At 70.3% G+C, this 49414-nt stretch carries 47 protein-coding genes, 1 other RNA gene, 2 pseudogenes and 1 riboswitch (1 of these 51 running past the window's edge); of the genes and pseudogenes, 25 read left to right on the forward strand and 25 right to left on the reverse strand.

The window, feature by feature from the left end; all coding sequences use genetic code 11:
- The 7 genes in view from B042_RS22955 to B042_RS0111790 are tightly spaced (at most 50 nt apart) and all read right to left on the reverse strand, a layout consistent with a single transcriptional unit that may run on beyond the window.
- Positions 1-689 carry the beginning of an FAD-dependent monooxygenase gene (locus tag B042_RS22955; protein WP_051415645.1) on the reverse strand. The gene continues 901 nt to the left of window position 1, outside the view, so the window shows 689 of its 1590 coding nt (coding positions 1-689); it begins with the start codon at positions 687-689; its stop codon lies beyond the left edge, outside the window.
- 10 nt (positions 690-699) lie between these two features.
- Positions 700-993 carry a putative quinol monooxygenase gene (locus B042_RS22960; RefSeq protein WP_051415646.1) on the reverse strand — a complete coding sequence of 98 codons (294 nt, stop codon included), beginning with the start codon at positions 991-993 and terminating at the stop codon, positions 700-702.
- Positions 990-1664, reverse strand: a complete 675-nt coding sequence (locus B042_RS22965; RefSeq protein ID WP_051415647.1) for a histidine phosphatase family protein — start codon at positions 1662-1664, stop codon at positions 990-992. The genes B042_RS22960 and B042_RS22965 overlap by 4 nt, the downstream gene beginning before the upstream one ends.
- A 4-nt stretch (positions 1665-1668) precedes the next feature.
- Positions 1669-1905, reverse strand: a complete 237-nt coding sequence (locus tag B042_RS0111775; protein WP_028648458.1) for an acyl carrier protein — start codon at positions 1903-1905, stop codon at positions 1669-1671.
- A gap of 50 nt (positions 1906-1955) precedes the next feature.
- Complete coding sequence (locus B042_RS0111780; RefSeq protein WP_028648459.1) at positions 1956-2957, reverse strand: beta-ketoacyl-ACP synthase III; 1002 nt, start codon at positions 2955-2957, stop codon at positions 1956-1958.
- Between the two features lie 16 nt (positions 2958-2973).
- On the reverse strand, positions 2974-3984 hold the full coding sequence (locus B042_RS0111785; RefSeq protein WP_036554762.1) for an AvrD family protein: 1011 nt from the start codon (positions 3982-3984) through the stop codon (positions 2974-2976).
- Positions 3981-4448, reverse strand: a complete 468-nt coding sequence (locus B042_RS0111790) for a hotdog fold thioesterase (RefSeq protein WP_028648461.1) — start codon at positions 4446-4448, stop codon at positions 3981-3983. The genes B042_RS0111785 and B042_RS0111790 overlap by 4 nt, the downstream gene beginning before the upstream one ends.
- Before the next feature lie 425 nt (positions 4449-4873).
- Between B042_RS0111790 and B042_RS0111795 the strand changes: the two genes are divergently transcribed.
- A complete protein-coding gene (locus tag B042_RS0111795) occupies positions 4874-5137 on the forward strand; it encodes a LuxR C-terminal-related transcriptional regulator (RefSeq protein ID WP_028648462.1) in 264 nt (87 codons plus the stop codon).
- A 288-nt stretch (positions 5138-5425) separates the two neighbouring features.
- On the opposite strand, the gene B042_RS0111800 is transcribed toward B042_RS0111795, so the two are convergent.
- Positions 5426-5773: a helix-turn-helix transcriptional regulator gene (locus tag B042_RS0111800; RefSeq protein WP_028648463.1), complete on the reverse strand. Its 348-nt coding sequence runs from the start codon at positions 5771-5773 to the stop codon at positions 5426-5428.
- A 53-nt stretch (positions 5774-5826) separates the two neighbouring features.
- Between B042_RS0111800 and B042_RS0111805 the strand changes: the two genes are divergently transcribed.
- The gene (locus B042_RS0111805) at positions 5827-6600 is read left to right on the forward strand and encodes an SDR family NAD(P)-dependent oxidoreductase (protein WP_028648464.1); all 774 of its coding nucleotides are present in this window, start codon (positions 5827-5829) and stop codon (positions 6598-6600) included.
- Between the two features lie 349 nt (positions 6601-6949).
- On the opposite strand, the gene B042_RS0111810 is transcribed toward B042_RS0111805, so the two are convergent.
- Both B042_RS0111810 and B042_RS0111815 read right to left on the reverse strand, forming a co-directional pair.
- A complete protein-coding gene (locus B042_RS0111810; RefSeq protein ID WP_028648465.1) occupies positions 6950-7471 on the reverse strand; it encodes a GNAT family N-acetyltransferase in 522 nt (173 codons plus the stop codon).
- Position 7472: 1 nt separating this feature from the next.
- Positions 7473-8264, reverse strand: coding sequence for a GntR family transcriptional regulator (locus tag B042_RS0111815; protein ID WP_028648466.1), 792 nt, complete (start codon positions 8262-8264; stop codon positions 7473-7475).
- Between the two features lie 268 nt (positions 8265-8532).
- Here B042_RS0111815 and B042_RS0111820 point away from each other — a divergent pair, with 268 nt between their 5' ends.
- From B042_RS0111820 to B042_RS26525, 11 genes and pseudogenes are all read left to right on the forward strand, one after another.
- Positions 8533-9633: a methyltransferase domain-containing protein gene (locus tag B042_RS0111820; protein ID WP_028648467.1), complete on the forward strand. Its 1101-nt coding sequence runs from the start codon at positions 8533-8535 to the stop codon at positions 9631-9633.
- 182 nt (positions 9634-9815) lie between these two features.
- Positions 9816-10053 (forward strand): annotated as a pseudogene (locus B042_RS22970) (DUF397 domain-containing protein).
- Between the two features lie 135 nt (positions 10054-10188).
- On the forward strand, positions 10189-10896 hold the full coding sequence (locus B042_RS0111830; protein WP_197024276.1) for an HAD family hydrolase: 708 nt from the start codon (positions 10189-10191) through the stop codon (positions 10894-10896).
- 341 nt (positions 10897-11237) lie between these two features.
- On the forward strand, positions 11238-16103 hold the full coding sequence (locus tag B042_RS0111835) for an NAD-glutamate dehydrogenase (protein ID WP_028648469.1): 4866 nt from the start codon (positions 11238-11240) through the stop codon (positions 16101-16103).
- 112 nt (positions 16104-16215) lie between these two features.
- Complete coding sequence (gene prfB, locus B042_RS0111840; RefSeq protein WP_369797698.1) at positions 16216-17325, forward strand: peptide chain release factor 2; 1110 nt, start codon at positions 16216-16218, stop codon at positions 17323-17325.
- Positions 17326-17633: 308 nt separating this feature from the next.
- Positions 17634-18323: a cell division ATP-binding protein FtsE gene (ftsE, locus tag B042_RS0111845; protein ID WP_028648471.1), complete on the forward strand. Its 690-nt coding sequence runs from the start codon at positions 17634-17636 to the stop codon at positions 18321-18323.
- Between the two features lie 84 nt (positions 18324-18407).
- Positions 18408-19319 (forward strand): permease-like cell division protein FtsX, encoded by a 912-nt coding sequence (gene ftsX, locus B042_RS0111850; RefSeq protein WP_028648472.1) that lies wholly within the window; start codon positions 18408-18410, stop codon positions 19317-19319.
- Between the two features lie 76 nt (positions 19320-19395).
- Positions 19396-19860: an SsrA-binding protein SmpB gene (gene smpB, locus B042_RS0111855; RefSeq protein ID WP_028648473.1), complete on the forward strand. Its 465-nt coding sequence runs from the start codon at positions 19396-19398 to the stop codon at positions 19858-19860.
- A gap of 23 nt (positions 19861-19883) precedes the next feature.
- On the forward strand, positions 19884-21941 hold the full coding sequence (locus B042_RS22975) for a penicillin-binding transpeptidase domain-containing protein (RefSeq protein ID WP_051415648.1): 2058 nt from the start codon (positions 19884-19886) through the stop codon (positions 21939-21941).
- A gap of 336 nt (positions 21942-22277) precedes the next feature.
- Positions 22278-22648: a transfer-messenger RNA gene (gene ssrA, locus B042_RS24975) on the forward strand.
- A 443-nt stretch (positions 22649-23091) separates the two neighbouring features.
- Positions 23092-23409 (forward strand): annotated as a pseudogene (locus B042_RS26525) (hypothetical protein); the annotation flags it as partial.
- A 90-nt stretch (positions 23410-23499) separates the two neighbouring features.
- On the opposite strand, the gene B042_RS26530 reads toward B042_RS26525, so the two are convergent.
- From B042_RS26530 to nagA, 4 genes are all read right to left on the reverse strand, one after another.
- On the reverse strand, positions 23500-23619 hold the full coding sequence (locus B042_RS26530) for an alpha/beta hydrolase domain-containing protein (RefSeq protein WP_231493946.1): 120 nt from the start codon (positions 23617-23619) through the stop codon (positions 23500-23502).
- Positions 23601-24494, reverse strand: a complete 894-nt coding sequence (locus B042_RS26535; RefSeq protein ID WP_231493947.1) for an alpha/beta hydrolase domain-containing protein — start codon at positions 24492-24494, stop codon at positions 23601-23603. The genes B042_RS26530 and B042_RS26535 overlap by 19 nt, the downstream gene beginning before the upstream one ends.
- The gene (locus tag B042_RS0111885; RefSeq protein ID WP_028648475.1) at positions 24491-24799 is read right to left on the reverse strand and encodes a hypothetical protein; all 309 of its coding nucleotides are present in this window, start codon (positions 24797-24799) and stop codon (positions 24491-24493) included. The genes B042_RS26535 and B042_RS0111885 overlap by 4 nt, the downstream gene beginning before the upstream one ends.
- A gap of 87 nt (positions 24800-24886) precedes the next feature.
- A complete protein-coding gene (gene nagA / locus B042_RS0111890) occupies positions 24887-26032 on the reverse strand; it encodes an N-acetylglucosamine-6-phosphate deacetylase (RefSeq protein WP_028648476.1) in 1146 nt (381 codons plus the stop codon).
- A gap of 531 nt (positions 26033-26563) precedes the next feature.
- On the opposite strand from nagA, the gene B042_RS0111895 reads away from it, so the two are divergent.
- The 5 genes from B042_RS0111895 to thiC all read left to right on the forward strand — a co-directional run bounded on the left by B042_RS0111895 (position 26564) and on the right by thiC (position 32637).
- Complete coding sequence (locus B042_RS0111895; RefSeq protein ID WP_028648477.1) at positions 26564-27079, forward strand: NADPH-dependent FMN reductase; 516 nt, start codon at positions 26564-26566, stop codon at positions 27077-27079.
- Positions 27080-27271: 192 nt separating this feature from the next.
- Positions 27272-29134: a GDSL-type esterase/lipase family protein gene (locus B042_RS0111900; protein ID WP_231493948.1), complete on the forward strand. Its 1863-nt coding sequence runs from the start codon at positions 27272-27274 to the stop codon at positions 29132-29134.
- 126 nt (positions 29135-29260) lie between these two features.
- On the forward strand, positions 29261-30103 hold the full coding sequence (locus B042_RS0111905; protein WP_028648479.1) for an SOS response-associated peptidase: 843 nt from the start codon (positions 29261-29263) through the stop codon (positions 30101-30103).
- A gap of 494 nt (positions 30104-30597) precedes the next feature.
- Positions 30598-30768: a hypothetical protein gene (locus B042_RS25705; RefSeq protein ID WP_155989041.1), complete on the forward strand. Its 171-nt coding sequence runs from the start codon at positions 30598-30600 to the stop codon at positions 30766-30768.
- 87 nt (positions 30769-30855) lie between these two features.
- Positions 30856-30967, forward strand: a riboswitch (TPP riboswitch).
- The gene (gene thiC / locus B042_RS0111915; RefSeq protein ID WP_028648480.1) at positions 30961-32637 is read left to right on the forward strand and encodes a phosphomethylpyrimidine synthase ThiC; all 1677 of its coding nucleotides are present in this window, start codon (positions 30961-30963) and stop codon (positions 32635-32637) included. It overlaps the preceding riboswitch by 7 nt.
- 41 nt (positions 32638-32678) lie before the next feature.
- Here the strand turns inward: thiC and B042_RS0111920 are convergent, their stop codons facing one another.
- The gene (locus B042_RS0111920) at positions 32679-33500 is read right to left on the reverse strand and encodes a class I SAM-dependent methyltransferase (RefSeq protein ID WP_028648481.1); all 822 of its coding nucleotides are present in this window, start codon (positions 33498-33500) and stop codon (positions 32679-32681) included.
- Positions 33501-33805: 305 nt separating this feature from the next.
- On the opposite strand from B042_RS0111920, the gene B042_RS0111925 reads away from it, so the two are divergent.
- The 4 genes from B042_RS0111925 (at position 33806) to B042_RS0111940 (ending at position 38303) form a co-directional block, all read left to right on the forward strand.
- Positions 33806-34525, forward strand: coding sequence for a sigma-70 family RNA polymerase sigma factor (locus B042_RS0111925; protein ID WP_051415649.1), 720 nt, complete (start codon positions 33806-33808; stop codon positions 34523-34525).
- Positions 34522-34830, forward strand: a complete 309-nt coding sequence (rsrA, locus tag B042_RS0111930; protein WP_028648483.1) for a mycothiol system anti-sigma-R factor — start codon at positions 34522-34524, stop codon at positions 34828-34830. Before B042_RS0111925 ends, rsrA begins: the two co-directional genes overlap by 4 nt.
- Before the next feature lie 831 nt (positions 34831-35661).
- On the forward strand, positions 35662-36969 hold the full coding sequence (locus B042_RS0111935) for an HD-GYP domain-containing protein (protein WP_028648484.1): 1308 nt from the start codon (positions 35662-35664) through the stop codon (positions 36967-36969).
- Positions 36969-38303 (forward strand): HD-GYP domain-containing protein, encoded by a 1335-nt coding sequence (locus B042_RS0111940; RefSeq protein ID WP_028648485.1) that lies wholly within the window; start codon positions 36969-36971, stop codon positions 38301-38303. The genes B042_RS0111935 and B042_RS0111940 overlap by 1 nt, the downstream gene beginning before the upstream one ends.
- Before the next feature lie 10 nt (positions 38304-38313).
- On the opposite strand, the gene B042_RS0111945 is transcribed toward B042_RS0111940, so the two are convergent.
- Complete coding sequence (locus B042_RS0111945; protein ID WP_028648486.1) at positions 38314-39054, reverse strand: GntR family transcriptional regulator; 741 nt, start codon at positions 39052-39054, stop codon at positions 38314-38316.
- A gap of 142 nt (positions 39055-39196) precedes the next feature.
- Here B042_RS0111945 and B042_RS0111950 point away from each other — a divergent pair, with 142 nt between their 5' ends.
- A complete protein-coding gene (locus B042_RS0111950) occupies positions 39197-40744 on the forward strand; it encodes a sensor histidine kinase (RefSeq protein WP_028648487.1) in 1548 nt (515 codons plus the stop codon).
- Positions 40745-40759: 15 nt separating this feature from the next.
- Here the strand turns inward: B042_RS0111950 and B042_RS0111955 are convergent, their stop codons facing one another.
- Together B042_RS0111955 and B042_RS0111960 are read right to left on the reverse strand one after the other, a co-directional pair.
- On the reverse strand, positions 40760-41014 hold the full coding sequence (locus B042_RS0111955) for a WhiB family transcriptional regulator (RefSeq protein ID WP_028648488.1): 255 nt from the start codon (positions 41012-41014) through the stop codon (positions 40760-40762).
- 284 nt (positions 41015-41298) lie between these two features.
- Positions 41299-42231: a diacylglycerol kinase family protein gene (locus tag B042_RS0111960; RefSeq protein WP_028648489.1), complete on the reverse strand. Its 933-nt coding sequence runs from the start codon at positions 42229-42231 to the stop codon at positions 41299-41301.
- A gap of 123 nt (positions 42232-42354) precedes the next feature.
- Here B042_RS0111960 and B042_RS0111965 point away from each other — a divergent pair, with 123 nt between their 5' ends.
- Positions 42355-42744, forward strand: a complete 390-nt coding sequence (locus B042_RS0111965; protein WP_028648490.1) for a hypothetical protein — start codon at positions 42355-42357, stop codon at positions 42742-42744.
- 41 nt (positions 42745-42785) lie between these two features.
- On the opposite strand, the gene B042_RS0111970 is transcribed toward B042_RS0111965, so the two are convergent.
- From B042_RS0111970 to B042_RS0111980, 3 genes are all read right to left on the reverse strand, one after another.
- Positions 42786-43517, reverse strand: coding sequence for an RNA polymerase sigma factor SigF (locus tag B042_RS0111970; protein ID WP_028648491.1), 732 nt, complete (start codon positions 43515-43517; stop codon positions 42786-42788).
- Between the two features lie 68 nt (positions 43518-43585).
- The gene (locus B042_RS0111975) at positions 43586-44011 is read right to left on the reverse strand and encodes an anti-sigma factor (protein WP_028648492.1); all 426 of its coding nucleotides are present in this window, start codon (positions 44009-44011) and stop codon (positions 43586-43588) included.
- Between the two features lie 175 nt (positions 44012-44186).
- The gene (locus B042_RS0111980; protein WP_028648493.1) at positions 44187-44771 is read right to left on the reverse strand and encodes a class I SAM-dependent methyltransferase; all 585 of its coding nucleotides are present in this window, start codon (positions 44769-44771) and stop codon (positions 44187-44189) included.
- Between the two features lie 620 nt (positions 44772-45391).
- On the opposite strand from B042_RS0111980, the gene B042_RS0111985 reads away from it, so the two are divergent.
- Positions 45392-46519, forward strand: a complete 1128-nt coding sequence (locus B042_RS0111985; protein WP_231493964.1) for an NADP-dependent malic enzyme — start codon at positions 45392-45394, stop codon at positions 46517-46519.
- 79 nt (positions 46520-46598) lie between these two features.
- On the opposite strand, the gene B042_RS0111990 is transcribed toward B042_RS0111985, so the two are convergent.
- The 4 genes from B042_RS0111990 to B042_RS0112005 form a co-directional block, all read right to left on the reverse strand.
- The gene (locus B042_RS0111990; RefSeq protein ID WP_028648495.1) at positions 46599-47585 is read right to left on the reverse strand and encodes a helix-turn-helix transcriptional regulator; all 987 of its coding nucleotides are present in this window, start codon (positions 47583-47585) and stop codon (positions 46599-46601) included.
- On the reverse strand, positions 47586-48437 hold the full coding sequence (locus B042_RS0111995; RefSeq protein WP_028648496.1) for a DUF4097 family beta strand repeat-containing protein: 852 nt from the start codon (positions 48435-48437) through the stop codon (positions 47586-47588).
- 381 nt (positions 48438-48818) lie between these two features.
- Positions 48819-48995 (reverse strand): hypothetical protein, encoded by a 177-nt coding sequence (locus tag B042_RS25710; protein ID WP_155989044.1) that lies wholly within the window; start codon positions 48993-48995, stop codon positions 48819-48821.
- A gap of 136 nt (positions 48996-49131) precedes the next feature.
- Positions 49132-49314: a DUF6104 family protein gene (locus B042_RS0112005; protein WP_028648497.1), complete on the reverse strand. Its 183-nt coding sequence runs from the start codon at positions 49312-49314 to the stop codon at positions 49132-49134.
- Positions 49315-49414: the final 100 nt, after the last annotated feature.

The raw sequence follows: 49414 nt of genomic DNA on the forward strand, positions 1-49414 counted from the left end.
ACACTGGCTCCCACCCGGAACACGCCGTCGCCCAGCGGGGCGAGCACCATGTTCCCCGAACGGGTCAGGTAGTAGGCGGCCTCGCTGCTGGTGCTCTCGCCGATGATCTCGGCGTCGGTGATGGCGAGCCGGGTGCGCATGGAACGTCCGGCGAACCCGAACCCGAAGGCATCACGCACCGTGCTGCCGTAGCCGTCGGCACCGACCACCCAGGAGTAGGCGCAGCTCCTGGTCCGACCGTCCGGACCGGTGATGCGGCAGGTCACGCTGTCGGATGACTGCTCGCCTCCGACGAAGGTGCGGTCGTAGCCCACCGAGCCGCCCAGGGAGGCGAGGTGCTCCTCCAGGATCGCCTCGGTACGCCACTGAGGGATCGTGATGGCGAACGGGTATCCGGCCCCCCGCAGACGGTCGAACCGGACCAGGCCGATCATGCGCTTCTCGGAGTAGTAGTTCATCTGGTCGAAGTAGTGGCCGCCCTCCACGAGCCGGCCGGCCACCCCCACGCGGTCGAGCAGTTCCAGGACGCGCGGCCACAGGATCGTGGCACGCGAGTGCGGGCTCTCCCTCTTGGTCTTGGAGATGATCTCCACGTCCACACCGGCGTGCAGGAGTTCGCACGCCAGCACGAGTCCGACCGGCCCTGCCCCCACGACGAGGACGCGGGGGCGGTGCGCGCCCTCCTCCATCGGTCCCCCCTCAAGCGCCGACCGCTTCGAGCCGGTGGACGGTGGCCTCGCTCCGGAAGCAGCCCTCCACCCGGTCCAGGAACTCACGGACGCAGTCCTCCTTCATGTGCTGGTCGATGGCGTCCTGGTCGGCCCACTCCTCGACCAGGACGACGGTGTTGTCGCGGCCCTGGGAGAGGAAGGCGTCGAAGCGCAGCGCGCCCTCCTCCTCGATGGTCCGCGCGGCCAGGTCGCGGAAGGCGGCGACCGCGGTGTCGAAGCGCTCGGGGCGCACGTCGAAGACCACGACGATCTGGATGCTCATAGGAGTGCGTTTCCCTTCGGTGCGAGAGTGACGGCGGGTGGAGCGGGCAGGTCGGCTGAGGCGTCCTCGCAGGAACGGGGGTCGACGTCCCATTGGAGGAGGGAGACGGTCGGCGGGCCGTACCCGCCGGTTCCGATGTCGACGCAGGCGGCACGGCAGGTACCGACCATCCCGGAGTGCCGCGCCCCCTGGAGCGCTCGGGCCAGGAGGTCGAGGACACCGCCGTGGGTCACCACCAGGACGGGCCCGCCCCCGTGTTCCGACGCCGCCACACGGCCGAGGCCGCGGGAGAAGCGGGCGAGGGCGGCGCGGCCGCTCTCGCCGCCCGGGGGCGCGAACCCCGGGTCGGACCGCAGCCGGTGCAGGACGTCCGGGTGTCGGCGGGAGAACTCGCCGCGTTCCAGGCCGTCCACCGTCCCGAGGTCGCGCTCCCGCAGTTCGGTGAACACGGTGTGCGTCAGGTCCAGACGGCGGGCCGCGGCCCGTGCGGTCTGCACCGCTCTGAGCATCGGCGACGAGTAGACGGCGGTCCACCGTCCCGGGGTCAGTGACCGCGCGACCCGCTTCGCTTGGATCCTGCCCTCCTCGTCGAGGGGGGCGTCGCTTTGGCCCTGGAAGCGGTTCTGCGCGTTGAGCGGGGTCCGGCCGTGGCGGACCAGTGCGGCGCGCACGCGCTCAGCTCCCGGCCCGCAGCGAGAGCAGGGCGGAGGCGGTCTCTCCGATGCTCAGCTCAGGGGTGATGACGCCCTCGGCGATGCTGACCCCCAACTGCTTCTCCAGCAGGAGGGCGACCTCCATGAGGGCCAGGGAGTCCAGGTAGAGCTCTTCGAACCTGGCCTCCGGGGAGATCTCCTCGGGCGGGACCTGGTACTTCGTCGTCAGGATCTCGGAGATGAGCTCTGTGATGGGCATGGGTGTCGCTCCTTCGCGGCGCGTGGCCGGGGCCGGTGGTGGGGAAGGTCTCAGAGAGAGGGCAGTTCGGGCCAGGTGAGGGTGGCGGCTCCCCAGGTGGCGCCGCCTCCGAACGCGGCCAGCAGGACGCGGTCGCCGCGTCCCAGCCGCCCTTCGGCGGCACTGTCGGCGAGGGCGAGCGGGATGGAGGCCGCGGCGGTGTTGCCGACGCGTTCGATGTTGGATACGGCCCGGTCGGAGTCGATGCCGAGCCGTCCGGCCACCGCCCGGAGGATGCGCATGTTGGCCTGGTGGCCGACGAACCAGTCGACCTCTTCGATCGTCCATCCGCTGGTGCCGAGGACCTTGAGAGAGGTCTCGCTCATCTGCTGGACCGCGTGCTTGAACACCGGCTGGCCCTCCATGCGGAAGTAGGTGTCCCCGAGGGCGGGGGGCCGGCCGGAGGCGCGCTGCTCGGCGCCGCCGCCCGGGACCGTGATCAGGTCGCGCAGGCTTCCGTCGCTGCCGGTGTCGAAGTCCAGGACCGCGCCGTCCTCGGACCGGTCTCCGGCGCGCAGGGCGAGCGCTCCCGCGCCGTCACCGAAGATGGCGACCGTCGAGCGGTCCTCGGGGTCGAGCAGGGTACTGAAGGACTCCGCGCCGATCACGACGGCGCTCCCGGCCGTGCCGGCGGTGATGGCGGCCGTCGCGGTCTGGAGCGCGTAGACGAACCCGGAGCAGACCGCGGAGACATCGAAGGCGGAGGCGCCGACCAGCCCCATGCGGCTGGCCACGGTCGGCGCGGTGGCGGGACAGAGCCGGTCGGGTGTGGTGGTCGCGACCACGACCAGGTCGACCGAGTCCAGGCCGGCCTGCTTCATGGCCCGGGACCCGGCTTCGGTGGCCAGGTCCCCCGTGGAGGTTCCGGCCTCCACGACATGGCGCTGGCGGATACCGGTGCGGGTACGGATCCATTCGTCGGAGGTGTCGAGGCGTTGTGCCAGTTCATGGTTGGTGACGACTCGGGGCGGCAGGGCGCCGCCCACGCCGGTGACGACCGCTGTGGGTCCCATGGCTCTCCCTACGTTGTCAGGCGGTGCGCAGCCGGTGTGCGACGGCGCAGTCCACGTGCACTCCGCCGAGGTCGCCGACGATGTCCGCCGTGCGCCAAACGGCGTCATCCGTCTCCAGGAGCAGGGGGTGTTCGATGGCGGTGTCCACACGGACCCCGTGTCCGGTGGGGCGGTCTGGGCGCGCGGCCGACATGGCGGTCCGGCGCATCCACAGGGTGTCGCTGTCCGAGCGCCGTATCCCGTCCAGGTCGTAGAGCATCACCTGCGCCAGTTGGAGCGCGGTGACGAAGGCGTCGACCATGGTCACCGACGGCTGGTGCGCCGCTTCGAGACCGCTGGTCGGCCAGGGGTGCGGGCCGTCGCCCGTGAGGGCGAGGTCGGCCTCGGCGCGCAGCCCGCCGGGGTCGATGGACACATTGCGGATCTCCTGGCGCCGGGACCGGAACCCCTGACCGAAGTACCGCCGTTCGGCGGGGCCGAGGAGGGCGTCGGGGGAGGCGTGGATGTGTTCGCCCGGTACGGGGGCGGTCTCCGGGTGCACCACTTCGCACCTGGTCCGCATCGTTCCGACGGTGCAGTCCACGAGGGAGACCCACAGGGAGGGGTCGTCCCGCGAGGGCTCGCGGCTGCGCCGTACGGCGTGTGCGCGGAGGTCACCCAGGTCCTCCATCGGTGTGGTTCCGGCCGAGATCCTGACGGAGCGCAGCCAGGCCCGCTCCGTACCCGCCGGTCCGTCTCCGGCGACGCAGAGTTCGCTCAGTTCAGCGGCCGTCACCAGTCCGTCGATCGTGCTGAAGTGCGGGGGCAGCTGCCCTTTCGCGCCTTTCTTCGACCAGTCGTCCGGGTAACGAACCGCCAGTCTGGAGGCGACTCGGACATCGTTGGTGACATCTGTGGTCCGTGTGACTCGGATGTCGGTGTGTTCGTAGGAGACCCGTCGGAAACCTTTTCCGAAGAATCTCTTTTCGCTCGGGCCGAGTTGGTCGTCCACGGAGGAGAGGAAAGTTGGGGTCGATACAGAATTCACTGGTCAGCCCCGTTCGCGCTTGCCATGGCTGCTCTTTCCCCGTTTCTCCGGTGCCGGGGCCTGATCGCGCAGGTGAGTCGGGCGGTGCACGTCCGGCGTCCGGTGTGGTCGGTGATGACGATCTCGTAGCTGGCGGTCGAACCGCTCTCGTGGAGTGGGGTGCAGATTCCGGTCACCGTTCCGGACGAGGCCCACCGGTGGTGCGTGCACGACAGTTCGGTGCCGACGGCGTTGCCGCCCTCGCCGGCGTGCAGGAAGGCCGCGAGGGAGCCCAGTGTCTCCGCCAGGACGGCGTTGGCTCCGCCGTGCAGGATGCCTAGGGGTTGGTGGTTGCCCCGGATCGGCATCGAACCGACGACCCGTCCGGGTCGGCAGACCGCGATGTCGATCCCCATGCGGTGGACCAGTTGCTCCGGCTCGGCCCCGTGTTCAGGAAGGAAGGATTCCAGTGTTGCTTGCGTCACTTCACATCCCCATTCTTGGCCCGCGAGGGCATGGGTGAGGAAAAGGATCTTGGTGAGGAGTTATTCGCTTCGCCCCTATTTGCGATGCATATCCTGGGTCCCAGTAATTCCCCGAATGCTTGGATCTCAGTACAGCAAGCGCTCTGGTCGAGTGTCAAGGAAGCGGTTGCGCTTGGCACAATGCTGCCAAATTTTCATCGCCCCCAAGACCGCCTTGTGTCTTCCGGGAGCTTCGTGTAGACATGCTTTGTCCGATCCTCTGTGTGGTCAGACGTGCTGCTTTTCGCCACGGCGAGAAAGTGGCGCAGGTCACAAACATTGGTTTGGGAAGTGCGGTTGTGTTGGAAGGGACGGCCGATCTCCGTGCGTAACTTAATTTTATTTTTCAGTTAACGAAGCGGCGAAATTCTTCGCAGGGGGATATCGTGAACAGCTCGATGGGTGGAGCGCACCTGCTCACCCAAGAGGACCGCGACCTTCTTGTCCTTCTGGCCGAGTGCACCAGCGACGAGCAGATCGCCCGTCGCGCGCTCATGAGTGTGCGGACGGTACGCCGCAGGATCGCCAGGATCATGGCCCTGCTCTCCGTCAACAACCGCTACGCGCTGGGCATCGCCGTGTCCAGCCTCGACCTGGTCGCCTACCGCGAAGGCGCCGACAAGGTGCTCGTGGGATCGGCCAGACCCTAGCCGTCCAGGGCCGGGACACGGACCGGCTCCGCTCCGTGGCAGCCCTGACCCGCTCCACGGTTTCCCCGCCGGCGAGGGCCCGCCTTCCGTGAAACCCGCCGGAAACCGGGCTGTCGATCACTGCTTCGCGTGCTCGGGCGTCGGGAAGGGCGTGGCGTGTCCGGGAAGGCCGGTGCTTCGCCGTGCGGACGGGCGGCGGGACGGGGGAGCGGTGCCCCCGGGGGAGCGGGACGCGGGGCCGGGAGATCCCCCGGCGCGCTCGCTCGGAGCCGGTGGGGCGGTGTGCCGTCAGTGAGGGGCGGGTGCGAGGTGGATGTCGCCGCCCACGCCCTCGGCGTCCGCGGCCCCCAGCAGAGCCCCGACCAGCCCGGGGAAGCGTTCGTCCAGGTCCTGGCGGCGCAGCGTGACGAAACAGCGGGTGCCCTCCTGGCGGGTGCGGGTCACCCCCGCGTCGCGCAGCACCCGCAGGTGGTGGCTGAGCGTGGACTTGGCCACCGGTGCCCGCAGTTCGCCCCACCCGCGCTCGGTGCCGTCGGCGAGCAGCCGCACGAGCCCGATCCGCAGCGGGTCGCTCAGCGCCGCCATCACGTCGGGTAGCGACAGTTCCTCGGTCGCCGGATGGTGTGCGTTTCTCATGGACCCATGCTAGCTTGTTCGATGTTCGACGAACAACGAACAAAGGAGTTGGGTTGACCGAGCCAGAGCACCACCAGCACACGGGCCTCCACGGGCGGGCCGCCATCGTCACCGGCGCCGGATCGGGTATCGGCCGCGCCGCCGCGATCGCCCTGGCGCGCGCCGGAGCCCGCGTCCTGGGGGTCGGCCGCCGCAGGGAGGCGCTTCAGGCCACCGCCGACCAGCACCCCGGCATCGCCGTCCACCCCGCCGACCTGCGCGACCCCGACGCCCCCGCCGGGGTGGTCGAAGCCGCGGCGGAGCGGTGGGGACGTATCGACGTCCTCGTCAACAACGCCGGTGCCACCGTGATGATGCCGCTGGCCGAGACCGGTGCCGACCGCGTCACCGCGCTGTTCGCGCTCAACGTCACCGCCCCCAGCCTCCTGGCCGCCGCGGCCCTGTCGCACCTGCGCGAGTCGAGCGGGACGATCGTCAACGTCTCCAGCACCTACGGCCACCGGCCGCTGCCCGGAGCCGCCCACTACGCCGCCTCCAAGGCCGCCGTCGAGCAGTTGACGCGCAGTTGGGCGCTGGAGCTGGCCCCCGAGGGCGTGCGGGTCAACGCCCTGGCACCGGGGCCCACCGAGAGCGAGGCCCTGTCGGCGGCCGGGCTCCCCGAGGCCGACGTCGCCCGGGTCAAGGAGGCCGAGGCCGCGCGGGTCCCGCTGGGCCGCCGCGGTGAGCCCGACGAGGTCGCCCAGTGGGTGCTGCGGCTCGCCGACCCGGACACCACCTGGCTCACCGGGCAGGTCCTCACCATCGACGGCGGCCTCGAACTCACCTGAACCCGGGACCGGCGTCGGGGTTCGCCCCACGACGGTCTTTCGGGTCGGGGTTCGCCCCGGGGCGAACCCCGACCTTGCCAGAGCTCCGCGCTACCGGGAGTAGTGGTACGCGGGTACGGACGCGGTCCCGGTGAACCGGGGGCCGTGCGGACGGGCGGCGCCACGGGCAGGGGAGCAGTGGCGCCGCCCAACGACACGGATACGGGGTCAGCGGATCCCGTGGCTCACCCGTCTGGCGTCGATGGGCACCGTGCCCCGGGCAGGCCGGCCCCCGCGTCGTCGCCGCCGAGCCCCCGCAGCCAGACGCCGCTGTCGGCGGCGCAGGCGTCCATCCGGTCCAGGGGGTGTGCTACTTCGTCGAGGGCGGCCAGGCGTAGCGGTACGCGGGTACGGACGCGGCCCCCTCGACGTGGTGTGCCGCTTCGCCGAGCCGTGTCCAGTCCAGGCGCTCGTACAGGCGGATCGCGGCCCGGTCCTTGGCCATCACGTCCAGGACGAGGGAGAGGCCGTGGTCGCGGGCGTGGTCCATGGCCGTCCGGGTCAGCCGTTCACCCAGGCCCGCCCCGCGTTCTTCGGGGAGGACGTACAAGCGGGCCAGCACCGCGACCCGTGAGGGGTCGCCGCCGGTGTACGCGGCCCACATACGGGCGGCGTCCTCGCCGCCGGGGCCGCTGAGGCCGATCTGGCCGACCGCGCAGCCTCCCACTTCGGCGACCCAGGAGTGCCGGAGTCCTGGGAAGTCCAGCCAGGCACGCGGGTCGGCCACACCCTCCACGGGATAGCCGTCCCTGGCGTGTACCTCCACCAGCGCGGACGCGAGTGCGGGCAGGTCGGCGTCGGTGCGCGGGCGTATCCGTGCCTCTCGGGGCATGTCAGTCCTCCACCGGCATGTCGTAGTCGAGTCCCCCGAGGTCGGCACGCATCACGAAACGTGTCACCTCGAAGGGGTGCCCCTCCTGATCGATTCCCGTGTGCAGGATGTCGATGACCGGGACGCCGCCGGGGACGCGCAGACCTTTCGCTTCGCGGGGGGTCGGCATCCGAGCGGTGATCTCCTCCCGGCTCCGGCTGATGCGATGGCCCAGTTCCTCGAAACGTGCGTACAGGCTTCCGTTCCCCAAGCGGGCGGAGGTCGCCAGGACCCCACCGGAAGCGATTTCCCAGGGGATGTAGGTGATGCCGACCTGCACCGGATCCTCCCCCGTGTCGTCGCCGGAGTAGTACCAGTTCTCCCGGCGTACCACCGTCGAGCCTTCCGTGAGGAGCCCCAGCCTTTCGGCGACGTCGCTCGGCGGGGCGACCCGTTCGATGGATGCGCAGTCCACCCGGGCGGTGAGGCCCTGCTTCGCGAGTTCGGCGCGGTACGGAGACAGCCCGGTCTCCTGGCGCAGCCGCCGGGAGTACCGCTCCCCGCCGAATCTCAGTAGGTGCCGCCTCCTGCGGACGAAGACGCCTCGCCCGTGCCGGGGGTCGACGAGCCCCTCCTCAGCGAGAATCCGGACGGCTTCCCGCGCTGTGTTCCGCGCGGTGCCGTACCGCCTGGCCAGTTCCCTCTCCGAGGCCAGCCTCTCGCCTTCCCCCAGCTCTCCGGAGACGATCGCCGCGCGCAGATCGTCAGCGATACGTCGACTGGGCAGGCGGGATCTGTCGGTGTCCTCATCCATGGCCCCAGTCTACGAACTGGCTTGAGCCAGGGTCTTGACTGGCTTAAGCCAGTGATGTTCTCTGGGGTGGGTCACCGCGGTGGCGGACGGTGACCAGCCGTGGATGGTGAGTCATAGAAGGGGCTCTCATGGCTGATGAGGTCGACTGCGCGGCGTGTGGTGGTACCGGAAGCTTCGTGACCGCCTCGGACGGGCGGAAGAAGGGTTGGGGAAAGGACAAGGAGATCCACACCTGCCAGGAGTGTGGTGGCCTCGGGAAGGTGCGTCGATGACAGACCTCGGCGGTAGGCACGCCGATCTCGTGAGCCGTCTGGACACCACGGACGCGATCCGGGCGGCCTTCGCCGACCACCCCCGCCACCTGTTCATCCCGGACCTGGTGTGGCCCACCCCCCAGGGGCTGCCGCTGGTCCGAACGGCTGACCCCGAACGGTGGGCCGCCTACGTCTACGACGGCGATTCGGTGGTCACACAGGCCAACGACGGAGGGAACGGCCTGGTCAACACCCCCAGTTCGTCGTCGTCCGCCCCCCAGTTGATGGCGGACATGATCGAGGCGGCACGGATCGGCCCCGGAATGCGCGTTCTGGAGATCGGTACCGGAACCGGCTGGAACGCGCGCGTCCTGGACTCCCTGGTCGGTCCGACCGGGAGTGTCACGTCATTGGAGATCGACGCCGACGTGGCCGCACACGCCCGCAAACGGCTCTCGGGAAGCCGTGTGGAGGTCGTGCACGGCACAGAGGCACCCGGGACGGGTTCCTACGACGCGATCATCGCCACATGCTCCGTGAGCCGGGTCCCCGCCGCGTGGATCGAACGTGCGGGCGAGGACGCGCCGATCGTGGTCCCCTGGGGTCCGCGCTCGGACTCGCACGCCAGCCCCGTCGCCGTGCTGCGCCGTACCGGTCCGAGGAGCGCGGCCGGTCCGCTGACGTGTGAGGCGTTCTTCATGCGCGACCGGACCCAGCGCGTTCCCCTCGGCGGATTTCCCGGGATGGGGTGCGACTCCGCCTCGACCCGGGTCGTGCCGTTCACCCCGGACGACCTGGTCGAGGACGACCTGCTCACCAGGGTCATGCTCATGCTGCCGGGGGTGCGGATCGGTGTGGGCGGCCGTCCGTTCGGCGGCGGTCAGGGCCGCATCGTGTACATGGGCACGGCTGATTCCTCGTGGGCCTACCTGTGGCCGGACGGGGCGGTCCACTGGGGTGGCCCCACGCCGTTGGCGGACCGGCTGCGCGGAGCCTACGAACTGCTGGGGGAGCACGGCTGTCCGGGCCTGGGCGCGTTCACCCTCGAAGTTGACGCGGACGGCCCCGTGTGCCGGGTGCGCGCGCCCTTCGGCGCGTGGGAGCACCCGGTGTAGAACGGAGCATCCGGCCGTGCGGACGGGCGGCGCCACGGGCAGGGGAGCAGTGGCGCCGCCCAACGACACGGACGGGGGTTCAGGAGATCCCGTAGCTCACCCGTCTGGCGTCGATGGGCACCGCGCCCCGGGCAGGCCGGCCCCCGCGTCGTCGCCGCCGAGCACGATAAGCGAGCCTGACCATGCTGCTGGAGTTGCGTAAGTCCTCCTACTCCACGAGTGGGGAGAACTGTGTGGAGGCCGCTCCCATCCTCACGTTCCGTCAATCTTCCTACTCCACGAGTGGAGACAACTGCGTCGAGGTCGCGGACCTGCCCACGGGCGCGGCCCTGCGCGACTCCAAGAACCCCGGACCGGGCTTCCTGCCCGTCGGGGCCGCCGGAGTGGGCCGCCTTCACACGGGCGGCCGCGGGCGACTGACACCGGGGCGACTGACCCCGTGATCGACCACCGGTCCGGCCGGAACCGCGGTCCGGTTCCGGCCGCCGCCGCCCGCTCCGGAACACCCGTACGGCACAATGGTCGCGTCCGCACCGTCGACCGGGGGAGTCCGTCATGAGCCGTTTGGTGCTGTGGAACGTCGACTACACACTCCTCGACGCGGGCCGGGTGATGCGGGCCGCCTACGCCGAGGCCTTCGAGAAGGTCACCGGAGAGCCCCTGGTCTACCTCACCTCCTTCGAGGGCCGCACCGACTCGGAGATGTTCTTCGAGTTCTGCGCGCGCAACGACACCGACGCCGAACCCGACGCGGCCACGCTGGAGCGCTTCCTCACCGAACTGGAGGGGGCCTTCGTCCGGCGCGAGGACGAGCTGCGGGACAAGGGCCGCGCCATGGACGGAGCCCAGGCCGCCCTGGCGGCCGTGGCGGCCATGCCCGACACCGTGCAGACCGTGGTCAGCGGCAGCACCCGTACCACCGCCACCGCCAAACTGCGCGCCTTCGGCCTGGACCCCTACCTGGACCTGTCCGTGGGCGGCTTCGGCTCGGTCAACTACCCCAAGTCGAGCCTCATCCAGTCCATCCGCCTGCACGCGGCGGGGGAGGGCGCTCGGGCCTACACCGAGCGCGAGACCGTCTTCATCACCAACGCGTTTGCCGACGTGCGGGCCGCGGTCATCGGCGGCGCGGTCCCCGTGGGTGTGCTCACCGGGTCGGCTACCGAGGGTCGCCTGCGCGAGGCCGGGGTCACCGAGGTGCTCAAGGACCTCACCGACGCCCGCGCCGTGACCAGGGCGATCCACCAGGTCACGGCGGTCTAGCCGGGTGCGGTCGGTTTGTGCCCATTTTTCGGGCGAAAGCGGTGAGACACGTAGTACATCCCAAAAAGACAACGAATCGTGTCGTACAGACGTCATCGGTGTGTAACGGTGTTGGTCCTGTTCTCCCCCGTCGAAACCAGTAGCCTGGTGCCTTGGTGGGGCCGGGACAACGGTGTTCCGGTCGCTCCGCCGACACACAGTCTGTGCGCACAGACCCATGTCCGCCATCGCTTCCGCACGCCCAGACGCGTTCACGGAAGTTCACACAAGTTCACAGTCCGCACGGTCGAGACATCCCCCGATCGCATCCGCGACGTTGCTCACAAAGGAGTGAGAGCCATATGAACGGGCAAACCGACGTCATCCTCCAGGACCTGCTCGGCGACGCGGCCGCCAAGTGGTCTCCAGGACCACAGGCCGGCCCCGAGGACGCCGACGCCATCCGCCGCTTCCTCCCCCTGTACTACCGGCACGCGGACCTCGACGAACTCGTCGAGCGCACCCCGGACCAGATCTGCGGAGCCGCCGCGGCCCACCGCGCCTTCGCCGACCAGCGGCCCACCGGCCGCGCCAAGGTCCGCGTCTACAGCCCGACCCTCGAACAGGACGGCTGGGAGCTCCAGGCCAGCGTCCTCGAAGTGGTCACCGACAACGCCCCCTTCCTCGTCTCCTCCGTCACCATGGCCCTCGACGAGCTCGGTGCGGGCGCCAAGCTGATCATCCACCCCCAGCTCACCGTCGGGCGCGGCCTGGAGGGCGACCTGCGCGAGATCGACCCCGAGATCGGCGGCGCCGGCCTGCTGCCCGTCGACGAGTCGTGGATGCACATCGAGATCGACCGCCAGCTCGACCCCGAGCGGATCAAGGAGATCACCGACCGGGTCGAGAGCGTCCTGGACGACGTCCGCTACGTCGACGAGGACTCCGCGAAGATGGCCGACCGCGCCATCCGGGTCGCCGACGAACTGGCCTCCCAGCCCGACCGCCTCGCGTTGGGCGGCGTCGACCCCCGTGAGATGGGCGAGAGCGTCGACTTCCTGCGCTGGATCGCCGGACGGCACTTCACCTTCATGGGCTACCGAGAGTACGCCCTGGTCACCGACGACAACGGTGACGAGGCGCTGCGGCCCGAACCAGGGACCGGCCTGGGCCTGCTGCGCATGGACTCCTCGGCCTCCACCAGCTTCGCCGTCCTGCCGCCGGAGATCCGCGCCAAGGCCCGCGAACCCTTCATCCTGGTCCTCACCAAGGCCAACTCCCGCGCCACGGTGTACCGGCCCAAGTACCTCGACTACATCGGCGTCAAGAAGTTCGACGCCCAGGGCCGGATCATCGGCGAGCGGCGCTTCCTGGGCCTGTACACGCCCCGCGCCGACAGCACAAGCATCTCCCAGATCCCGCTCCTGCGCCGCAAGCAGGCCGAGGTGCTGTCCCTGGCCGGGTTCGAGGCCGACAGCTACGACGGCAAGGACCTCGTCGAACTGCTGGAGACCTTCCCCCGCGAGGAACTCCTCCAGATCCCGGCCGGCGAGCTGTACAGCATCGTCCGCGGCGTCCTGCGCCTGCGCGACCGGCGCGGCACCAAGCTGTTCATGCGCCGCGACACCTACGGCGGCCGGTACATGTCCTGCTTCGTGTACATGCCGCGCGACCAGTACAGCACCCGTGTGCGCCTGGACATCCAGAACGTCCTCGCTGAGGCGTTCCAGGGCGCCTCCATGGACCACAACGTGATGATCGGCTCCGCGCCGCTGGCACGGCTGTACTTGGTTGCGCGCGCTCGGCACGGACAGACCCTCGCCGACATCGACCAGGTCGCCCTGGAGGAGAGGGTCCGCGAGGCAGCCCGCTCCTGGGACACCGACTTCGACGCCGCCCTCACCGAGCGCTTCGGCGCCACCAGGGCCACCGAGTTCAAGGACCGCTACGCCGCGGGCATGAACGAGGCCTACCGGGTCGACAACCCCCCGGAGATCGCCGCTGGCGACATCGCGGCCTTGGAGCGGCTGATCGGCCGGACCGGGCCCGACGAGCGCCGGGGCGAGTTCTGCGCCGAGCTCTACCGGCGCGGCGAGGACGCCGACGGCTGGCGGTTCCGCCTCTACCGGATCGGCGACCCCGTGTCGCTGAGCCGGATGCTGCCCGTCCTGGAGCACCTGGGCGTCGAGGTCGTCGACGAGTGGCCCTACGACATCACCGTCAAGGACGTCGGCCGCGTGTGGATCTACGATTTCGGCCTCGGCCCGATCCCCGCCTCCGACCTGCCCGCCGAACGGCTCACGGAGCTGTTCGAGGACGCCTTCGACGCCTCCTGGCGCGACCTCGGCGAGTCCGACCCCTTCAACGCCCTCGTGGTACGGGCCGGACTCGACTGGCGCCAGCTCAGCGTCCTGCGCGCCTACGCCAAGTACCTGCGCCAAGCCGGGGCCACGTTCACCCCCGACTTCCTGGCCGACGTGCTCTGCTCCAACGTCTCCATCGCGGGACTGCTCGTCGAGCTCTTCGAGACGCGCTTCGACCCCGACCGCGCCGATGAGGGCCGCGACGAGCAGGCCGACGCACTGGTCGGCAAGATCGAGGCCGAGCTGGAGTCGGTCGCCAGCCTGGACCACGACCGCATCCTGCGCTCGTTCACGGCGGCCATCACCGCCACCCTGCGCACCAACCACTACCAGGGCCACCCCTACCTGGTGCTCAAGCTCGACCCGAGCGCCATCCCGGACCTGCCCCAGCCGCGGCCGCGGTTCGAGATCTACGTGTACTCGCCGCGCGTGGAGGGCGTGCACCTGCGCTTCGGGTCGGTGGCCCGCGGCGGCCTGCGCTGGTCGGACCGCTTCGAGGACTTCCGTACCGAGATCCTCGGCCTGGTCAAGGCACAGATGGTGAAGAACTCGGTGATCGTGCCCAGCGGCGCCAAGGGCGGGTTCGTCTGCAAGCGCCTGCCCAAGGACGGCACCCGCGAACAGGTGGGCGCCGAGGTCGTCGCCTGCTACGAGCAGTTCGTGGGCGGCCTGCTCGACATCACCGACAACCTGGTCGACGGCCGTGTCGTCCACCCCGACCGCACGGTTCGCCACGACGCCGACGACTACTACCTGGTGGTGGCCGCCGACAAGGGCACGGCGACCTTCTCCGACATCGCCAACGAGATCTCCCACAAGCGCGGTTTCTGGCTCGGCGACGCCTTCGCCTCCGGCGGTTCGGTGGGCTACGACCACAAGGCCATGGGCATCACCGCGCGCGGCGCCTGGGAGTCGGTGACCTACCACTTCCGCGAGATGGGCGTGAACGTGCAGGAGGAGCCGTTCACCGTCGTGGGGATCGGCGACATGTCCGGTGACGTTTTCGGCAACGGAATGCTGCTGTCCAAGCAGATCAGGCTGGTGGCCGCCTTCGACCACCGCGACGTCTTCCTGGACCCCGACCCCGACCCGCAGGCCTCCTGGGACGAGCGCGAGCGCCTGTTCCGGATGCCGCGCAGCACCTGGTCCGACTACGACCCCGGGCTCATCTCCGAGGGCGGCGGCGTGTACTCGCGCTCGCTCAAGTCGGTGCCGATCAGCCCGCAGGTCAGGGCCGTGCTGGGTATCGGTGACGAGGTCACCTCGCTCACCCCCGCCCAGCTCGTCCAGCACATCCTCACCGCCCCGGTCGACCTGCTGTGGAACGGCGGCATCGGCACCTACGTCAAGGCGAGCACCGAGACGCACGCCGACGTCGGCGACAAGGCCAACGACCAGGTTCGTGTGGACGCCGACCAGGTGCGTGCCAAGGTCGTGGGCGAGGGCGGCAACCTGGGCCTCACCCAGCCCGCGCGGATCGAGTACGCGCGCGGCGGCGGGCGGATCAACACCGACTCCATCGACAACTCCGCCGGCGTGGACACCTCCGACCACGAGGTGAACATCAAGATCATGCTGGATCGCGAGGTCCAGGCCGGACGGCTCTCCCGTGAGGAGCGCGACAGGCTGTTCATCGACATGACCGATGAGGTCGCCTCGCTCGTCCTGGACACCAACTACGCGCAGAACACGGTGCTCTCGGCGGCGCGCAAGCAGGCCTCGGACATGCTGCACGTCCACGGCCGGTACATGCGCCACCTGGAGCGCAGGAAGGTCCTCAAGCGCAAGCTGGAGGACCTGCCCTCGGACAAGGCGCTCGCCGAGCGGCGCGCCGCGCGCCAGGGCCTGACCGGGCCGGAGTTCTCGACGCTGCTGTCCTACACCAAGATCGACCTCAAGGACGAGGTGGAGGCCTCGGACCTGCCCGACGACCCCTACCTGGCTGACACGCTGACCGGCTACTTCCCCACACCGCTGCGCTCCGACCGCTTCGCCGAGGGCGTGGCCTCGCACCCGCTGCGCCGGGAGATCATCGTCAACCAGGTCGTCAACCAGATGGTCAACCGCTCCGGGGTGACCTTCGCGTTCCGGCTCAACGAGGAGCTGGGGTCGGGGCCGGCCGACATCGCCCGCGCCTTCCTGGTGGTCCAAGAGGTGCTGCGCCTGCCCGGGTACTGGGACGAGGTGGAGGAGCTGGACCACCGGATCTCGGTGCGCAACCAACTGTCGCTGCTTCTGGAGATCCGCAAGCTCGCTGAGCGCTCCGCGCGCTGGCTGCTGCGCAACCGCACCTTCCCCTTCGACATCGCCGGTGAGATCGGCTACTTCGCCGACGGGGTGGGCGAGATCCTGCCGCGCCTGGCCGACCTGGTCAAGGGGCGCGACCGGGAGGCGTTCCTCCAGCGGCGGGACCGGTACGTGTCGATGGGGGCACCGGAGGGGCTCGCTGAGCGGGTGGCCGTGATGGTGCCCGCCTACTCCACCCTGGACCTGGTGGAGATCGCGCACCGCACAGGCCGGCCGGTGGAGGAGGTCGCCGAGATGTACTTCGAGCTCGCCGACCGGATCAACATCAGTTGGTGGCGCGAGCGGATCATCGACCTGCCGCGCGACGACCGCTGGGGCACGATGGCGCGCTCCTCGCTGCGCGACGGCCTCTACGCCGCCCACGCCGACCTCACCGCGCGCGTGCTGGAGTCGGGCCGGGCCGACTCCGCCGAGGAGCAGTTCCGGGTCTGGGAGGAGGAGAACCGGGAGCGGGTGGAGCTGGCCGGGATCACCCTCTCGGAGATCCAGGAGAGCGAGCGCTTCGACCTCACCACGCTGTCGGTGGCGCTGGAGTCCGTCCGCTCGCTGGTCGACTGAGGAAGGCCCGGGGACGGTCCGGCCCCGCACCGGTGGCCGGGCCGTCCCCGGCCGCCGGTCCTCCTCGGTGATCATCCCGGCCGACAGACCCTAGACTGGGCGCGTGGCAGAAATGGACCCAGCAGAGAAGATCAAGGAGCTCGCGGCGACCCTCGCGAGCGTCACCTCAGTCCTGGACATGGACGCTATGCGCACGGAGATCGCGGAGCTGCGCGAGCAGTCCGCCGATCCCGAGCTGTGGTCGGACCAGGCCAACGCGCAGAAGGTGACCCGGCAGCTCTCCAGCCTGGAGTCCATCGTCACCAAACTCGAAGGGGTGGAACAGCGCCTCGACGACCTCGGCGTGCTCTACGAGCTCGCCGCGGCCGAGGAGGACGCCGACACCCGCGCGGAGGCCGACCGCGAGCTGGAGCAGTTGCGCAAGGAGATCGGCGAGCTGGAGGTGCGGACCCTGCTCAACGGTCCGCACGACGAGCGCGAGGCCCTGGTGACGATCAACTCCCAGGCAGGGGGGGTCGACGCCGCCGACTGGGCGCAGATGCTCCAGCGCATGTACCTGCGCTGGGCCGAGCGGCACGGGTACCCCACCGAGATCTACGAGACCTCCTACGCGGAGGAGGCGGGCATCAAGTCCACGTCCTTCGCGGTCAAGGCGCAGTTCGCCTACGGCACCATGCGCGGTGAGCACGGCACGCACCGCCTGGTGCGCATCTCGCCGTTCGACAACCAGAACCGGCGCCAGACGTCGTTCGCGGGCGTGGACGTGGTCCCGGTCGTGGAGCAGAGCGACCACATCGAGATCGACGAGTCCGAGCTGCGCGTGGACGTGTACCGCTCCAGTGGGCCCGGCGGCCAGGGCGTGAACACCACCGACTCGGCGGTGCGCATCACCCACATGCCCTCCGGCATCGTCGTGTCCTGCCAGAACGAGCGCTCGCAGTTGCAGAACAAGGCCACCGCGATGTCGATGCTCCAGGCCAAGCTACTGGCACGCAAGCAGGCGGAGGAGCAGGCGGCCCTGGACGAGATCCGCGGCGACTCGGTGAGCAGCTGGGGGACCCAGATGCGCAACTACGTCCTGCATCCGTACCAGAACGTGAAGGACGTGCGCACCGGTGTGGAGACCGGCAACACCTCGGGTGTGCTGGACGGCGACATCGACGAGTTCATCGACGCGGAGATCCGCTGGATGCGCAGCCGGGAGAGGAACGACGGGCGGTAGCGGTCGACGTCTGCTTGGTACCGCTGAGGCTCCGGTTCCCGTATGGTGAGCCGTATCCCAATGGTGATGATCGTGGCCGACGGACCGGGATGAAACGGATATACATGAACGTTATCATCGGTTGATGTCTCCGATATGCTCGGGTCCGTCGCACGACCGTCCCATGGCCGGGCGAGTGTGGCACGATCGGGACAATCCGGGCCGCTTACGCCTCTACACTGTCGTTGGCCGTGTGGCCGGTACGATCCCGCGGGGGAGTCACGCTTCGACGCGGTTGCCCATACCTTCGAGAACCTTGTGATGCGCCTGTGATCCACTTCGACAACGTCACCAAGGTCTACACGACCCAGAAACGCCCCGCGCTCGACGGTGTTTCCATCGACGTAGACAAGGGCGAGTTCGTCTTCCTCGTCGGCCCGTCCGGCTCCGGCAAGTCCACCTTCCTGCGGCTGGTGCTCAAGGAGGAGAAGCCCGACAAGGGACGCGTCCACGTCGCCGGCAAGGACCTGGCGCGCCTGTCCAACTGGAAGGTGCCCCACCTGCGGCGGCGTATCGGCTGTGTCTTCCAGGACTTCCGCCTGCTGCCCAACAAGAACGTGTTCGAGAACGTGGCCTTCGCCCTGGAGGTCATCGGCAAGCCCCGGCGGTTCATCCGCAAGGTCGTGCCCGAGGTCATCGAACTCGTCGGCCTGGAGGGCAAGGCCGGGCGCATGCCCAACGAGCTCTCCGGCGGTGAGCAGCAGCGTGTCGCCATCGCTCGCGCCTTCGTCAACCGCCCGCAGATCCTGCTGGCAGACGAGCCGACGGGAAACATCGACCCGGCGACCTCCATCGGCATCATGAAGGTGCTGGACCGAATCAACCGCACGGGAACCACCGTCGTCATGGCGACGCACGACGCCGCCATCGTCGACTCGATGCGCAAGCGCGTGATCGAACTGGAAGAGGGCCTCGTGGTTCGCGACCAGACGCGCGGCGTCTACGGCCAGGCGTACTGACCTTCCCGCGCTCGGTGCCGGCCGCCGATCGTCGCTGCGAAGACCGGCGCGGCGAAGCTCCCAAGGATGGACCTTTAACAGATCATGCGAGCACAATTCGTTCTCTCCGAGACCTGGATCGGCCTGCGCCGAAACCTGACGATGACCATCGCGGTCATCACGACGGTGGCCATCTCCCTGGCCCTCTTCGGTGGCGGTCTGCTGGTCAACCAGCAGGTCTCCGAGATGCGCAGCTACTGGGACCAGCGGATCACGTTGACCATCTACATGTGCAACGAGATCTCTCCCGCGCAGACCTGCCAGGACAACGGCCCGGCGACCGACGCGGACCGCGAGGCCCTGCGGGCCGACCTCGACGACATGCCGCAGGTGGAGGGCTACACCTACTTGACCGCGGCCGAGGCCTGGCAGGACTTCCAGGAGCGGATCGGCTCCTCCAACGAGGCGCTGGCGGAGGCGGCGCAGGAGGGTGACATCCCGGACAACTTCCGGGTGCAGCTCACCGACCCCTCCCACTACGACACCGTGCGCAACGCGGTCACGGGCAGCCCCGGAGTGGACTCGGTCTCCAGCGACCAGAGCGTGCTGGACAAGTTCTACGACCTGCTCGACGGCCTCAAGTGGGCGGCGCTGGTGGTCGCGCTCGTGCAGCTCGCCGCTGCGGCGCTGCTGATCGGCAACACCATCCGCCTGTCCGCCTACAGCCGCCGCCGTGAGACGGGCATCATGCGGCTGGTCGGTGCGTCCAACTTCTACATCCAACTGCCGTTCCTTCTGGAGGGCGCGGTCTCGGGCCTCATCGGTGGTCTGATCGCCGCCGGCTTCATCGTGGCCACCCGCTACACGCTGCTCACCCAGATCGAGGCCTGGTTCCAGTTCGACGTCGGCCTGGGGACCGGATCGCTGCTGTACGTCATCGGCGTGTCGATCATCCTCGGCGTGCTGCTGTGTACCGTCACCTCGTTCCTCACGCTGCGCCGCTACCTGAAGATCTGATCCGGCGGGGCTGCCCGCCGACCCGCGGCGGCCGCGGAGAGCGGGTCCGCCGCCGACCGTTGAAAGGGATTCCACAGTGGCACGGGAAACCGGGCAGAAGCCCATCGCGCGGAACCGGCGTGCCCGGCACGACTACCACATCGACGAGACCTACGAGGCCGGTCTGGTCCTGACCGGGACCGAGGTGAAGTCCCTCCGGCAGGGCCGGGCCTCGCTCGTCGACGGTTTCGCCCACGTCCAGGACGGCGAGGTGTGGCTGGAGGGTGTCCACATCCCGGAGTATTCGCAGGGAACCTGGACAAACCATGCAGCTCGCAGATCCCGTAAGCTACTCCTGCACCGCGAGCAGATCTCCCGGCTCATCGGTAAGACCAATGAGCCCGGCCGCACCCTGATCCCTCTGTCGCTGTACTTCAGCGACGGTCGGGCCAAGGTCGAGCTCGCTCTGGCTCGCGGTAAGCGTGAGTACGACAAACGCCACGACATCGCCGAACGTGAGGCCAAGCGGGAGATGGAACGCGCGCTTCGCCGGCGGCGGTGAGTGCGCCGAAAGGAACACACACGGTGTCCCCCCGTCCCCTGGGCCGCCTCGCGGCCGCCGGCAGCGCCCTGACGATGGCCGTCACCCTCGCCGCATGCACGCCCCACCCCAGTCCGGAGGTGGCAGTCCGGTCCTTCCTGCTGGCCTGGCAGGACGGGGACCACGCGCGGGCCGCCGCCTACACCACCGGAGAGCCAGCTGAGGTCGAGGCGGCCCTCTCCGACGTGCACGACCAACTCGACCTGGCCGGTCTGCGCTTCGGCCTCGGGCCGATCTCTCGCGACGGCGACAGCGCCACCGCCGAGTTCAGCGCCACCGCCGACCTCGGTATCGGTGACCCCACCTGGGAGTACACCGGCGCCATGCCCCTGGAGTGGGGCCCCGACGGCTGGCGGATCGCGTGGTCGCCGTCGGTCATCCACCCCGACCTCGGGGAAGGCGAGCGGTTGGCGGTCAGCTACGAGATCCAGGCGCGCGGCCAGATCCTCGACCGCGACGGCGTACCGCTGGTGACCAGCGAGAGCGTCACCGCCTTCGGGGTCTACCCCGGGCGGATGGACGACCCCGAAGCGGGCGTCACCGAGCTGGCCGAACTCCTCGGCGAGGAGCCGGGGCCGCTGCTGGACCGCGTGCGCTCCGCACCGCCCGAGCAGTTCCAGCCGCTGGTGCTCATGCGCGGCCGCAACGTCGACACCGCGCTGCTCGAACAGGTCGGGCGGATCTCCGGCGTGGACACCCAGGCCGTGGAGGTCAACCTGACGCCGGCGGTGGCCCCGGCCGTCCTCGGCGAGGTCGCCGGGACCGCGGAGCACCGGGTCTCCTCCCGTGTCCCGGGCACCTACCAGGCGGGCGACACCGTCGGCCTGAGCGGATTGCAGAACATCTACCAGAACGAGCTCGCCGGGTCCGCCACCACCCAGGTGGTCTCGCTCGACGAGGACGGTGAGGTCATCGGGGTCCTGGAGTCCTGGCAGGGCGACCTCAGCGGCGAGATCACCACCACCCTGGACGCGGGGGTCCAGAGCGCCGCCGAGGAGGCAGCGGCGGGCATGCCCGGAAACGGCTACGTGGTGGCCGTGGACGTCTCCAGCGGCGAACTCCTGGCCTCGGCCGCGGCCTCGGGCGACACCACCGACAACGGCGGCCTGACCGGCTCCTACAAGCCGGGGGGCGCCTTCACGATCGTCTCCGCGCTGGCCGCCCTCCAGTCGGGCGCGGTGGGGGCCGACACCGAGGTGCCCTGCGGCTTCGAGACCGAGATCGGCGGGGAGCACTTCACCAACCCGCACGGGCAGACCGGGTTCGGCGACTCCAGCCTGAGTGCCGCCCTCGCTGTCAACTGCGCCGTCGGGTTCGCCGACCTGGGTGCGCAGGTGGGACCGGCAGCGCTCACCTCGGCCGCCGCCGACTTGGGCCTGGGAACCGGGTGGCAGCTTCCGCTGTCGGCCAACGCCGGTGAGGTGGCCATCGGCGGCGGCGAGGCCGAGGTCGCCCTGGCCATGAACGGCGAGCACGGGGTCCTGGTCAGCCCGCTGGGCATGGCGCTGGCCGCCGCGGCGGTCGCCGACGGCACGTGGCACGCGCCGACCCTGGTCAGCGGCCAGGAGCCGGAGACCGCGGACGGCGGTGCCCTGGACCCGGGTGCCCTGGAGGTGGTCCGGCAGGGGATGGGCGACGCGGTCGCCGGCCGCATGTCCTCGCTCAACGGCCCCCAGTACGGTGAGGAACAGGTGTACGGCCAGGCCGCCCGCGCCGAGCAGGGCGAGACGTCGCTGCACTGGTTCGTGGGCTACCAGGGCGGCGTGGCCTTCGCGGTCCTGGCCGAGGTCGACCCCGCGCGGACCCTGACGGGGCAGTACGCGTTCAACGCGGCGGCGGCCTTCCTGGGCGCGATGGCCGCGGGCGGGACCGAGGAGGGGATTTCCGAGGACCCGTTGGACCAGGCCGCGGGCGCGGGCGACCCCGCGTCGCCCACCAGTCCGGAGACCCCCGTCGCGGGCGCGGAGGACCCCGTCACGGAGGGGGTCGGAGCGGAGGCGCCCGCCCCGGCCCTTACCGAACAGGGGATTCCGGCGCAATAGTCCACGCCGGGCAACCCTGGAAGGGGTGCCCGGCGTCTTCCCTGGTGAGGCCGGTACCGCGACAGGGGGAAGCGGGAAGGCACGAGTGGGCAGGACCTCGTCTCGGGGGAGGGTCTGCCGGATGTTCAAGGTCGACTGACCCTGTCGACCGCCCCCGTGGGCCGCGTCAGACCTGTCTTGAGTCCGCGCCCACGGGGGATCTCCATGTCAGGAGCCCTGTACCGGCGGCGGGAATAGGCTTGGTGCCCGCCCCGTTGAAGCTGTAGAGTGGCGGCCAGCGGGCTTCGCCGCTCGCGTGTCGGCCCTCCCTTCGGGGAAGGCCGTGACAACTGCACAGGGGGTGATCGGTTTCGACTTCGGTAGTCGTTCCAGGGGAAGCGGGTCGAGGGTTGCGTCTGTGACCTCGTTAATCCTGCATTCGCATAAATTCAAGTGCCAATTCTAAGCGCACTGAGTTCGCTCTCGCTGCCTAAGCGATAGCGACTCTGTCGACCTGGGCTCGTCATCGGCTCAGGACCCGGCATCAGCTAGATGACTCACCGCTCGGACCAGGCCACGGGGCCGAGCGGGACACATACGTGGCTGGGCCTGTCAGCGATGTGTCCGTGTAAGCGCTGGGGCCGAGTAGAACGACAGCGCGGACTGCACCCGGAGAAGCCCTGGCTCGGTGCTGAAGGACGCGGGTTCGATTCCCGCCACCTCCACGAACTCAGGACGACCCTGCTCGCGCGTGACCGCGCTTGCCGGGTCGTCCTTTGTGTTTACCGGGGGCGACCCCCGAGCCCCCGTGCAGGCCCGTGTGGTCGATCGCTGGGCGACCTTCCCCGCGGGCCTGGTGCCTTCCGGTTGTTCTCGTTCTCGTGTCTGCTCCTGCACGTTCGGTTATAAACTGGTGGAAGTGCGGTTCTTGCAATAGCCACCGGCCGAACCCCTCAGGGAAGGACGCCCCCGTGGCCCCTCGCTCCGCAACTCTTCCCTTTTTCGCCCGGCCGTCTGCTCCTCGTGCCGCTGACTGCCCGGTGTGCAACGGGAGCGGAAAAGGCCTGGATCGATTCGGACGGCAAAGGTCCCTGGAAGGGCAGGCAACTCGTCGACTGCGGTGTCTGCGACGGACCGGGGCAGGCATAGGGCATGGACCTCGGCCGCATGCATGCCGACCTGGTGGCCGGGCTGGACGCCACTGACACCGTCCGGGCGGCGTTCGCCGACCATCCGCGCACCGGTTCATCCCGAACCTGGTCTGGCCCGGCCCCCAGGGGCTTCCGCTCATCCGCAAGCAGAATCCGGACCGGTGGGCGGACTACGTCTACACCGACGACGCAGTCATCACCCAGGCCAACGACGGGGGAGCGGGACCGCTCAACAAGCCCTCCTCCTCGTCCGCCCTCCAGCTCATGGCGGACATGATCGGGGCGCCGGGATCGGTCCGGGCATACGGGTGCTGGAGATCGGCGCCGGGACGGGGTGGAACGCGGCGATCCTGGCTTCCCTGGTCGGCCAGGCGGATGCCGCCGAGCGCGTTGCCCTGGTCGTCGCGGCTCAGGGTGAAGGCACCGTCCTACTCCAGGCGCGGCGCCACCGGGGGAGCGGAACCGTCGCGGGTCCGGTCCACCAGGTGGTCGTAGGCGGCGTTGAGCACGTGGTGGAACGGGATCCGGCTCAGCGGGGGCGCTCGCACTGCTGGGGCTCGGTGCCGGGGTTCTCCCCGACGATGACCGTGTCCACGTCGAAACCGGGCAGCGGGTCGGTGCCCTCGGGGGCGCGCAGGGCGCGGGCGGTCTGGGAGTGGATGTCGAACGCGGGGGCGTCCTCCAGGTCGGCGCCGCCGACGGTCAGGCCGCCGTAGCGCTCGGAGTCCCACTCGCGCAGGGCGTCCACGTCCACGCGCTGCGCGGACAGGCCCACCCAGACGTGGCCCTCGCGCATGAAGTAGTCGTGGGACAGGAACCAGTCGGTCTCGATGTCCTGACCGAAGCTGACGTTGTTCCACTCCAGGAAGGCGGCACCGCTGGAGTCGGCGGCGTCCGCCGGGCGGCGGACCACCATGCGGGTGGTGCAGGGGGAGGATCCGACGACCTCGCCGGTGTCGGTGCCGTAGTGCTGCGCCGTCCCTTCCAGGAGGAACTCCTCCTCGACGTAGTCGTAGGCGTCGAGGTCGACCTCGACGCCTCGCCCGTTTCGAGCGGGGGCAGCGGAGGTCCGTCGGCGGACATGGAGGGGTAGGAGTCCTTGGTGGCCGGGACGGGCCCGGAGACCGTGGCGGCGGGGCCGGTCGGGTCGGCTTGGGCGGGCAGCGCGCCCAGCAGGCCGGATACGAGGACGAGGCTCGTAGTGGTGACGCCGAGACGCAGGGGGCTCGTGAGCGCATCCGAATGTTACCTCTGAGTAGCCTGGCGTTGCGCTCAGAACGCTGCGTTCGGTGAACGTGCGAGGCCAGGAGTCACGCCCCCTGGTCCTCACGTGTGGAAGCGGACGCGTGGAAACACCGAGGAACCCACGGATACGTCCGGGAGGGGCCGGTGCGGGGCCGCGCCGCGGCCCCGCCCGCCTCACGCCTCGGTGGCCCCCACCAGCCAGGCGACCTTGTGCGCGGCCACCCCCGGGCTCGCGCTGCCGCCCAGGTAGACGCCGAACGAGGCGATGAAGGCGTGTCCCTGCTCGCGGCGCTCGCAGAGCACGTCCTCGACGGCGTGGACCGACCGCGGGTTGGCGACCCGCAGCCGGGGTGAGGGCTCGTCCGCCACGTCCGCCGTCACGTCGTAGCGCGACAGCTCGTCGGCGAGTTTCTCCAGGTGCGCGCGCTCTTCGGAGGGCACGCGGGCCGACGTGTGGTCCTGTGCCTGTCCCGACTCGGCCATGGGTGATCCTTTCGTGTCGAGCACGGGTGTCCTCAATGCCCGACCGCCATTGTGGCCCAGCGGAAAACCCCCGAATGCGCACCGCGACTACGACACGCCGTCGGCCAGCCACTCGCCGCGGTGCATGGCCCGGCCCACGGAGAGGTCGTCGGCGAAGACCAGCAGGTCGGCGGGGGCGCCCGCCTCGATCCGCCCCGCGTCGATCCCGAGCGAGCGCGCGGGCACGCAGGAAGCCGAGCGCACCGCGTCGGGCAGCGTCGCGCCGTGGTCGGTCACCGCGTTGCGTACCGCCTGGGGGAGCACGATGGTGCTGGAGGCGATCGCGCCGTTCTCCACCAGCCTCGCCTCGCCCCCCTGGACGCGCACCCGCAGGTTCCCGAGCGTGTACTGGCCGTCGCCGAGGCCGGTCGCCGACATCGCGTCGGTCACCAGTGACACCCGCCCGGCCCCGGCGGCGGAGAACACGAGCCGCCCCGCCCCCGGGTGGACGTGCACGTTGTCGGCGATGAGCTCCACGGTGACCCGCTCGTCGTGCAGCGCCGCCGCGACGGGGCCGGGGTCGCGGTGGTTCATCGGACGCATCGCGTTGTACAGGTGCGTGGCCACGGTGGCTCCCGCGTCGAAGGCCGCCAGGGTCTGCTCGTAGCAGGACTCGGTATGGCCCACGGCGACCACCACGCCCGAGGAGGCCGCGGCGTGGATGAGGTCCAGCGCTCCCGGCAGTTCGGGCGCCACCGTGATCATGCGCACGTGTCCCCGGCCGGCCGTGAGCCAGCGGTCGAACTCGTCGGTGTCGGGCTCGCGCAGCAGGTCCGGATCGTGTGCCCCGCACTTGGACCGGGCGATGAAGGGGCCCTCCAGATAGATCCCCGCCAGCTCGCCCGACTCGCACAGTTCGGCGAGCGCCGAGACCTGGCGGAGCGTGTCCTCCGGGGTGGCGGCGACCAGGCCGCCCACCATCGAGGTCACCCCCTGGGAGCGGTTGAACGCGGCGATCCTGCCCGCCGCCTCGGGGTCGGCCTCGGTGAAGGCGTGCCCTATGCCGCCGTGCACGTGGGTGTCGACCAGGCCCGGAGCGACCCATGCGCCGTTGAGGTCGTGGACGGGCCCGGGAGGGGGGTTCCCGGTGCCGAGCGCGGCGATACGGCCGTCCTCGACCAGGAGCCAGCCGTCGTGGACTTCGTTCGGTAGGACGAACCGGGCATTGGCGAGGGTGACGGGGGTGTGGGCCATGTTCGGGCTCTCTCCGGAACTCTCGGTCAGTGGTGTGTCGCACATTACATCCGCGGTGCGGGGGCCCTCGGTACAATCCGGGATTCCCTCTGGAGCTGGGACATCTTGCCCTGTGGAACGGTGTATCCGTGGTATGGGCGGGGGCCGCAGGCCGGGAGAGGCCGCGCGCATGCATTGACGATAGTGGCAGCCGAGCCCCATCATGGAGGCATGTCCGCCGGTGAGCTGCTTGTCCAGCGCCTGCATGTCGATCTGCGACAGCAGGCGAGCGCGCTCTGTCGTAGCTAGCGCATAGCGGGGCCCCGCCCCGCGGCACGGCTCTGCCCGTGCCCTCGCAGACACCGGACGCGCACTCCCTTCCGATATCTCTCGGGCTTTCGGGCCGGACTCCACGGCTTCGGGAGTACCCCTGCGAATCCGACCACCGGCCCGTGCCGGTTGGGCGGGGGAACGTTGTCACCTCCGGTGTCGAAGAACGAACACCGCCCCCCGACGCCTCCCCGCTTCCGGTCCGAACCCAGGAGTTCTCCCATGACCCGCTTCACCGTGCTCGTCGCCGCACCCCAGACCCGCTCCGCCGTTTACTCCACCGCTCTCGACGCGGCCGCCGAGATCTCCTCCCGCGCGGGGGTCGACGCCTGCCCCGAGGTCGTCGACCTCGCCGGGATCGGCCCCGAGCTGCTCGCCGAATCCTCCGAGGCGGTCGACGCCGCCCTGGCCCGGGTGCGCGGCAGCGACGTCCTGCTCGTGGCCTCCCCACAGGTGCACGGCACCTACACCGGTCTGCTCAAGGTCTTCCTGGACCGCCTGCCCGAACTGGGCCTGGGCCACACGGTGGCGGTTCCGCTCGCCGTCGTCGAGGACCTGCGCAACAGCCGCGGGATCGAGGAGGATCTGCGCGTCCTGCTCGCCGACCTGGGCGCCTGGGTCGCCGAGCCCGGCCTCGTCCTGGGTGCCGACGAGACCGACCGCCCCGGGAACGTGGTGCGCGCGTGGGCCGACATCGCCGCTCCGGGCCTGCGCCAGGCCGTGTCCGTCGCGGTCTGAGACGGGGCGGACCGCGGCCGCCCCGCGCGGCGGCGGAGCACGTGTTCGTCGCCGAACCGTGCCCGTATCCGGGCCCCGTCCCGGATACTGGTCTGGGAAGGGTCTCCCGCCCCCGCCGGCCAGCCGATCACCCGCGGCGGGTGGGGACCGGTCGCGACGCACGCGCGGCGTCACAGCGTGGGATGGGGCACGGTGCAGGATTCGGACGAGCCCGAGCAGGATTCCTCTGAACGCGGGAGCGGGCCGGGCCGCGGTCCCGGTGCGCTCGCCGCGTGGCTCGGGGACCGCTGGTCCGCGCTGGCCCCGCACGTGTTCGACCGCCTCCTGCTGCTGACCTCCCACGGCAGGCCCTCCCGGTTCGAACCCGGGCCCCTCGGCCTGTTCGGCGTCATGGTCGCGGCCATGGCGGTCACCTTCCTCGTCATCGGGACCGGGACCGGGGGTGCGGGCGTCCCCCGGGGCGGCGCGCCCTCCCCGGGGCACTCGGAGGCCCCCGCCCAGGGGCGTCTGAGGTTCATGCTGGTCGGGGACTCCCTCACCCAGGGAAGCAGCGGTGACCACACCTGGCGGTACCGGCTGTGGAAGCACCTGGAGACGGTCGGCGTCGAGGCCGACTTCGTCGGTCCCTACGACGGCGTCTACGGGCTCCACGGGGGCGGGCACGGCGTCCGTGACTACGCCGATCCCGTCTTCGACACCGACCACGCGGCCCGCTGGGGGAGCGGTGCGGACGAACTCGCGCGCACCGCCGCCCAGGCCGCGGCCCAGGGCCGGCCCCAGTACGTGCTGGTCCTGGCCGGGACCGAGGACCTCCTGAGCGGGGGCAGCGCCGAGCACGCCCTGGCGGCGGTGGAGGACATCGTCTCGACGGTGCGGGTCGCCGCGGACGGGGTCCGGTTCGTGGTGGGCGAACTCCCGCCGGTGGAGGGCACCGGTGACGACGCCCGCGTCAACACCCAGGTCCACCGGTTCAACGCCGGTGTGGCGGGCCTCGCCGAACGGCTGTCATCGGATGGCTCCGCGGTGGCCGTCGCCCGGGTGGCCGACGGCTACGTGCCCTCCCGTGACGACTGGGACCACGTCCACCCCAACGCGCGGGGCGAGGTGCGCATCGCCGCCGCCTTCGCCGACGCGCTGGCCGGAGCGCTGGGGGTGGGGGAGCGCTACCCCCGGCCGCTCGCGCAACCCCGGACCGGGCCGCTGACGGCCCCCGAGCCCGAGGCCGAGCGCGATGGGGAGGTCCTGGAGATCAGTTGGGAGCCGGTCCCCGGTGCCACGGCCTACCGGGTCACCCGGCGCAGGCTGGACCCCGATCCCGGCGAGGCGGCGGTCCTGCCCGTGGACGTGGCCGAGGGGGAGGACGGTCTGCGGTCGGTACTGGTCGAGGGTCTGTCGAGCGGTGCCGAGTACGAGTTCACCGTCCGCCAGTACAAGGGCAGGGACGAGGGGGTGCCCTCCGAACCGCTCCGGTGGGTGTGGGACGACGATCCGCCGCCCGCGCCGACGGGCGTGCGCGTGGCCGGCGAGCGCGTGCTGTGGGACGCGGTGGCCGAGGCCGACCGTTACGAGGTGTGGACACGGGCGCTGGTGTGCGATGCGGGGGACGAGGCGCGGGTGCCGTACCACCCTGCGGAGGACGAGGAGAGGGGCGGCGACGGCGACGGCGGTGCCGACCAGGGCGGCGACGGCGGCACCGACCGGGACGGCGAGGGCCGCGGATCCGAGGAACCCGGCCGCGAGGGGCAGCGGGCCCCCGGCGTCCCCGGGCAGGGGACCCCGCTCCCGGAGCAGCCCGCCCCCGCGCCGACGGTTCCCGCCCCGGTCCCCTCGGAGCCGTCCCGGCCCGCACCGTCGGCCAAGCCGGCGGAGCCGGAGTGCGCACCCGTCGACGGCCGGGGCCCCGGCATCGGCCGCGGGTGGCGCTCCCAGGGGGCGACCGGTACCCGTGCCGCGTGGCGGGTGACTGTGGACGGCCCCCACGAGGTGGTGGTGCGCGCCCACCGCGACTACGTGGAGGGCGGCTTCTCGGCCACTCTGGTCCTGGAGGACGCCTGAGCGCGGGCTGGGGGCAGCGGTCCGCCTGCCGCGCCCGGAGGTGCCGGGCGCTCGCCGTCGCGGTAGGCCTTCCACGGGCCGTTTTCCGACGGGCAAGCGTCACCCCGGCAGTTTAGGATCGGCCCCATGTGCGGTCGCTATGCCCAGTCCAGGAACCACCGGCAGCTCCAGCTCGCCTTCGGCCTGCCCGAGGAGGCGCTCACCGAGGAACCGCCCGACCCCAGGGCGTGGCCGCCGCTGGACGAGCTGCCCGCCGACTACAACATCGCCCCGGGCAGGCCCGTCTACGCTGTCCTCGGCCCGCCCCCGCAAGGGGAGGGCGTGTCCCCCGGCCCGTGCTCGCTGCACACCCTGCGCTGGGGGCTGGTCCCCTCCTGGGCCAAGGAGCGGGGCATCGGCTACCGGATGATCAACGCCCGCGCCGAGACCGTGGCCGACAAACCCGCCTTCCGCGCGGCCTACCGCCGCCGCCGCTGCCTGCTGCCCGCCGACGCCTACTACGAGTGGCAGCTGGTGGGACCGGACGGGCGCCCTCGGCCCAGCACGTCCCCGGCCACCGACCCCGAGCACAAGAAGCGCAAGTCCAAGGCGGCCAAGCGCCCCTTCGCGATCCGCTACCGGGACGGCGCTCCGCTGGCCCTGGCGGGGATCTTCGAGCGCTGGCGCGACCCGGAGACGGACGAGAGCGACCCCGCCGCCTGGCTGTGGAGCTGCGCGGTCGTCACCACGCAGGCCGCCCCCGGCCTCGACCACATCCACGAGCGCATGCCCGTCGTCGTGCCCGAGCAGGACTGGCGGGTCTGGCTGGACCCGGCCTCCGGGTCCGCCGACCTCTCCCACACCCTGGCCTCGACTCCGGTGTCGGAGCTGGCGGTCGACGAGGTGTCCACCGAGGTCAACAGCGTCAAGAACAACGGGCCGGGCCTGCTCGAACCCGTGGCGGGGGAGGAACCGGACACCCTCTTCTGAGGGGTCCGTTCCCCTTCCGGCGCGGACGTTCATCCGGCGTCCGCAAGTGAACCAGCAGTATCGAAACCATGGGTTCACTGTCTGCCGGCTTCGTCGTGCGTGTCGGCATCCCGCCACAGGGGCGGAACGGCGGGCACACCCTCCCCGTCAGCTCACCCTCCTCACCACCGCGTGCGCGCTCCCGCTCGCCGGCTGCTCCTCCTCCGACGGCGACAACGGCTCCGGCGCCCTCGTCTTCGCTTCTCAGCCCGGCACCGACGGCCCCGAGCGGCTCGCTCAGACCGAGCCGGTCGCCGGCATCGCCACCGAGTGCCCCGCCGACTCCAGGGGCGTGGCCGGGACGGACGCGAGAGAAGGCGGGCGACCAGTGCGTCCAGCACCGTTCGGGAGGCGCGCGGTGATAGGGGGCTGCGAGTACCGCTCGGGGCCACCGCGGAGGAGCGGTCTGCCGGGAGAACCACGTCCGGGTCCGCCAAGAGCCGCTCCTGGAACGGGTGCGGGCGGAGGCCGCCCGCGGCGGCCCGCCCTCCGGCACCGATGTGGAGGCCTTCGCCGAGCTCCTCTCCGGGGCGGGCCATGACCAGTTCCCGGTGCGCCCCGGCGACGGCCTGGGCCTGGACCGGATCCACCGGGCCGTCCGCCTGGTCAGGTCCGCCGCCTCCTGAGCCCGGGGCCACACTTTTCTGACCCCGGGGTGATGGACGGGGGCACCGCGCCCCCGGTTATGGTGTGCGGGGCCCAAGGGCCTGTGACAACTGCAACGCGGGAGCTCGCGCCATGGCGGGCTGAGAGGGCGGCTCAAAGGTGTCGCCGACCGCAGAACCTGTTCGGGTAATTCCGACGTAGGGAGGCATGCCATGACGTCCAGCGACGGTCGTTCCCCCGGTTCCGCCAGTGACGGCGGCCAGGTGACCACCGGTCCCATCATGGGATCGTGCAAGGTCTACCGAGAGATCGACGACCCCGCCGGTTTCGCGCTCCGCGTTCCCCGGCGCAGGGTGGAGCTCAGCGACGGCAGCCACTTCGACCTGTACGACACCTCCGGCCCCTACACCGACCCCTCCGCCGACATCGACGTCCACCGCGGCCTGCCCCCGGCCCGGCGGCCGTGGATCGACTCCCTGCCGCCGGTGGGCGGGGCGGTCACACAACTGGCCCACGCCAAGGCCGGGACCATCACCCCCGAGATGCGCTTCGTGGCCGAGCGCGAGGGCGTGGCCCCCGAGTTCGTGCGCTCGGAAGTCGCCGTGGGCCGGGCGGTCATCCCGGTCAACCGCAACCACCCCGAGTCCGAGCCGACCATCATCGGCAAGAACTTCCTGGTCAAGATCAACGCCAACATCGGCAACTCCGCCGTCACCTCCTCCGTGCCCGAGGAGGTGGAGAAGATGGTGTGGGCTACCCGGTGGGGTGCCGACACCGTCATGGACCTGTCCACCGGCAAGCGCATCCACGAGACCCGGGAGCGCATCCTGCGCAACTCCCCGGTCCCGATCGGCACGGTCCCCATCTACCAGGCGCTGGAGAAGGTCGACGGTGATCCCGCGCGGCTGAGCTGGGAGGTCTACCGCGACACCGTGATCGAGCAGGCCGAACAGGGCGTCGACTACATGACCGTGCACGCCGGGGTCCTGCTGCGGTACGTGCCGCTCACCGCCCGGCGGGTCACCGGCATCGTCTCGCGCGGCGGGTCGATCATGGCCGCCTGGTGCCTGGCCCACCACCGGGAGAGCTTCCTCTACACGCACTTCGAGGAGCTCTGCGCGATCCTGCGCGAGTACGACGTCACCTTCTCCCTGGGGGACGGGCTCCGGCCGGGGTCGATCGCCGACGCCAACGACGAGGCCCAGTTCGCCGAACTGCGCACCCTCGGCGAGCTCACGCACCTGGCCCGCGCCCACGACGTGCAGGTCATGGTCGAGGGGCCGGGCCACGTCCCCATGCACAAGATCGCGGAGAACGTGCGCCTGGAGGAGGAGCTGTGCGGCGAGGCGCCGTTCTACACGCTTGGCCCCCTGGCCACGGACGTCGCGCCCGGCTACGACCACATCACCTCCGCGATCGGCGCCGCGCAGATCGGGTGGCTGGGCACGGCCATGCTCTGCTACGTCACCCCCAAGGAGCACCTGGGGCTGCCCGACCGGGACGACGTCAAGACCGGTGTGGTCACCTACAAGCTCGCCGCGCACGCCGCCGACCTGGCCAAGGGGCACCCCGGGGCGCGGGAGTGGGACGACGCGTTGTCCAGGGCGCGGTTCGAGTTCCGCTGGCGCGACCAGTTCCACCTGTCCCTGGACCCGGAGACGGCGCAGGCCTACCATGACGAGACCCTGCCAGCCGAACCCGCCAAGACGGCGCACTTCTGCTCGATGTGCGGGCCGAAGTTCTGCTCCATGCGGATCTCCCAGGACGTGCGCGAGTACGCCCGGGAGCGGGGGCTGGACACCGTGGCGGCCGTGGAGAGGGGCATGGCGGAGAAGTCCTCGGAGTTCACCTCCTCGGGAGGCCGGGTCTACCTGCCGATGGCCGAGTGAGCCGTGGGCGGGGCGCGTCGTCCTTCGGCGCGCCCCGCGCCTCAGTCGGGTTTGCGGGCGCTGGCCACCAGGTGTACGCCCACGTAGTCGTCGGACTCGGTGGCGCGCAGCTCCATCTCCACCAGGCGGCCCATCGATCTGGGGTCGCGGGTCAGCATCATCTCGACCGTGGAGGCCGACAGCACCGTGCGCGGCTTGAGCCACTCCAGTTCGAGCCCGGCGTCCGCCAGGCACTCGGTGAGTTGTTCCGCGGTGAAGCAGCGGGTGATGGAGCCGTCCGGCCAGGGGACCAGGAGCACGTCGGCGCTGGGGGCGTGGCTGAGCTCGGGCCAACAGTCCTGTTCGGCCAGCAGGGCCATTCCCAGCACCACCGAGTCCACGCAGGCGAGCACCCGTCCGCCGGGGCGCAGGACCCGCGTGATCTCCGCGAGGGAGGCCTCGGTCGCCAGTTGCCGGGACAGGACACGGTTGTCGGCGATGACCCCGTCGAAGGACTCGGAGGCGAAGGCGCGCATCAGGGCGGAGTCGCCCACGACGGGGCACATCCGGCCGCGTCTGGCGGGTCTGGGCGGGACCGCGCGCCCGTTCACGAGGGTCAGGGGGCGGCGCATGGCCATGTCCGGTGACGGCAGCAGGGTGACGACGTCGTGTCCGGAGGCGACGGCCCGGTGCGTGCCCTGGAAGTCGGGGCTCGACAGGTCGAGAAGCCGTGCGGGCGCGGAGGGGAGCCAGCCGCCGATCTGCGCTTCGGCGACGGCCCAGTAGAAGCGCCAGTAGTCCGAGAGCCGGTCGGGGGCGGAGAACTGGGCGGCCGGGGACCGGGGGCGATCGGCGGCCGGAGTCGAGGACGGTTGCACGTGCACTCCTCTCCCATCCTGAAATGGTCCTACCCGCACTCTCCCATGACTCACCTCCACAGACGCAGCCGATCAGCGAAGTTCGCGCTCCGAACGGAAGCGGATCGGGGGTGAACGGGTGCCCTGTCACCGGAATCAGCCCGCAGAGAACATTGTTGTGACCGTCACCGCGAGGGCGAGTACGCCCCGGAGACGCTTCCCTGGGAAGGAGGGCCATGCCGAGAGCCAGTGCGTGCCTTGAGAAGAAGCGCGTCTCGGTGCCACGCGACGGCGGTGTGTGGATTCCGTCGGACGGACCGTATCTTTGGGGTATGGATGCTCCACCCGGGACCAGCGCAGGGAGGCCGACCGGCTTGGAACAGGGCCATGAGGAGGGCCAGGAGACGGTACGCGAGCGCGAGGAGCGTTTCGAGAGGGACGTGTTGCCCTTTCTCGACCAGCTCTACTCGGCCGGGCTGCGCATGACCCGCAACCCCGCGGACGCCGAGGACCTCGTCCAGGAGACGTTCGCCAAGGCGTTCGGTTCGTTCCACCAGTTCAAGCGGGGGACGAACCTCAAGGCATGGCTGTACCGCATCCTCACCAACACCTTCATCAACTCCTACCGCAAGAAGCAGCGGGAGCCCAAGCAGGCCGGAACCGAGGACATCGAGGACTGGCAGTTGGCGCAGGCGGCCTCGCACACGGCCGCCGGGCTGAAGTCAGCCGAGGCCGAGGCACTCGAACACCTGCCGGACAGCGACGTGAAACGGGCGTTGCAGGAGTTGCCTGAGGACTTCCGGATCGCGGTGTACCTCGCCGATGTCGAGGGCTTCGCCTACAAGGAGGTCGCGGAGATCATGGGCACGCCGATCGGGACGGTCATGTCCCGGTTGCACCGTGGGCGCCGCCAGCTTCGTTCGCTTCTGGAGGAGTACGCGGTGGACCGCGGGTTCCTGCCCGTGAAGGCGGCCTCCGCCACCGCAGGGCGGGGCGCGTCCGGGGAGGGCCGGGGACAGGCGAGTGGGTCGGATCGGGGAGATCGGCGATGAGCGGCGGCCACGGCAAGGACAAGGACATCTCGTGCAGTGAGGTGTTGGACAAGCTCTACACCTACATCGACGGTGAGCTTGAGGACGACAACTGCGACCAGGTCCGCGAGCATCTGGACGACTGTCGGCCCTGCCTGGAGGAGTACGGACTGGAGGAGGCCGTCAAGCGGCTGGTCGCCAGGCACTGCGGGTGCGACCCCGTTCCCTTGGGCCTGCGGGACAAGGTCCTCGGACGGCTGGCGCGGGCCCGTGAGGAGTACGCGGCGCGTGAGGTGGGGGTGGAACGGCCCGGAACCCCCACCTGATCCGGGGGGCGCGAAACGGCGGGTGCACGGGGCGGCGGTGCCGGAGAATTCTCCGGCACCGCCGCCCCGTATCGTGTGCGGAGTAGGTGTGGCGCAGATGCGCCATTAAAGTCGAATGTCATATTATGAACGCTCTGCCATCATTGGGTATTGTTTATGGGATTATTCCGTATCTCTGATGTGGTTTTGGTCGACTTGTGGGAGGTCTGGTTCCTTCGCTGGGCGGCGACACGCCCGGCGGCGCGCCCCTCTTTCGTGTCGTGATCGACTCGGAATGATTTTTCCCGTCGATCTTGGCCGCCGCATGATGATGTGACCATGTGTAGTCGCGACTGGTGGGTATAGGTGTCCTGCTGTGCGGGTTTCTCCGTGAGGGTGGGGGTTGCGCGGTCTCGACTGCTCTTCTGGTGTTACGTAGAGTTAGATCGCCCATTTCCTAGTTGAATTAGTATTTCCATATGATGGAATTATCGATGCTCTTCTGGGTGTGTTCGGGGTACGGTTCGGGTCGTGGGTAATCGGGTGGCTACGCTTGGCCGTTAAACTGGACTCCATATCCAACGAATGGGGTAATTTATTCCGCGTGTCCAGGGAGTGGGCACGTGTATGACTCGGGGAGAGGGGACAACCGTGTTCATCGGCATGGTGCACGTCGTGATGATGGTTCTTTGGTCGGTATCCGCCTTCGCCGGATGGTCCTGGTGGTAGAACAGAACCGGTGAAATCATGACAGTCTGAGTCGTCGTCGGCAGGGGGTGAACGGGGGTGCGGGCTCTTCCCGGTGGCGCACGCGTCTATGTCGGAACCATCATCGCCAGCGCCGTCGCCATCGTGTTGGTCGGGCCGTATTCGGGGATCCACCTCAAGACACTGGTCCTGGTGGCCGTCCTCTTCGTGGTCGCCGAGTCCATCAGCACGATCGTCGTCTCACACGGCAAGATGGGCATGTCGCCGAGTTCGGCGGTATCGCTCGCCGCGGTCGTCCTGGTCGGACCCGTGGGCGCGGCGGTGGTGGGGTTTGCCTCCTGCCTGACCATCCGCAGACAGAACCTGGTGAAACGGCTCTTCAACGGGGCCCAGTTCGCCTTGGCCGGATACGCCGCCGGGCACGCCTACCTCCTGTGCGGAGGCAGTGTCGGCCCGCCGGCGCGGGAGGACTTTCCGGCCGTCATCGCGCCCTACCTCGTCGCGGTCCTGACCCACACAGCGGTCAACTCCGCACTCGTCGGCGTGCTGATGTGGACACTGGGCGGCCAGCGCCCCCAGGGCAGGCGCCCGGTCAACTGGCGTCCGCTGGCCGCGGTCGAACTGTCCTCCATCGGCTACCAGATGCTCGGCCTGGCCATCGCGGCCGTGTGGGGCGGGGTCGGCGTCATCGCTCCGCTGATGGTCCTGCTGCCCCTGTTCATCGCCCGCTGGACCTTCGCCCAGCAGGCGGCCGAGGCACGGGCCCACGAGGCCACCCTCGCCACCCTGTGCCAGGCGGTCGAGACCAAGGACCACTACACCCGCGGCCACTGCATGCGCGTGGCCGAGGCATCCGCGATGATCGCGCGGGAGCTCGGCATGCCCGCCGAACGGGTGCAGAAGATCCGCTACGCCGGAATGCTGCACGACATCGGCAAGCTCGGGGTGCCCACCAAGGTGCTCCAGAAGCAGGGCAGGCTCACCGACGAGGAGTACGCGGTCATCAAGCTGCACCCCACGCGCGGCTACGAGATCGTCCGCGAGATCAGCTTCCTCGACGAGACTCTGGACGGGATCCGCCACCACCACGAGAAGCTGGACGGAACTGGTTACCCGATGGGGCTGGTGGGGATGGAGATCCCCGAGTCCGCCCGCATCATCAGCGTGGCCGACGTGTTCGACTGCCTCACTTCCACCCGCTCCTACAAGAAGGCGTGGCCGGTGGACGAGGCCATCGCCGAACTGCGCGACTGCGCCGGGACCCAGTTCGACCCGCGGATGGTGGAGGCGCTCGTGCGGGCCGTCGCCCGCGAGGGCTGGAGCACACCCGACATCGCCGAACCGCCCGGCGGCAGCTACACGGTGCCCGAACAGGGCTCCCCCGCCGACGATCGGGCCTCGGCGCGCGGCGGCGGCGCGCCCGCCGAGGCAGTGACCGGCGGGCGCGAGTGATGGCAGAGGAACGGGAGAGCGGGGAGCCGCCCTCCCGGCGGCCCCTGACCGGCCCCGAGGGCGGCGCGCTCCGGCACCACAGGCCCCGCGGACCCTTCTGGCGCACCACGCGCCCCCTGCGGGCCGTACTCGTCGGCGCGGCAGGTGCCGCGGCGCTCTTCGCCCTCGTCTCGACCGCGGTGCACGGCACCGTCCAGCCCTACGTCGCCCTGGCCTTCTGCCTGGTCATCACGGGCGGCGAGATGTCGCGCATCACTCTGCCCGGTCACCGGGAGGTCGCCCCCATCGCCTCGGCGGGCGCGATCAGCTACGCGCTGCTGATCAGTCTGGGCGGCAACCCCGTCCAGCACCCGGCGGCCCAGGTGATCGCCGTCGTCTCCCTGGGCATGGCGCTGGGGGAGCTGCCCTACGTCGCGGTCGGCCGCGGGCCGCGGATGGAAGACCTCGCCCGCCGCCTGCTCACCGTGGTGCTGATCGCCGTGCTGTTTCGCCCGCTGGCCGACACGCTCTCCCTGACGGAGGCCTCGGTCGGGCTCAGCGCCCTGATGACCCTCCTCGTGATGTGCGCCTGGCTGACCGACGCGGTGGTGGCCGCGGCGGTGCGTGCCGAACGGCTGCGCACCGGCCTGCTGGTCGCGGCCCGGGACGAGGTGCGCGCCCAGTTCGCCACGGGGGCCGCCATCGGCGCGAGCGGGGTCCTGATCGCCCTGGCCTGCACCGTTACCGGGCTCGTGGGCCTTCTGGTGTTCAGCGCCCCGCTCCTGGTCTCCCAGATCGCCTTCCGGCGCCACGCGGTGGTGCGCCGCACCTACCTGGAGACGGTGCGCGCGCTGTCCAGGGTCACCGAGGTCGGCGGCTACGTGGAGAACGGCCACTCCCGCCGCGTCAGCCACCTCGCGCACGGGATCGCCTGCGAACTGGGGTTCTCCGAGGACCGGCTCCTGGAACTGGAGTACGCGGCCCTGATGCACGACATCGGACAACTGTCCCTGCACGAGCCCATCGCCGGAGGGGCGACCGTCTTGTCCTCGCCCAAGGAACAGCGCCGGATCGCCGAGCTCGGGTCGGACATCATCCGCCAGACCGGCGTCCTGGACGAGGTCGCCGAGATCGTCCGCCGCCAGTGCGAGCCCGTGGCCGGGGACGGCGAGGCCGGCGCGCCCCCGCTGGGCAGCCGCATCATCAAGGTCGCCAACGCCTTCGACGACCTGGTCGGCGGGAGCGACGACGAGGTCCGCCGCGCGGCCGTCCTGGAGCGGCTCCGTATGGACACCGACAGCGAGTACGACCCCAGGGTCGTGGACGCCCTGGCGACCGTCCTGGCCCGGGCCTGAAGCCCTTGCGTCAGTCCGTCGGGGGGCGTAGACGTGTGACGAATTTATACCGGTCGCCGCGGTACAGGGACCGCACCCACTCCACCGGGTGTCCGTCGCCGTCGAAGCTGTGCTGGCAGTGCAGGACCAGCGGCAGCCCCACGTCCACCCCCAGCAGCCGCGCCTCGTTGGGCGTGGCCAGGACTGTCTCGATGGAGGCCTCGGCTTCGGCGAGCGACACGTCGTAGGCGCTCGCCAGAGCCTCGTAGAGCGATGCGTAGCGGTCGAGCTGGCGCCGTAGTCCGGGGAAGCGCCGTGCGGCCAGGTGCGCCGTCTCCACAGCCATCGGTTCACCGTTGGCCAGCCGCAGCCGCTCGATTCTCAGCACGCGCCCGCCCGAGCGGATCGCCAGGAGCTCGGCGAGCTGGTCGTCGGCGTTGATGTAGCTCACGTCCAGGATCCGGGTGGCCGGGTGCAGTCCGTGCGCCCGCATCTCCTGCGTGTAACTGGTCAACTGGAGGATCTGGGCGACCTTCGGCTTGGCGACGAATGTGCCCTTGCCCTGGACGCGCAGGAGGCGCCCCTCCACCACCATCTCGGTCAGCGCCTGGCGCACGGTGGTCCTGGAGGTCCCGAACTGCGTCGCCAGGGCCCGCTCCGGCGGTACCGGGTTGCCCGCCGGCATCGCCTCGATGAGCTCCAGGAGCTGCTTCTTCACCTGGTAGTACTTCGGCACCCGCGGGTTGCCGTCCAGTGTGCGTTGACCTGCCATCGGTCTCCTCCAAGGCGTCCCGCTCGGTCCACGCGCCCCGCCGTGGCGGCCGGTCGGTCGGTGCGAAGACCACCGATTGGTGTGGACCACTGGTCGAGTGCGTACCTCTTGAGTATGCACGCCTTCATGGGATGATTTGTGAGTGCCTCACCTCAGTGATCTCATCCGGCGACACACGCCGCTCAAGCAAGCGGACATGGAGTGGATCCAGTCCCTGGTCTCGGACTGGCAGCTCCTCGCGGACCTGTCGTTCGCCGATCTCGTCCTGTGGGTGCGCCTGCGCGACGACGACGGCTGGATCGCGGTCGCCCAGATGCGCCCGACGACCGGACCGACGGCGTTCCAGGACGATCTGGTGGAGACGGTGCTGCGGGACGACACGGGCGACCCCTCCTCCGCCAAGCCGATGCTGCGCGCGGTCGGCCGCCTGGCCCTCATCGACCGCGCCTGGCGCGAGGGGCGCATCTGCCGGGACGGCGATCCCGACTGGTCGGGGGGCGTGCCCGTGCGCGAGGAGACCGTCCCGGTGCGCCGGGGAGACCGCCTCATCGGGGTTATCCAGCGCAGTACCAACCTCAGTTCGGCGCGTACCCCCAGCCGCCTGGAGCTCACCTACCTCCAGAGCGCAGGGGACCTGGCGCAGATGATCGCCGAGGGCGCGTTCCCCTTCAGCGACCAGGGGCCGCTCATGGTCCGCTCGCCCAGGGTCGGCGACGGGCTGCTGCGGATCGACCAGAACGGCGAGGTGGTCTACGCCAGCCCCAACGCGCTGTCCGCCTACCGCAGGCTAGGGCTGGCCGCGGACCTGGTGGGGGCACGTCTGGACCGCACCACCCTCGAACTGGCGGCGCAGGGCGAGGCCCGGGACGAGGCGCTCACCTACACCGCCAGCGGCCGGGCGCCGCAGGAGGCGGAGGTGGACGCGCGGGGCGTCACCGTCCAGTTGCGTGCGATACCGCTGGTCATCGACAAGGTGCGTATCGGAGCCCTGGTGATGGTGCGCGACGTCACCGAACTCCGACGGCGCGAGCGCGAGCTGATGACCAAGGACGCGACCATCCGGGAGATCCACCACCGGGTGAAGAACAACCTCCAGACGGTGGCGGCGCTGCTGCGGTTGCAGGCCCGGCGCTTGGACGTACCCGAGGCGCGCGCGGCGCTGGACGAGGCCGTCGGCCGGGTGGGCTCGATCGCGATCGTGCACGAGATGCTCTCGCACACACCCGACGAGGTTGTGGACTTCGACGACATCGCCGACCGGGTCATGCAGATGGCAGCCGAGGTCTCCTCGACCGGCGGCACGGTGGTACCCCGGCGGACCGGCGGGTTCGGTCTGTTGTCGGCCCTGGTGGCCACGCCGCTGTCGATGGTGCTGGCGGAGCTGGTGCAGAACGCGGTGGAGCACGGCCTCGGACAGGGCCCCGGCAACATCGAGGTCAGGGTACGCCGCTCGGACGCGGCACCCGGCGGTGCCAAGGCGGGTGTTCTGGAGCTGGCGGTCTCCGACGACGGCGGGGGGCTGCCCAAGGACTTCGACCTGGAGGGGACGACGAGCCTGGGTCTGCAGATCGTGCGGACCCTCATCGTGGGCGAGCTGGGGGGAACCCTGGCGGTCGAGCCGAGGGACGACGGCGGTACGGAGGTGGCGATCAGCCTGCCCGTGGAGCACGAGGAGGGGTCACTGCCCTAGCACCCGCCGACCCTCTCAGCTGCGCACCATCGGGCGCCGAGCCAGGCCGCGCCTGCGCATGGCGCGCCGCTCGTCCTCGCTGGTACCGCCCCACACACCGCCGTCCTGTCCGCTCTCCAGGGCCCATCTCAGGCAGGCGGAGCTGACGGGGCAGCGGCGGCAGACCTCTTTGGCCTCCTCGATCTGGATCAGTGCGGGGCCGAAGTTGCCAATGGGGAAGAAAAGCTCGGGGTCTTCGTCACGGCAGGCTGCTTCGTGGCGCCAGTCCATGCGGTCCACTCCTCACGGTGAGGTGATCGGGGGTTGTGAACTTTTTCACGATCAAGGTGCGCGGGGCGCCCGGTGGAGGGTTCCCACCGGAGGGGGCAGGCCGGGACGGATCGTGTTCCACACACGGCCATGTGGGAAGCGCCCGATTAACTCGCCCGTAACTCGGGGCGATATCTTGAGCGTGACAGGCTTCGGAAGCCGGTGCAAGAGTTGCCCGGCCCGGAACTCTCCGATCGGCGTGTCGGATGCGTCACACGGTCTGTTAATAATCGCTTTCTTGAGCATTAACAGAAGATGCGCAGTGCCTTCGGTGCGGAGCGGAAGGTGACCCGTTCGCGCTCACCCAGGTACTCGCCGTCGATTTCGAACGCCCTGGGGTGGGACGAGGAGATCTCCAGTGACCCCAGGTCATGCCAGGTGGTGTAGCCCTCGCCCTCCGCCGGCAGTCCCTTGGGGAACAGCATCTGTGAAAGCACCCATCCCACTGCGGCATGCGAGGAGTCGGTCAGCGCGAACGCGTCCAGGCCCAGTTCGAAACGTGAATCCGGGGTCGGCTGGAGCGGCAGTGCACCCGCGTACGTCCACGGTGTGGTGTTGGTGACGATGGCGAAATACGAGCCCTCCAGAACCGAGTCCTCGGTGACCACCCGCAGGGACGGATCCCTGATGTCACCGCGAAAGAACAGTTTCATGGCGGCCTCCGCGTACAGCGCCGGCGTGGCCTTGCGCCCCTGGGACCGTTCGTGCTCCACCAGCTGGACCACGTCCGCGTCCCAGCCGAACCCCGCGCAGAATGTGAAGTAGCGGTCGTCCTCGCCGCTGGTGATCCGGCCCAGGTTCACCTCGCGCTCACGGCCCTGTCGGAGCGCCTCCACCGCCGTCTGCGCCGCCTCGACGGGGTCGCCGGGCAGGCCGAGCGAGCGCAGGAAGACGTTGGCGCTTCCGCCGGGGATCACCGCGTAGCGGGGGCGCGGCGGCCCCTCCGGGGCGGTCAGGAGCCCGTTGACCACCTCGTTGACGGTGCCGTCGCCGCCCAGGCTCAACACCGCGCTGAACCCGTCCCCGGCCGCGTCCCGGGCGAGCGTGCTCGCGTGGTCGCGGTGGGCGGTCTCGACCACGGTGAGGTCCAGTTCCTGGGCGAGTACGTCGACGATCGCCTCCCGGATATGAGGCGTGGCCGTCGTTGCCTGGGGGTTCACGATGAAGAGGGCGCGCACGCCCTCAGTCTAGGAGCTGTACCCGAAGACGGTGCTCTGACCCGGGGCACCGAGGCCTCCCGGGTGCCGGGCGGGGCGAGAGGTCCCAGGAGAGGTCCCGCCGGGGGCGTATAGGCTTTCCGGGTGTCTACACGTCCCTTCACCGTCGTCGTCGCGGCGGTACTGGAAGCCCTGGTCGGGGCGGCTGCTGCGGTCGGCGGTCTGTACAGCCTCTTCGCCGCGTTCTCGGGCCGGGCCGCCTCGCTCACCTCGGCGCTGCCGCTCGCCCTCCTGGGTGTGGGCGTCGGCGCGCTCTTGGTGTACGTGTCAGTGGGCCTGTGGCGGCTGCGCGAGTGGGCCCGCACTCCGGTGGTCGTCACCGCGCTGTTCCTCACGGTGGTCTCCTACTACATGTTCACCAGCGGACAGCACGCGATCGGTGGGACCATGCTCACCGTGGCGCTGGGAGCCGGCGGTGCGGTCCTGGCCCCGCCGACGACCGCGGCGCTCTTTCCCCCGCGTGAGGGGGAGTAGCCCCGCGGCCGTCGGCCCGGACACGAACTGGAAGACACCGTCTAGTCGTCCGTGGTGAGCGCCTGGCGCAGTTGGGCCAGGGTGCGCGCCAGCAGGCGCGAGACGTGCATCTGGGAGATGCCCAGCTCCTGGGCGATCTGCGACTGCGTCATGTTGCCGAAGAAGCGCAGCAGCAGGATGCGCTTCTCCCGCGGGGGCAGCTGCTCCAGGAGCGGTTTGAGCGACTCACGGTACTCGACACCCTCCAGCGACTCGTCGACGATCCCCAGGGAATCGGCGACGGCCGGGGCGTCCTCGTCCCCGCTGTCGGGAGCGTCCAGCGACACGGTCGAGTAGGCGTTGGCGGACTCCAGGCCCTCCAGCACCTCCTCCTCGGTCATCTGCAGGTGCGCCGCCAGCTCCGCCACCGTGGGGGAGCGCCCCTCCCGCTGTGACAGGTCGCTCACGGCCTTGGTGAGTGAGAGCTTCAGCTCCTGGAGACGGCGGGGGACCCGCACGGCCCAGCCCTTGTCGCGGAAGTGCCGCTTGATCTCACCGACGATGGTTGGGGTGGCGTAGGTGGAGAACTCCACCCCGCGTTCGAGGTCGAACCGGTCGATGGACTTGATCAGCCCGATCGTGGCCACCTGGGTGAGGTCGTCCAGCCACTCCCCGCGGTTGCGGAAGCGGCGGGCCAGGTACTCGACGAGGGGGAGGTGCAATTCCACCAGCTCGTCGCGGATCCGGCGCCGCTCCTCCGAGTCCTCGTCGAGCTCGTTCAGGCGCTCGAACAACTGTCTCGCACGGGCCCGGTCGGGCACGGCGTGCTCGGTCTTCGCTGTCAGAGCGGGCCCCCTTTCGCTCACGTGGACTCCAGCGTGCCGCGGTGCTTGCACAGGACGATGCGGACGCGGTCGTCCACCCCGACACCCGCGTCGACGTCTCCGGCCAGCGCGGACAGGACGGTCCAGGCGAAGGTGTCGCGCGCTGGCAGGCGTCCGTCCGCGGTCATGACCGAGACGGAGATGCGCATCGCCTCGGGGGTGAGTTCGAACTCTGTGGTCAGTTCTGTGCCGGGCAGCGCTTGGGTGAGCAGCATGGCGCATGCCTCGTCGACCCCGATACGCAGGTCCTCGATCTCGTCGAGGGTGAAGTCGAGGCGTGCGGCCAGACCCGCCGTCGCCGTCCGCAAGACGGACAGATACGCGCTGTCCGCGGGCAGCGTGACGGTGACGGCGTCCCGGATTCCGATGGCGTCGGCCGTGGGCACAGCGGTTTCTTCGGTCACGTCCCTCCTTCGGGGGGCGAGGTTGCCGCTTGACTGCAATGTATCTCGTTTCGCCCTCCCCCCGCCGCAGGGAAGCGGGATCGTGTCCGCGCGTGGAGCGCCGACCACGGCGGGGAGCGCAGGTCCGGGCTTTCGAGGAGAACCGCGGCGGCGCGTGCGTCGCCCCGGGCGGCGGTCAGTCCGGCCGGGTGGCGACCATCCGTTCGACGGTCCCGAACCCGAGGTGGTCGTGGTGGCCCACGTCGAAGCCGACGGCGGTCGCGGAGTCCCGGTGGAGGGTGCGCGCACGCTCGCGCCGCCTCTCCTCCGAAGGCAGCCGCGAGTGGGTGATGTGGTCGACGAACAGCAGACGCCCCCCGGGCACCAGCACGCGGTACATCTCGGCCATGGCGCTGTGCCGGTCGGCGACCACGCTCAGGCCCATCACGCACACCACGGTGTCGAAGGTCTTGTCGGGGAACTCCATGGCCTGGGCGTCGCCCTCGACGAGGCGGACCAGCGCCCCCAGGCCCCGCGCGGTCTCGCGGGCCCGTGCCAGCATCTCCGGGTTGAGGTCGAGGCCGGTCAGCCGCGCCTGGGGCGGGTAGTGGCGGAGGTTGCGCCCGCTGCCCACGGCGACCTCCAGGGTTTCTCCGCGGGCCCCCGAGCACAGGATCTCCCGGGTGCGTCTCAGTGCGGGGGGCTCGAACATCCCGCTCAGGGCGTCCAGGGCCGCCCGGCGGTTCCAGGTCCTGCGTGCGCGCTCGGTGAGCGGGTCCATGTCGTCCCCTGAAAGCGATGAGGATGCCCCTGCGCAATGACTCTGCGACCAATGAGGCGTCGGGTCAAGTCGCGTGGCGGGTGTTTCCCTGAACAGAGCGGGACCGCCCCTGATGAACACGCGAAGGTGTGGGTTCGGGTTGAGTGGTTCACTAGTGATGTGGGTCACATTATAGGAAGGGGGTCGTCCGACGTGTCGAACACGCCTGTCTCGGCGGAGCCACAGCTGTTTTCTGGTACTTCCAAGGTATGTGTCGCATGAGCGGATGTTTAGGTGTGGTCTATAGTTCGCGCCCCGCGATTCTCCTTCGGGCTCCGTTATGAGAGAATCACGGTACGGGTCAACCCCGTGAGAGGCGGCCGCACTGCACTCGCATAAGAGTCCGGCGAAGAACGCCCCTCCCCGGACACCCCGCCGTGGCACCGGCGGCCCACTGTCCCGGAGGGCTCCCCTAGCACTCACACGTCTTCGCGTGCGGCCTCGCCACTGCCGAGTCCGCCCACGTCATGGCCGACGTCGGGCGTACAGCGAAAACTGAGGGGTTTGAAAAGTTGTCCACTGATGCGCATTCCCATTCCCTGAACGACCCCACCGAGCTGGACCGGGATCCCGCCTTCGCGATGCACCGCGGCGGGAAGCTGCACGTCACCTCCTCCGTCGAGGTGAACGACCGCGCGAGCCTGGCCCTGGCCTACACCCCCGGCGTCGCCCGCGTCTGCGACGCCATCGCCGAGACCCCCGAGCTCGTCGACACCTACACCTGGAAGAGCGGCCTCGTCGCCGTCGTCACCGACGGCACAGCGGTCCTGGGGCTGGGCAACATCGGCCCCGAGGCCTCGCTGCCCGTCATGGAGGGCAAGTCGCTGCTGTTCAAGCAGTTCGGCGGCGTCGACTCCGTGCCGATCGCCCTCACCTGCACCGACGTCGACGACTTCGTCGAGACCGTCGTGCGCATGGCCCCGTCGTTCGGTGGCATCAACCTGGAGGACATCTCCGCGCCGCGCTGCTTCGAGATCGAGCGCAAGCTGCGTGAACGACTGGACATCCCGGTCTTCCACGACGACCAGCACGGCACCGCCATCGTGACCGTCGCCGCGCTCCAGAACGCCGCGCGCCTCACCGGGCGCGCCCTCGGCGACCTGCGCGCCGTGGTCTCCGGCGCCGGAGCCGCCGGGGTCGCCGTCACCAAGATGCTCCTGGACGGCGGGATCGGCGACATCGCCGTGGCCGACTCCAAGGGCCTGATCCACCAGGGCCGCGAAGGGCTGACCCCCGTCAAGCAGGAACTGGCCGAGATCACCAACAAGGCCGGTCTGCAGGGCTCCATCGAGAGTGCGCTCAAGGGCGCGGACGTCTTCATCGGGCTGTCGTCGGGCGAGGTCCCCGAGGAGGTCGTGGCCACCATGGCCAAGGACTCCATCGTCTTCGCCATGGCCAACCCCAACCCGGAGATCCACCCCGACGTCGCCCGCAAGTACGCGAGCGTCGTCGCGACCGGGCGCAGCGACTTCCCGAACCAGATCAACAACGTCCTCGCCTTCCCCGGCATATTCCGCGGCGCCTTCGACGCCGGCGCCGGCGACATCACCGAGAAGATGAAGCTGGCCGCCGCCACCGCGCTGGCCGAGCTGGTCGGTGACGACCTGTCCGCCGACTACGTCATCCCGGGCGCCTTCGACGAGCGGGTGGCCCCGGCCATCGCGGCCGCCGTCGCCGAGCAGGCGCACAAGGACGGCGTCACACGGTAGGGGGACCGTTCCCGGGACGGGCCCGAGGAGCGCGCCCCCGCGGCGCCCCTCGGGCCCGTCCCGTGCGGTCGGTCCCCGTTCAGCCGTCCCGGCGCTCGTCCTGCTCGCCGACGGCCGTGCCCCAGGGGTCGGACGATCCCTCGGGGCCGGGCCCGGACTCGGGTTCCCCCGGCCCTTCGGCGGTCCCCGAGGGGGCCGTCTCCGGTTCCGGTTCTGTCGTCTTGGACGCCTCCCGGGGCCGTTCCGGTTCTGACGAACGGCCGGAGCCGGTGGGTGTCTCGTCTCCGCCCTCCTTCCCGGGCGGACCCCAGCGGCCCACGTCACGGCGGATCACCTCGACCGTCTCGTCCAGGATGCGCTTCAGGTCGGTGACGGCCGCCTCGCCGACGTGGCCCGCCTCGTGTGCCACGTCGCGTACCCGGTCGGTGAAGTCGCGCAGGGCCTGGTCGAACTCGGGGCTCTTCGTCTGTCCGCGGCCCCAGACGGCGCCCAGCCCTCCGAGTCCCTGGGCGAACCGCTCCCACTCGCGTGCCCACGGGCCGCCGTCGCCGCAGGCGCGCTCCTTGTCCCCGGGGCCCCGGTCACCGGTTCGCGCGGCGGAGGCCTCCTCGGACGGAGGGGCCTGTCCGGAGTCCTCGGTGTGCCCCTGCCGCGTGTCCGCGGGCTCGGGCTCCGGCCGGCGGGTGCCCGAACCGGTGTACGTCAGCTCCTCGCGCAGCGAGCTGATGGTGGCGCGCACGTCCTGCTTGACCGCCCGCGCGATGTCGCGTACCGAATCGGTGATCTCCTGTTCCAGGTCGGCCAGGTCGCCCTCGCGTGCGCGCAGCTCCTCACGTCCCTTGTCGGTGAGCCGGTAGACCTTGCGGCCGCCCTCCTCGGTGTGGGCGACCAGGCCCTCCTCCTCCAGGCGTGCCAGGCGCGGGTAGATGGTGCCGGGGGAGGGCGAGTACACGCCCAGGAAGCGGTCCCGGAGCAGGCTGATGATCTCGTAGCCGTGCCTGGGGCTCTCGTCCAACAGTTTGAGCAGGTACAGCCGGAGCCTGCCGTGGCCGAACATGGTGCTCATTCAGGCCCCCTCGGGGATCGCCGCGGGTGCCTCGGGCGCACGGCGCAGCAGCGCGGTCCGTCCGGACATGGTACGGGTGGAGATGGTCGCGGGGTCGACGCCGGGGCCGATCTTCCCGCTCAGCGCCTTGCGTGCCGGGGCCTCGCGTCTCTCCAGCGAGAAGTCGCTGTCCAGCTTGCCGGTGACCGAGTGCATCTCGACGGCAGCCGAGGTCTCGGCGGGCACCCGCAGCGCGATCTCGCCGGAGACGGTGTTCAGCCGGACCCGTCCGGAGGGGGCGAGGTCGGTGTCGGCGAGGATCTGGCCGGAGGCGGACTTGGCGTCGAACCCCGACAGCCGTCCGCCCGCGACCGCGAGCGGACCGTTCACGCTGCTGAAGCTCAGGGTGCCCGACGGGTTGCGCAGCGACGTCTGGCCGGTCGCCGTACTGATCTCCGTGGTGCCCGACGCGTCGTCGAGGGTGATCTCCCCGGAGGCGGTCCGGAGGAAGGTGCGGGCCCTGAGCCCGGCGGCGACCACGGCCGCGCTGACCGTGTTCACCTCGACCGGGCAGCCCGCCGGGAGCCGCAGGTTCACGGTGGCCTTGCGCCCGCCCATGCCCTTGTAGCCGTTGAGCTGGATCGGTTTGAGCCGGTCGAGGAGCCCCTGACCGGTGAGGTCCTCGTAGGTGATGGTGAGGATGCCCGCCTCCTGGGTCGCCAGGACGGGGCCGCCGGTGATGTCGCTGATCTCGAAGGTGACCGGATCGTCGGTCGGGAGGATGTTGACGTGACCGCCGATGATGCGGACGCGCAGTGCGACGATGCCGTCCAACGTGTGCGTCAACGGCTTGTCGATGGTCCAACGTGCCATCGTGCACCCTTTCGTTCGCTCGTTACTTTCACGATATGTCGCGAGTGGGGCAAACTCAAGATATGTCGCGGATCTACGGGTGCGTTCAGGGAACAGCGGGGGCGATCCCTGAGATGAACCGATGCCTATTCTGTGGCGCTTCGTGGATGTATATCCGCTTGGATGGGTGCACATTCCCCCAGGAGTCACCGACGCATCCTTCCCCCGAGCAGGAGCCCGTCCAGATCTCGGACCGGTCGATCGTGATCGGGGCCGATCCGCGGAGGCGGCCCAGGCCGCCACACGCCCTCAGGTTCCTGCGGGCGCTGCTCGTCCCGGCTGCCCTCGTCAACGGGGTGGCCCTCCTCGGCACCGTGCTCCTCCTACTGGACTGGCACTCCCTCACCACGTCCACGCCGTCGAACGGCTCACCAAGGGGGCGGGTCGGCGGGCGGTCCTGGCCGCCCACGCCGTGCTGATCACGGTCGACACGGCGCTCACGACCGCCATGGAACCGACGGGCGGCTGGTTCGAGAGGGTGTTCGCCTGGCTGCCCACGACCACCATGCGGCTGCTCATCCCCGGATCCCGCCTCCTGGTGCTGCGGCTGCCCAGCAGTGAGGAGGCGTTGCGCGCGACCGCCGAACGGCGGGAGGGAGAGCGCGCACGCGCGAGGGGCCCGGGAGGATTCCCGGGCCCCTCGCGTCACTGTGCGCTATGCGTCGTCGTCCTCGTCGTCCAGCCGGGCCAGCCAGGTGGCCAGCCGGTCGACGGGGGTCTCGAACTCGGGGTGCACGTCGGTGAACACCCGCAACTGCTCGGCGAGCCAGGCGAAGCTGACCTCCTCGCCGCCGCGGCGGTTCTCCAACTCCTCGATTCCGCGATCGGTGTAGTACATGCTGTGCTTTCTACGCCCTCGCAGGCTCGGTCGGGGCTCGGGGCGCGGAGAACCGGCCTCTTCGTCGTCGCTACCTTCTTGCTCGTTCCTCGCTTCGGCG

The organism is Nocardiopsis sp. CNT312 (assembly GCF_000515115.1).
In the GTDB taxonomy this organism is placed as follows: domain Bacteria; phylum Actinomycetota; class Actinomycetes; order Streptosporangiales; family Streptosporangiaceae; genus Nocardiopsis.

Coding starts and splice junctions, on each gene's coding strand:
- B042_RS22960 (WP_051415646.1), bottom strand. CDS start 993: ATGAGCATCCAGATCGTCGTGGTCTTCGACGTGCGCCCCGAGCGCTTC.
- B042_RS0111775 (WP_028648458.1), bottom strand. CDS start 1,905: ATGCCCATCACAGAGCTCATCTCCGAGATCCTGACGACGAAGTACCAG.
- B042_RS0111780 (WP_028648459.1), bottom strand. CDS start 2,957: ATGGGACCCACAGCGGTCGTCACCGGCGTGGGCGGCGCCCTGCCGCCC.
- B042_RS0111800 (WP_028648463.1), bottom strand. CDS start 5,773: ATGAGAAACGCACACCATCCGGCGACCGAGGAACTGTCGCTACCCGAC.
- B042_RS0111810 (WP_028648465.1), bottom strand. CDS start 7,471: ATGCCCCGAGAGGCACGGATACGCCCGCGCACCGACGCCGACCTGCCC.
- B042_RS0111815 (WP_028648466.1), bottom strand. CDS start 8,264: ATGGATGAGGACACCGACAGATCCCGCCTGCCCAGTCGACGTATCGCT.
- B042_RS0111820 (WP_028648467.1), top strand. CDS start 8,533: ATGACAGACCTCGGCGGTAGGCACGCCGATCTCGTGAGCCGTCTGGAC.
- B042_RS0111830 (WP_197024276.1), top strand. CDS start 10,189: ATGAGCCGTTTGGTGCTGTGGAACGTCGACTACACACTCCTCGACGCG.
- B042_RS0111835 (WP_028648469.1), top strand. CDS start 11,238: ATGAACGGGCAAACCGACGTCATCCTCCAGGACCTGCTCGGCGACGCG.
- prfB (WP_369797698.1), top strand. CDS start 16,216: ATGGACCCAGCAGAGAAGATCAAGGAGCTCGCGGCGACCCTCGCGAGC.
- ftsX (WP_028648472.1), top strand. CDS start 18,408: ATGCGAGCACAATTCGTTCTCTCCGAGACCTGGATCGGCCTGCGCCGA.
- B042_RS0111885 (WP_028648475.1), bottom strand. CDS start 24,799: ATGGCCGAGTCGGGACAGGCACAGGACCACACGTCGGCCCGCGTGCCC.
- nagA (WP_028648476.1), bottom strand. CDS start 26,032: ATGGCCCACACCCCCGTCACCCTCGCCAATGCCCGGTTCGTCCTACCG.
- B042_RS0111895 (WP_028648477.1), top strand. CDS start 26,564: ATGACCCGCTTCACCGTGCTCGTCGCCGCACCCCAGACCCGCTCCGCC.
- B042_RS0111905 (WP_028648479.1), top strand. CDS start 29,261: ATGTGCGGTCGCTATGCCCAGTCCAGGAACCACCGGCAGCTCCAGCTC.
- thiC (WP_028648480.1), top strand. CDS start 30,961: ATGACGTCCAGCGACGGTCGTTCCCCCGGTTCCGCCAGTGACGGCGGC.
- B042_RS0111925 (WP_051415649.1), top strand. CDS start 33,806: ATGGATGCTCCACCCGGGACCAGCGCAGGGAGGCCGACCGGCTTGGAA.
- rsrA (WP_028648483.1), top strand. CDS start 34,522: ATGAGCGGCGGCCACGGCAAGGACAAGGACATCTCGTGCAGTGAGGTG.
- B042_RS0111940 (WP_028648485.1), top strand. CDS start 36,969: ATGGCAGAGGAACGGGAGAGCGGGGAGCCGCCCTCCCGGCGGCCCCTG.
- B042_RS0111945 (WP_028648486.1), bottom strand. CDS start 39,054: ATGGCAGGTCAACGCACACTGGACGGCAACCCGCGGGTGCCGAAGTAC.
- B042_RS0111955 (WP_028648488.1), bottom strand. CDS start 41,014: ATGGACTGGCGCCACGAAGCAGCCTGCCGTGACGAAGACCCCGAGCTT.
- B042_RS0111980 (WP_028648493.1), bottom strand. CDS start 44,771: ATGGACCCGCTCACCGAGCGCGCACGCAGGACCTGGAACCGCCGGGCG.
- B042_RS0111985 (WP_231493964.1), top strand. CDS start 45,392: ATGCACCGCGGCGGGAAGCTGCACGTCACCTCCTCCGTCGAGGTGAAC.
- B042_RS0111990 (WP_028648495.1), bottom strand. CDS start 47,585: ATGAGCACCATGTTCGGCCACGGCAGGCTCCGGCTGTACCTGCTCAAA.
- B042_RS0111995 (WP_028648496.1), bottom strand. CDS start 48,437: ATGGCACGTTGGACCATCGACAAGCCGTTGACGCACACGTTGGACGGC.
- B042_RS25710 (WP_155989044.1), bottom strand. CDS start 48,995: ATGAGCAGCCGCATGGTGGTCGTGGGCAGCCAGGCGAACACCCTCTCG.
- B042_RS0112005 (WP_028648497.1), bottom strand. CDS start 49,314: ATGTACTACACCGATCGCGGAATCGAGGAGTTGGAGAACCGCCGCGGC.